The 55,886-nt window shown below is 72.8% G+C and carries 54 protein-coding genes and 1 pseudogene (2 of these 55 running past the window's edge); 34 read left to right on the forward strand and 21 right to left on the reverse strand.

Annotation, left to right across the window (positions count from 1 at the left end):
- Both ileS and IEY78_RS35000 read right to left on the reverse strand, forming a co-directional pair.
- Window positions 1-685: the start of an isoleucine--tRNA ligase gene (ileS, locus tag IEY78_RS14845; RefSeq protein WP_189098363.1), read on the reverse strand. It extends 2,489 nt beyond the left edge of the window; 685 of the gene's 3,174 nt are visible here — the first part of the coding sequence; it begins with the start codon at window positions 683-685; its stop codon lies off the left edge, out of view.
- A 565-nt stretch (window positions 686-1,250) separates the two neighbouring features.
- Window positions 1,251-1,580 (reverse strand): hypothetical protein, encoded by a 330-nt coding sequence (locus IEY78_RS35000; RefSeq protein ID WP_308426897.1) that lies wholly within the window; start codon window positions 1,578-1,580, stop codon window positions 1,251-1,253.
- 7 nt (window positions 1,581-1,587) lie between these two features.
- On the opposite strand from IEY78_RS35000, the gene IEY78_RS35005 reads away from it, so the two are divergent.
- The 4 genes from IEY78_RS35005 to IEY78_RS14865 all read left to right on the forward strand — a co-directional run bounded on the left by IEY78_RS35005 (window position 1,588) and on the right by IEY78_RS14865 (window position 5,543).
- Window positions 1,588-2,064, forward strand: a complete 477-nt coding sequence (locus IEY78_RS35005; RefSeq protein ID WP_308426898.1) for a TraR/DksA family transcriptional regulator — start codon at window positions 1,588-1,590, stop codon at window positions 2,062-2,064.
- Window positions 2,065-2,185: 121 nt separating this feature from the next.
- The gene (lspA, locus tag IEY78_RS14855; protein WP_189098367.1) at window positions 2,186-2,788 is read left to right on the forward strand and encodes a signal peptidase II; all 603 of its coding nucleotides are present in this window, start codon (window positions 2,186-2,188) and stop codon (window positions 2,786-2,788) included.
- A 91-nt stretch (window positions 2,789-2,879) separates the two neighbouring features.
- Window positions 2,880-3,821 (forward strand): RluA family pseudouridine synthase, encoded by a 942-nt coding sequence (locus tag IEY78_RS14860; RefSeq protein ID WP_189098369.1) that lies wholly within the window; start codon window positions 2,880-2,882, stop codon window positions 3,819-3,821.
- A 126-nt stretch (window positions 3,822-3,947) separates the two neighbouring features.
- Entirely contained in the window at window positions 3,948-5,543 is a 1,596-nt protein-coding gene (locus tag IEY78_RS14865; RefSeq protein WP_189098371.1) for a Na+/H+ antiporter, read from the forward strand.
- A gap of 10 nt (window positions 5,544-5,553) precedes the next feature.
- Here the strand turns inward: IEY78_RS14865 and IEY78_RS14870 are convergent, their stop codons facing one another.
- Window positions 5,554-6,645 carry a mechanosensitive ion channel family protein gene (locus tag IEY78_RS14870; RefSeq protein ID WP_189098512.1) on the reverse strand — a complete coding sequence of 364 codons (1,092 nt, stop codon included), beginning with the start codon at window positions 6,643-6,645 and terminating at the stop codon, window positions 5,554-5,556.
- Window positions 6,646-6,756: 111 nt separating this feature from the next.
- Between IEY78_RS14870 and IEY78_RS14875 the strand changes: the two genes are divergently transcribed.
- Window positions 6,757-7,368, forward strand: coding sequence for a dienelactone hydrolase family protein (locus IEY78_RS14875; RefSeq protein WP_189098373.1), 612 nt, complete (start codon window positions 6,757-6,759; stop codon window positions 7,366-7,368).
- A 40-nt stretch (window positions 7,369-7,408) separates the two neighbouring features.
- Here IEY78_RS14875 and IEY78_RS14880 read toward each other — a convergent pair whose 3' ends face one another.
- The 6 genes from IEY78_RS14880 to IEY78_RS14905 all read right to left on the reverse strand — a co-directional run bounded on the left by IEY78_RS14880 (window position 7,409) and on the right by IEY78_RS14905 (window position 14,058).
- The gene (locus IEY78_RS14880; RefSeq protein ID WP_189098375.1) at window positions 7,409-9,052 is read right to left on the reverse strand and encodes an alkaline phosphatase D family protein; all 1,644 of its coding nucleotides are present in this window, start codon (window positions 9,050-9,052) and stop codon (window positions 7,409-7,411) included.
- A gap of 89 nt (window positions 9,053-9,141) precedes the next feature.
- A complete protein-coding gene (locus tag IEY78_RS14885; protein WP_189098377.1) occupies window positions 9,142-10,083 on the reverse strand; it encodes a thioredoxin domain-containing protein in 942 nt (313 codons plus the stop codon).
- A gap of 41 nt (window positions 10,084-10,124) precedes the next feature.
- Window positions 10,125-10,826, reverse strand: a complete 702-nt coding sequence (locus IEY78_RS14890) for a hypothetical protein (protein ID WP_189098379.1) — start codon at window positions 10,824-10,826, stop codon at window positions 10,125-10,127.
- A gap of 141 nt (window positions 10,827-10,967) precedes the next feature.
- Entirely contained in the window at window positions 10,968-11,816 is an 849-nt protein-coding gene (locus tag IEY78_RS14895; RefSeq protein ID WP_189098380.1) for a thioredoxin domain-containing protein, read from the reverse strand.
- A gap of 98 nt (window positions 11,817-11,914) precedes the next feature.
- Window positions 11,915-12,562, reverse strand: coding sequence for a hypothetical protein (locus IEY78_RS14900; RefSeq protein ID WP_189098382.1), 648 nt, complete (start codon window positions 12,560-12,562; stop codon window positions 11,915-11,917).
- Window positions 12,563-12,696: 134 nt separating this feature from the next.
- Window positions 12,697-14,058: a DUF2252 domain-containing protein gene (locus IEY78_RS14905; RefSeq protein ID WP_189098384.1), complete on the reverse strand. Its 1,362-nt coding sequence runs from the start codon at window positions 14,056-14,058 to the stop codon at window positions 12,697-12,699.
- A 200-nt stretch (window positions 14,059-14,258) separates the two neighbouring features.
- Between IEY78_RS14905 and dnaE the strand changes: the two genes are divergently transcribed.
- The gene (dnaE, locus tag IEY78_RS14910) at window positions 14,259-17,810 is read left to right on the forward strand and encodes a DNA polymerase III subunit alpha (RefSeq protein WP_189098385.1); all 3,552 of its coding nucleotides are present in this window, start codon (window positions 14,259-14,261) and stop codon (window positions 17,808-17,810) included.
- Window positions 17,811-17,915: 105 nt separating this feature from the next.
- On the opposite strand, the gene IEY78_RS14915 is transcribed toward dnaE, so the two are convergent.
- Window positions 17,916-18,095, reverse strand: coding sequence for a hypothetical protein (locus IEY78_RS14915; protein ID WP_189098386.1), 180 nt, complete (start codon window positions 18,093-18,095; stop codon window positions 17,916-17,918).
- A 216-nt stretch (window positions 18,096-18,311) separates the two neighbouring features.
- Here IEY78_RS14915 and IEY78_RS35265 point away from each other — a divergent pair.
- From IEY78_RS35265 to IEY78_RS14935, 4 genes and pseudogenes are all read left to right on the forward strand, one after another.
- Window positions 18,312-19,142: pseudogene (locus IEY78_RS35265) on the forward strand (NYN domain-containing protein); the annotation flags it as partial.
- A gap of 788 nt (window positions 19,143-19,930) precedes the next feature.
- A complete protein-coding gene (gene mycP, locus IEY78_RS14925) occupies window positions 19,931-21,100 on the forward strand; it encodes a type VII secretion-associated serine protease mycosin (protein ID WP_189098387.1) in 1,170 nt (389 codons plus the stop codon).
- A 67-nt stretch (window positions 21,101-21,167) separates the two neighbouring features.
- Window positions 21,168-21,899: an SseB family protein gene (locus tag IEY78_RS14930; protein ID WP_189098388.1), complete on the forward strand. Its 732-nt coding sequence runs from the start codon at window positions 21,168-21,170 to the stop codon at window positions 21,897-21,899.
- Window positions 21,900-22,016: 117 nt separating this feature from the next.
- Window positions 22,017-22,787 (forward strand): MIP family channel protein, encoded by a 771-nt coding sequence (locus tag IEY78_RS14935; RefSeq protein ID WP_189098389.1) that lies wholly within the window; start codon window positions 22,017-22,019, stop codon window positions 22,785-22,787.
- 83 nt (window positions 22,788-22,870) lie between these two features.
- Here IEY78_RS14935 and IEY78_RS14940 read toward each other — a convergent pair whose 3' ends face one another.
- Window positions 22,871-23,254 (reverse strand): DUF1844 domain-containing protein, encoded by a 384-nt coding sequence (locus tag IEY78_RS14940; RefSeq protein WP_189098391.1) that lies wholly within the window; start codon window positions 23,252-23,254, stop codon window positions 22,871-22,873.
- A gap of 334 nt (window positions 23,255-23,588) precedes the next feature.
- On the opposite strand from IEY78_RS14940, the gene infC reads away from it, so the two are divergent.
- The 8 genes from infC (at window position 23,589) to IEY78_RS14980 (ending at window position 32,753) form a co-directional block, all read left to right on the forward strand.
- Window positions 23,589-24,299 carry a translation initiation factor IF-3 gene (infC, locus tag IEY78_RS14945; protein WP_189098393.1) on the forward strand — a complete coding sequence of 237 codons (711 nt, stop codon included), beginning with the start codon at window positions 23,589-23,591 and terminating at the stop codon, window positions 24,297-24,299.
- A gap of 123 nt (window positions 24,300-24,422) precedes the next feature.
- Window positions 24,423-24,617, forward strand: coding sequence for a 50S ribosomal protein L35 (gene rpmI, locus IEY78_RS14950; protein ID WP_006607578.1), 195 nt, complete (start codon window positions 24,423-24,425; stop codon window positions 24,615-24,617).
- 104 nt (window positions 24,618-24,721) lie between these two features.
- On the forward strand, window positions 24,722-25,105 hold the full coding sequence (rplT, locus tag IEY78_RS14955; RefSeq protein WP_006607577.1) for a 50S ribosomal protein L20: 384 nt from the start codon (window positions 24,722-24,724) through the stop codon (window positions 25,103-25,105).
- Between the two features lie 130 nt (window positions 25,106-25,235).
- Complete coding sequence (locus IEY78_RS14960) at window positions 25,236-26,090, forward strand: TrmH family RNA methyltransferase (RefSeq protein ID WP_189098395.1); 855 nt, start codon at window positions 25,236-25,238, stop codon at window positions 26,088-26,090.
- Between the two features lie 83 nt (window positions 26,091-26,173).
- Window positions 26,174-27,334, forward strand: a complete 1,161-nt coding sequence (locus IEY78_RS14965; RefSeq protein WP_189098397.1) for an ATP-binding protein — start codon at window positions 26,174-26,176, stop codon at window positions 27,332-27,334.
- Between the two features lie 188 nt (window positions 27,335-27,522).
- The gene (gene pheS, locus IEY78_RS14970; RefSeq protein WP_189098399.1) at window positions 27,523-28,647 is read left to right on the forward strand and encodes a phenylalanine--tRNA ligase subunit alpha; all 1,125 of its coding nucleotides are present in this window, start codon (window positions 27,523-27,525) and stop codon (window positions 28,645-28,647) included.
- Window positions 28,647-31,172, forward strand: coding sequence for a phenylalanine--tRNA ligase subunit beta (pheT, locus tag IEY78_RS14975; RefSeq protein ID WP_189098401.1), 2,526 nt, complete (start codon window positions 28,647-28,649; stop codon window positions 31,170-31,172). The genes pheS and pheT overlap by 1 nt, the downstream gene beginning before the upstream one ends.
- A gap of 363 nt (window positions 31,173-31,535) precedes the next feature.
- Window positions 31,536-32,753, forward strand: coding sequence for a PP2C family protein-serine/threonine phosphatase (locus IEY78_RS14980; protein ID WP_189098403.1), 1,218 nt, complete (start codon window positions 31,536-31,538; stop codon window positions 32,751-32,753).
- Here the strand turns inward: IEY78_RS14980 and IEY78_RS14985 are convergent.
- Window positions 32,728-33,666 (reverse strand): oxidoreductase, encoded by a 939-nt coding sequence (locus tag IEY78_RS14985; RefSeq protein WP_189098405.1) that lies wholly within the window; start codon window positions 33,664-33,666, stop codon window positions 32,728-32,730. The two genes, IEY78_RS14980 and IEY78_RS14985, sit on opposite strands and share 26 nt — an antisense overlap.
- A gap of 81 nt (window positions 33,667-33,747) precedes the next feature.
- Here IEY78_RS14985 and IEY78_RS14990 point away from each other — a divergent pair, with 81 nt between their 5' ends.
- The 3 genes from IEY78_RS14990 to IEY78_RS15000 all read left to right on the forward strand — a co-directional run bounded on the left by IEY78_RS14990 (window position 33,748) and on the right by IEY78_RS15000 (window position 36,393).
- Window positions 33,748-34,341, forward strand: a complete 594-nt coding sequence (locus tag IEY78_RS14990; protein ID WP_189098407.1) for a TetR/AcrR family transcriptional regulator — start codon at window positions 33,748-33,750, stop codon at window positions 34,339-34,341.
- Window positions 34,342-34,465: 124 nt separating this feature from the next.
- Window positions 34,466-35,803 (forward strand): NsdA family TPR-like regulatory protein, encoded by a 1,338-nt coding sequence (locus tag IEY78_RS14995; RefSeq protein WP_189098409.1) that lies wholly within the window; start codon window positions 34,466-34,468, stop codon window positions 35,801-35,803.
- A gap of 59 nt (window positions 35,804-35,862) precedes the next feature.
- A complete protein-coding gene (locus tag IEY78_RS15000) occupies window positions 35,863-36,393 on the forward strand; it encodes an NUDIX hydrolase (protein WP_189098411.1) in 531 nt (176 codons plus the stop codon).
- Between the two features lie 30 nt (window positions 36,394-36,423).
- On the opposite strand, the gene IEY78_RS15005 is transcribed toward IEY78_RS15000, so the two are convergent.
- The 3 genes from IEY78_RS15005 to IEY78_RS15015 form a co-directional block, all read right to left on the reverse strand.
- On the reverse strand, window positions 36,424-36,681 hold the full coding sequence (locus IEY78_RS15005; RefSeq protein WP_189098413.1) for a hypothetical protein: 258 nt from the start codon (window positions 36,679-36,681) through the stop codon (window positions 36,424-36,426).
- A gap of 376 nt (window positions 36,682-37,057) precedes the next feature.
- Window positions 37,058-37,543 (reverse strand): RICIN domain-containing protein, encoded by a 486-nt coding sequence (locus IEY78_RS15010; protein WP_189098415.1) that lies wholly within the window; start codon window positions 37,541-37,543, stop codon window positions 37,058-37,060.
- Window positions 37,544-38,096: 553 nt separating this feature from the next.
- Window positions 38,097-38,966 carry a 3-hydroxybutyryl-CoA dehydrogenase gene (locus IEY78_RS15015; RefSeq protein ID WP_189098416.1) on the reverse strand — a complete coding sequence of 290 codons (870 nt, stop codon included), beginning with the start codon at window positions 38,964-38,966 and terminating at the stop codon, window positions 38,097-38,099.
- Window positions 38,967-39,126: 160 nt separating this feature from the next.
- Here IEY78_RS15015 and IEY78_RS15020 point away from each other — a divergent pair, with 160 nt between their 5' ends.
- A complete protein-coding gene (locus IEY78_RS15020) occupies window positions 39,127-40,356 on the forward strand; it encodes a glycoside hydrolase family 10-like protein (RefSeq protein ID WP_189098419.1) in 1,230 nt (409 codons plus the stop codon).
- Between the two features lie 66 nt (window positions 40,357-40,422).
- Here the strand turns inward: IEY78_RS15020 and IEY78_RS15025 are convergent, their stop codons facing one another.
- Window positions 40,423-40,632, reverse strand: coding sequence for a DUF1918 domain-containing protein (locus IEY78_RS15025; protein ID WP_189098421.1), 210 nt, complete (start codon window positions 40,630-40,632; stop codon window positions 40,423-40,425).
- 204 nt (window positions 40,633-40,836) lie between these two features.
- Complete coding sequence (locus IEY78_RS15030) at window positions 40,837-41,793, reverse strand: DMT family transporter (RefSeq protein ID WP_189098423.1); 957 nt, start codon at window positions 41,791-41,793, stop codon at window positions 40,837-40,839.
- Here IEY78_RS15030 and IEY78_RS15035 point away from each other — a divergent pair.
- From IEY78_RS15035 to IEY78_RS15055, 5 genes are all read left to right on the forward strand, one after another.
- Entirely contained in the window at window positions 41,792-43,282 is a 1,491-nt protein-coding gene (locus tag IEY78_RS15035; protein WP_189098425.1) for an aminotransferase-like domain-containing protein, read from the forward strand. The genes IEY78_RS15030 and IEY78_RS15035 overlap by 2 nt on opposite strands.
- Before the next feature lie 65 nt (window positions 43,283-43,347).
- Complete coding sequence (locus tag IEY78_RS15040) at window positions 43,348-43,800, forward strand: GNAT family N-acetyltransferase (RefSeq protein WP_189098427.1); 453 nt, start codon at window positions 43,348-43,350, stop codon at window positions 43,798-43,800.
- Window positions 43,801-43,843: 43 nt separating this feature from the next.
- Window positions 43,844-44,413 (forward strand): histidine phosphatase family protein, encoded by a 570-nt coding sequence (locus IEY78_RS15045; protein ID WP_189098429.1) that lies wholly within the window; start codon window positions 43,844-43,846, stop codon window positions 44,411-44,413.
- Between the two features lie 196 nt (window positions 44,414-44,609).
- Entirely contained in the window at window positions 44,610-45,344 is a 735-nt protein-coding gene (locus IEY78_RS15050; RefSeq protein WP_189098431.1) for a hypothetical protein, read from the forward strand.
- Window positions 45,345-45,349: 5 nt separating this feature from the next.
- The gene (locus IEY78_RS15055) at window positions 45,350-45,712 is read left to right on the forward strand and encodes a DUF4333 domain-containing protein (protein ID WP_189098433.1); all 363 of its coding nucleotides are present in this window, start codon (window positions 45,350-45,352) and stop codon (window positions 45,710-45,712) included.
- Between the two features lie 29 nt (window positions 45,713-45,741).
- On the opposite strand, the gene IEY78_RS15060 is transcribed toward IEY78_RS15055, so the two are convergent.
- The 3 genes from IEY78_RS15060 to IEY78_RS15070 all read right to left on the reverse strand — a co-directional run bounded on the left by IEY78_RS15060 (window position 45,742) and on the right by IEY78_RS15070 (window position 48,298).
- Window positions 45,742-46,236: a YybH family protein gene (locus IEY78_RS15060; RefSeq protein WP_189098434.1), complete on the reverse strand. Its 495-nt coding sequence runs from the start codon at window positions 46,234-46,236 to the stop codon at window positions 45,742-45,744.
- A gap of 102 nt (window positions 46,237-46,338) precedes the next feature.
- Complete coding sequence (locus IEY78_RS15065; protein WP_189098436.1) at window positions 46,339-47,085, reverse strand: helix-turn-helix transcriptional regulator; 747 nt, start codon at window positions 47,083-47,085, stop codon at window positions 46,339-46,341.
- A 124-nt stretch (window positions 47,086-47,209) separates the two neighbouring features.
- On the reverse strand, window positions 47,210-48,298 hold the full coding sequence (locus tag IEY78_RS15070) for a class I SAM-dependent methyltransferase (protein ID WP_189098438.1): 1,089 nt from the start codon (window positions 48,296-48,298) through the stop codon (window positions 47,210-47,212).
- A 169-nt stretch (window positions 48,299-48,467) separates the two neighbouring features.
- On the opposite strand from IEY78_RS15070, the gene IEY78_RS15075 reads away from it, so the two are divergent.
- Window positions 48,468-48,659 (forward strand): DUF1059 domain-containing protein, encoded by a 192-nt coding sequence (locus tag IEY78_RS15075; RefSeq protein WP_189098440.1) that lies wholly within the window; start codon window positions 48,468-48,470, stop codon window positions 48,657-48,659.
- Window positions 48,660-48,713: 54 nt separating this feature from the next.
- Here IEY78_RS15075 and IEY78_RS15080 read toward each other — a convergent pair whose 3' ends face one another.
- Complete coding sequence (locus tag IEY78_RS15080) at window positions 48,714-49,487, reverse strand: LysR substrate-binding domain-containing protein (RefSeq protein WP_189098442.1); 774 nt, start codon at window positions 49,485-49,487, stop codon at window positions 48,714-48,716.
- A 58-nt stretch (window positions 49,488-49,545) separates the two neighbouring features.
- Here IEY78_RS15080 and IEY78_RS15085 point away from each other — a divergent pair, with 58 nt between their 5' ends.
- The 6 genes from IEY78_RS15085 to argB all read left to right on the forward strand — a co-directional run.
- Window positions 49,546-49,953, forward strand: coding sequence for a DUF5997 family protein (locus tag IEY78_RS15085; RefSeq protein WP_189098444.1), 408 nt, complete (start codon window positions 49,546-49,548; stop codon window positions 49,951-49,953).
- Between the two features lie 183 nt (window positions 49,954-50,136).
- On the forward strand, window positions 50,137-51,516 hold the full coding sequence (locus IEY78_RS15090) for a flavin monoamine oxidase family protein (protein ID WP_189098446.1): 1,380 nt from the start codon (window positions 50,137-50,139) through the stop codon (window positions 51,514-51,516).
- 51 nt (window positions 51,517-51,567) lie between these two features.
- The gene (locus IEY78_RS15095; protein WP_189098448.1) at window positions 51,568-52,395 is read left to right on the forward strand and encodes an SDR family oxidoreductase; all 828 of its coding nucleotides are present in this window, start codon (window positions 51,568-51,570) and stop codon (window positions 52,393-52,395) included.
- A gap of 192 nt (window positions 52,396-52,587) precedes the next feature.
- Window positions 52,588-53,616: an N-acetyl-gamma-glutamyl-phosphate reductase gene (argC, locus tag IEY78_RS15100; RefSeq protein ID WP_189098450.1), complete on the forward strand. Its 1,029-nt coding sequence runs from the start codon at window positions 52,588-52,590 to the stop codon at window positions 53,614-53,616.
- 76 nt (window positions 53,617-53,692) lie between these two features.
- Entirely contained in the window at window positions 53,693-54,871 is a 1,179-nt protein-coding gene (argJ, locus tag IEY78_RS15105; protein ID WP_189098452.1) for a bifunctional glutamate N-acetyltransferase/amino-acid acetyltransferase ArgJ, read from the forward strand.
- A gap of 94 nt (window positions 54,872-54,965) precedes the next feature.
- A protein-coding gene (gene argB, locus IEY78_RS15110) for an acetylglutamate kinase (RefSeq protein ID WP_189098454.1) crosses the window boundary here: on the forward strand, window positions 54,966-55,886 show its 5' portion. The gene runs 18 nt beyond the window's last position; only the first 921 of its 939 coding nucleotides appear in the window; the start codon lies at window positions 54,966-54,968; its stop codon lies beyond the right edge, outside the window.

The raw sequence follows: 55,886 nt of genomic DNA on the forward strand, positions 1-55,886 counted from the left end.
GGAGCTTGGCGCGGCCGGCCAGCGGGCCGGAGGTCAGCGGGAGGCGAACGAAGACCGAGGGGTCGACGACCGTCTCGTAGCCCTGCGCCAGCTCGTGGTCCGACAGGCCGGTGCCGCAGCGCGGGCACCAGGGGGCGACCCGGTGGTCCTGGACCAGCAGGCCCTTGGTGAAGATCTCCTTCAGCGACCACCACACCGACTCGATGTAGTCGGGGTCCATGGTGCGGTAGGGGGAGTCCAGGTCGGTCCAGTAGCCCATCCGGGTCGTCAGCTCGGCGAAGGCGTCGGTGTGGCGGGTCACCGACTCGCGGCACTTGGCGTTGAACTCGGCGATGCCGTACGCCTCGATGTCCTTCTTGCCGTTGAAGCCCAGCTCCTTCTCCACGGCCAGCTCGACCGGGAGGCCGTGGCAGTCCCAGCCGGCCTTGCGGTCGACGTGGTAGCCCTGCATCGTGCGGAACCGGGGGAAGACGTCCTTGAAGACGCGCGCCTCGATGTGGTGGGCGCCGGGCATGCCGTTGGCGGTCGGGGGGCCCTCGTAGAAGACCCACTCGGGCCGTCCCTCGGACTGCTGGAGGGTACGGGCGAAGACCTTCTGCTCCTGCCAGAACTCGAGCACCGCGTGCTCGAGGGCGGGGAGGTCTACCTGGGCGGGTACCTGGCGGTACTGGGGCTGCGGACTCATCGGGGCTTCCTCCGGGCGGACACCTGCTGCGTTCTCCGTCCGGAGGGACGAGAGCCTGCGCTCCCGCGGTACCACCCTCCTTGGCGGTGCCGTCGCACCGCCCCCTCATTGGGGTCGCGCTGCCGGTTCTACTCGCGCCGCGGGTGCTGTGCGGGCTTTCTTCCGGCGGCTCCGGGGTGATCTTCACGCCGCGCACGCCCCCGGGCTTCCACCGTCCCCGGGTCGCTGCTGGCTGCGTACGGCGCTACTCGTCCCGTCAATGCCTCTCGCTGGGCCCAGTGTACGGGGCCGCGCCGACCGGGGCCGACCGGATTTCCGGCGGGGTCCGGGCGGGCCGGGCGCGGGCGCACCACGGAGCGTGGACCGGCCCCGCGGTGCGCCCGCGCGTGACCCGAATGGCGAGCGGACGGGTGCCGGCCCGCGGGGTCGGGTTACCGGGCGGGCGGCGGGGCACAACCGAGACAGAGCGGACGTCCGGGCCGGTGGCGGGGGTGCGCGGGCGGTGCGTCCCGTTGCCGCGTGGCGTGTGGCGATTTATCGTTCCCGTCACGATTCGCGAACAAAGTCACATAGGTGAAGGGGTCGCGGCCATGGTGGCGAAAAAGACCGCCGCGGAGAAGAGCACGACGCCTGCCGACGAGGCCGTCGCGAAGCGGCCTGCACCGAAGAAGACCGCGGCGAAGAAGGCGGCGGCGAAGAAGACCACGGCGAAGAAGGCGGCACCGGCGAAGAAGGCGGCCGAGAAGGCGGCGCCGGTGAAGGCCGCCGAGAAGGCCGCCGCGAAGCGGACAGCGGCCGGGACGACCGCGAAGAAGAGCGCGAAGAAGACTGCGAAGACCGCGAAGAAGGCTCCGGCCAGGACGGCCGCGGTGCCCGCTAAGAAGACGGGAGCCAAAACGGTGGTGGCGAAGAAGACTGCGGCCGCAACGGCCGGGGCGCACGGCAAGGGCTCCGCCGGACCGGCGGTCAAGACCGCCGCGGCGCCCGGCGAGCTGGCCGTGCGGCCCGGTGAGGACCCCTGGACGCCCGCGGAGGTGGCCGAGGCCCGCACCGAGCTGATGGAGGAGACGGCGCGGCTGCGGCTGGAGATCGTCTCGGCCGAGAACGCCATCGCCGGGCTGATGCGCGACTCCGGTGACGGCGCGGGCGACGACGAGGCCGACACCGGCACCAAGAACATCACCCGTGAACACGAGATGGCGCTCGCCTCCAACGCCCGCGAGATGCTCCACCAGACCGAGCGGGCCCTGGGCCGGCTGGACGCGGGCACCTACGGGCTGTGCGAGAACTGCGGCAACCCCATCGGCAAGGCGCGGATGCAGGCCTTCCCGCGGGCGACGCTGTGCGTGGAGTGCAAGCAGAAGCAGGAGCGCCGCTGAGCCGGCCGGGGGCGTCGTGGGACGGCACCCGGACCCCCCGCGCGGGGGGAGGCGTGCCGTACTCTCGTGGTTCAGCCGGGCGGGGCCCGGCCGTGGAGACGACGGGCTGAGGGACTCACACGTGGCAGAGGCGGAACGCATCACCGGCACGCCGGAACCCGAACCGGGTACCGGGGCGGACCCCACGACGGGCACCGGGGAGGACGGCACGGCGCAGGCCGGGCCGGGCGCCGGCCGCGGCAGGCGGCGGATCCTCGCCCTGCTGCTGGTCGCGCTGCTGGTCTACGTGCTCGACCTGGGCAGCAAGCTCCTCGTCGTCGCGAAGCTGGAGCACCACGCGCCCATCGAGGTCATCGGGACGCTGCTGCAGTTCACGGTGATCCGCAACCGCGGTGCCGCCTTCGGCATGGGCGAGGCGCTGACGATCTTCCTCACCTTCATCGCGGCGGCCGTGATCGTGGTGATCGCCCGGATCGCCCGCAAGCTCTACAGCCTGCCCTGGGCGATCGCGCTGGGGCTGCTGCTCGGGGGTGCCTTCGGCAACCTCACCGACCGGATCTTCCGCACGCCGGGGGTCTTCGAGGGCGCGGTCGTCGACTTCATCGCCCCCGCGCACTTCGCGGTCTTCAACCTCGCCGACTCCGCGATCGTCTGCGGCGGCATCCTGATCGTGATCCTGTCCTTCCGCGGCCTGGACCCGGACGGGACCGTCCACCACGACTGACCGGAGCGGCGGGGCAGGGGTGCCGGGCCGCCGATCGGGCGGCCCGCGACCGCCGGGCAGGACACCGTGGTGCAACTGCCATACTCGTGGGGTGAGCACCGTTCCCGAGATCCGCACCCTGCCCGTACCGGACGGCCTGGAGGGCGAGCGCGTCGACGCCGCGCTGGCCCGCATGTTCGGCTTTTCCCGTACGAAGGCGGCCGAGCTGGCCGCCGCCGGAAAGGTCCGGGTCGACGGATCCGAGGTGATGAAGTCGGAGCGGGTGCACGGCGGCGCCTGGCTGGAGGTCGAGATGCCGCAGGCCGCGCCGCCCGTCGAGATCGTCGCCGAGCCCGTCGAGGGCATGGAGATCGTCCATGACGACGACGACATCGTGGTGATCGTCAAGCCGGTCGGGGTGGCCGCGCACCCGAGCCCCGGCTGGAGCGGCACCACCGTCATCGGCGGCCTGGCCGCGGCCGGCTTCCGCATCTCCACCTCCGGTGCCGCCGAGCGCCAGGGCATCGTGCACCGCCTCGACGTCGGCACCTCGGGCCTGATGGTGGTCGCCAAGTCCGAGCGCGCCTACACCCTGCTCAAGCAGCAGTTCCGCGAGCGCACGGTCGACAAGCGCTACCACGCCCTGGTCCAGGGCCACCCGGACCCGATGAGCGGCACCATCGACGCCCCCATCGGCCGGCACCCGCAGCACGACTACAAGTGGGCGGTCACCGCCGAGGGCAAGCCGTCGGTCACGCACTACGACCTGATCGAGGCGTTCCGCGCGGCCAGCCTGCTCGACATCAAGCTGGAGACCGGCCGCACCCACCAGATCCGGGTGCACATGGCCGCCCACCGCCACCCCTGCGCCGGCGACCTGACCTACGGCGCGGACCCCACCCTCGCCAAGCGCCTGGGCCTCACCCGGCAGTGGCTGCACGCCATGCGGCTGGGCTTCGAGCACCCCTCCGACGGCCGCTGGGTGGAGTTCGAGAGCGCCTACCCGGACGATCTGCAGCGGGCGCTGGACACCGTGCGGGACGAGAGCAGCTGACGCCGCGGGGCCCGCACGGTAGCGAACTGACACACAACGGACACCGCCACGGCCGGTCCTGGTCAGCGCCATGGCAGTCTTGGGGCGGAAAGTGATCGAATCCGACCACCCCGGAGCGTAGCCACCGTGGACCAGCTGGCTCTGATGTTCGTCCTTCTGCTCGGAGCCGTGGTCATGGTTCCGGTCGGCGACCGGCTGGGACTCCCGTCACCGGTACTCATGACGCTGGCCGGTGCCGTGCTGGCGCTGCTGCCGTTCGTGCCCAACGTCGAGGTGCCGCCCGAGTTCATCCTGCCGGTGGTGCTGCCGCCGCTGCTCTACGCGGCCGTGCAGCGCACCTCCTGGCGGCAGTTCACCGCCAACATCCGGCCGATCCTCCTGCTCGCCGTGGCGCTGGTCTTCGCCACCACCGCGGCGGTCGCCGCCGTCGCCCAGGCGGTGGTGCCCGGTATGCCGGTGGCCGCCGCGGTGGTGCTCGGCGCGCTGGTCGCACCGCCCGACCCGGTCGCCGCGACCGCGGTCGCCGGCAAGCTCGGACTGCCCCGCCGGATGGTGTCCATCCTGGAGGGCGAGGGGCTGTTCAACGACGTCACCGCGATCGTGCTCTACCACGTGGCGCTCGCCGCGGCGGTCAGCGGCACCTTCTCGGTGCCCGGCGCGCTCGGCTCGCTGGTGCTGTCCGCGGTGGTCGCCATAGCGGTCGGCCTGGCGCTCGGCTGGGTCACCAACAAGCTGATGGGGCTGCTCGGCGATCCGACGCTCCAGATCGGGCTGACCCTGCTGGTCCCGTTCGTCTCCTACGTCCTGGCCGAGGAGTTCAAGGGCTCGGGTGTGCTGGCGGTGCTGACCTGCGCGCTCTTCCTGGCCGAGCACGCGGTCGACGCGGACGACGTGATGGGCCGGCTGGCCGGCTACACCTTCTGGGAGGTCGTCGACACCCTCGTCACCGGCGTCGCCTTCGGGCTGATCGGGCTGGAGCTGCACAACATCTTCGCGGCCGCCTCGCACCGCTGGGGCCAGCTGCTGGGCGCCGGCGCCGCCGTCGTCGGGGTGGTCGTCGGGGTCCGCCTGCTGTGGCTGCTGCCCGCCGCCTGGCTGGCCAAGCGGATGCACAAGCGCCGCGACTACGACGAGGACATCCCGATGAGCTGGCGGGAGACGCTCATCATGTGGTGGTCGGGGATGCGCGGGGTGGCCTCGGTGGCGCTGGCGCTGGCCATTCCGTACACCATCGACGGCGGCGACGACTTCCCGGTCCGCGACGACATCCTCTTCATCGCCTTCGCGGTGGTGCTCTCCACCCTGATCATCCAGGGCCTGACCCTGCCCTGGCTGGTGCGCCGGCTGCGGGTGCGGGCCGACACCGACGCGGTCGACGCGCTGGAGCGGGAGCTGGCGCTGCGGGTGATCAAGGCGTCCAAGCACCGGCTGAAGGAGATCCTGGAGGTCGAGGAGCTGCCCGACGAGATCAGCGACCAGCTGGCCCGCCGGGCGCACGACATGGGCGCCCGGATCGCGCCGGACATCGTCGACGACGAGCGGCGCGAGCTCTTCGAGAAGCGCATCGCCCGGATGAAGAAGGTGCAGCGCATCCAGGGCGAGATGCTCTCCGCCGCCCGGCACGAGGTGCTGGCGGCCCGCAGCGAACCGGGTGCCGACCCGGAGATCGTCGACCGGGTGCTGCGGCATCTGGACGTGCGCAGCCTGCGCGGCACGCCCTGACGGCCGGCGCTCAGCCGTGCGCCGGGTCCGCGTCCTTCGACAGGCCCCGGCGGGCCGGCGGCAGGTCGATCTGCGCCGGCGCGGTGGTCAGCCGCGGCAGCGCGTAGGCGTGCTCCTCCCGCAGCCACTCCAGCAGCCGCTCGCGGACCACACAGCGCACCGTCCACAGGGTGTCCGCGTCCCGGGCGGTGGCCAGCGCCCGGACCACGATCGTGGACGGTGTGGTGTCGGTCACCACCAGGCTCCAGGTCCGGCCGTCCCACTCCGGGCACTCCTGGAGGATCTCCAGCAGCCGCTGCCGCATCTTCTCCACCGGCGCGCTGTGGTCGAGGTGGAGCAGCACCGTGCCGGTCATCTGCGCACCGCCGCGCGACCAGTTCTCGAACGGCTTGCCGGTGAAGTACGACACCGGCATGGTGATCCGGCGCTCGTCCCAGGTCCGGACGGTCAGGAAGGTCAGGGTGATCTCCTCGACGGTGCCCCACTCGCCGTCCACGACGACGGTGTCCCCTATCCGCACCATGTCGCCGAACGCGATCTGCAGTCCGGCGAAGAGGTTGCCGAGGGTGGACTGGGCGGCGATACCGGCGACGATGCCCACCAGCCCGGCGGACGCCAGCATGGAGGTGCCCACCGCCCGCATCGCCGGGAACGTCAGCAGCATCGAGGCGGCCGCGACGACGATCACCACGGCCGTGACCACCCGCTGGATCAGCGTCACCTGGGTCCGCACCCGGCGCACCCGCGCCGCGTCCCGGGCGCCGGCCGCGTAGCGCGAGTACGACGACTCGACGATCGCCGCGGCGGCCCGGACGACCAGCCAGGCGGTGGCCGCTATCAGCACCAGGGTCAGCGTCCGGCCGATGCCCACCGCGTGGTCGTCGATGAGCTTGACCGAGGTCGCGTCGTAGGAGCCGCGCAACAGCGCCGTGCACAGCGCCACTTGCAGCGGTATCCGGCAGCGCCGCAGCAGTCCCCACAGCGGGGTCTCGGGGTGTGCGGCGTCGATCCGGCACAGGGCCCGGTCGGCGAGCCAGACCAGGACGAGCGTGAGCAGGACCGAGCCGCCGATGACGACGACCGGACGCAGTACGTCCTCCAGTGACACGGGACTCCTCCTCCGTGGGGTGCGGGGCACTGTGGTGTGCTGGTACCCGGTCCCCCCGACCGTAACTGGCACGATGGGGGGAGATCGGTCCAACCCAGGGAAGTGATGTCAGTGCCGGCCTCCGCCGAGTCCCCGACCAGCGGGCTTTCGACGATTGTGTTGTTCCACTCGGTGTGCGGGCTGCGCCCCGCGGTGCACGCCGCGGCCGACCGGCTGCGGGCCGCGGGACACGAGGTGATCGTTCCCGACCTGTTCGACGGCCGGACCGCGGAGACGGTCCCCGACGGCATCCTCATCAAGGACGAGATCGGCAAGGACGAGCTGCTCAAGCGGGCCATCACGGCCGTGGCGCCGTACTCCGACCGCGGGCTGGTCTACGCCGGCTTCTCCTTCGGCGGCTCGGTGGCCCAGAACCTCGCGCTGGGCGACGAGCGGACCCGCGGGCTGCTGCTGCTCCACGGCACCTCCGACATCGCGGAGGACACCGCCGCCGACGATCTGCCGGTCCAGCTGCACGTCGCCGACCCCGACCCCTACGAGCCGCACGACTGGCTGAACGCCTGGTACCTCCAGATGCGCCGGGCCGGCGCGGACGTAGAGGTCTACCGCTACGCCGGCGCCGGCCATCTCTTCACCGACCCCGACCTGCCCGACCACGACGCGGAGGCGGCGGAGCGCATGTGGAAGGTGGCGGAGGGCTTCCTCGCCGGGCTGTGAGCCGGGCGGGCGGGGCCGGTGACAAGGGGAGCGGTGCCGCTCAACCCACCGGCTGGTCCGCCCGCTCCATCCGCTGGGTGCCGGAGCGGGTGCGGTACGAGCGCAGCAGGGTGCTGGTGGCCTCCGGGTCGGTCTTGTCGGAGATCCCGAAGTAGTCCATCTGCGTCCGCTCGGCGGTGACGTCCAGCACCCCGTAGCCGTGCGAGTCCATGTCCAGCCACTTCACATGGCGGTTGGCCGCGCGGAGGGCCGCGACGCCGGCCAGGGAGAGCGTGTGCGGCGCGACGTGCAGGATGTCGTCCACGTTGTCGGAGGTGACCGAGGTGACCACGAACTCCGTCGCCACCGGCGCGGTCGCGGGGTAGGTCGCCGCCTGGAGCGGGACGTCGTTGGCCCAGGCCATGTGGATGTCGCCGGTCAGGAACACGGTGTTGTCGATGCCGCGGTCGCTGAGGTGGCTGAGCAGCTCGTGCCGGTCGTCGGTGTAGCCGTCCCACTGGTCGGTGTTGATCGCCAGGCCCTCCTTGGGGATCCCGAGGATCTCGGCGAGCGGCCCGAGCAGCTTCGCGGGTATCGCCCCGAACGCGACCTGCGAGATCATCACCGAGGTGCCGACCAGCCGCCAGGCGGTGTCCGAGCGCGCCAGCCCCTGCTTGAGCCAGTCCAGTTGGGCCCGCCCGGTGATCGTGCGGCTGGGGTCGTCGACCGCGCCGCTGCCCGGCTTGGCCTGCTGGTCGCGGAACGAGCGCAGATCCAGCAGATGCAGATCGGCGAGGGTGCCGAAGCGCAGCCTGCGGTAGGTGGTGCCGGCGATCGAGGGGCGCACCGGCATCCACTCGAAGTACGCCTGCTTCGCCGCGGCCATCCGCGTGGACCAGTCGCCCTCGGCGCCCGGGGTGTGGTTGACCGCGCCGCCCTTCCAGGCGTTGTCGGCGAACTCGTGGTCGTCCCAGATGGCGATGACCGGGTGCGTGGCGTGCATGGCCAGCGCGTCCGGGTCGGTCTTGTGGACGCCGTGCCGGATGCGGTAGTCGGCGAGGGTGAGCAGTTCGTGCGAGGGGGAGTGCGGGCGGACGACGTACTTGAATTCCGGGTACTCGCCGGACTTGTACTCGTAGATGTAGTCGCCGAGGTGCAGCACCGCGTCCAGGTCGCTGCGGGCGGCCAGGTGGCGGTAGGGGGAGAAGTAGCCGGACTCCCAGTTGGCGCAGGAGACCACGCCGAAGCGGACGTTGCCCGCCGAGGTGCCCTCGGCGGGCGCGGTGAGGGTGCGGCCGACGGGGGAGTGCTGCCCGCCGGCGGTGAAGCGGTAGTAGTAGTGGGTGGACGGGCGCAGGCCGCGGACGTCCGCCTTGACGGTGTGGTCGGCGGCGGCCGTGGCGGTGAGGTTCCCCCGGGCGACGACGGACGCGAAGTCCTTGTCGCTCGCCACCTCCCAGCTCACCTTGGTGGCCGGCCCCCGGCCGGAGCCCGGGGTGGCCGCCGCGGTGGGCGTCAGGCGGGTCCACAGCAGGATGCCGTCGGGCAGCGGGTCCCCCGAGGCGACGCCGTGCTGGAAGAACTGCCCCTGTTCCCGGCCCCCTTGGGCGTGGGCCGTGGCGGCGCCGGCGAACGGCAGGAGGGCTGCGGTGGCGGCTACGGCCGTAACGGCGGTGCGGCGCGAGATCTGGTCGTGATCAGTCACGGGCGCTCACCTTACTGGCCGGTAATCCTGACCGGGAGGGCAATCCCCGGGATTCCCGGGAATTCGCCCGCCCGTTGTCCGAAAGGCACTCAGCGGCCGCCCGTGGGGTCCTTTTCGCCCTCGCGGATACCCTTCGATCCGCCTTCTCCCGTGCTGTCGCCCTTGCCCGCACCGCCGCCCGCGGTGCCCTTCGCCGGGCCGAACTCCTTGTCGATCATCTTGTTGAAGTTGGCCTGGGCGAGCTGGTTGTACTGCGCCTGCGTCATCTGGCGCTGCGGGATCTGGTCCATCGACAGCTTCTTGTCACCGTGCATGAAGGTCGGGGTGCCCTTGACGCCCTTGCGGCCGAACAGCGCGCCCATCTCCGTCGCCCAGCGGTCGTAGGTGCCCTTGGTGACCGCCGTCTCGAACGCCTTGTTGTGCTTCAGTTCGGGGACGTCGGAGGCGACCTTGAGCAGCTCGGAGTCCTTGGCGTAGAGGTCCTCGCGCTCGTCGGGGTGGTATTTGACGGAGTACAGCGCCGACTTGTACTTCAAGAAGGCCTCCGGGCTGACGTTCAGCGCCGCGCCGAGCGCGCTCAGGGCGTTCTTCGAGCCCTGGCCGCCGCCCTCGGCGTCGTCGATGAAGGTGTACATCGTGAAGCGGGCCCGGAAGCGGCCGTCCTCGATGTCCTTGAGCAGGGCCTTGCCGCTGCTCTGCTCGAAGGCCGCGCACGCCGGGCAGCGGACGTCCTCGAAGACCTCCAGGGTCTGCTTGGCGTTCTTGTCACCTATCAGGATCTCGGTGCCGTCCTTGCCCTGGGTGTGGGCGGGCGTGACGAGCTCGGCCTCCTTCGCGGCCTCCCAGCCCGTCGGCTCGTTGGCCTTCAGCACGGCGTAGCCGATGCCGCCGGCCACCGCCAGCACGCCGACCACCGCGGCCACCGCGGTGAGTTGGCGGCGCAGCCGCTCCTTCTTCTTCTGGCGCTCGCGCTCGGCCCGGATGCGGTCACGGGCCGCGGCCTTGCCGGCCTGGCTGTTGCGGTTGCTCATGTGGGGGTCCCCTCAAGGGTGTGCGGGCTGGTACGGACTCGTCAGGAGGCGGCCGGGGCGGGTGGGCCGCGGCGCCGTACGCAGTGCACGAGGTGGGGGAGCGGGTGGGCCGGCGGCAGCGGATGCGGCGGGCGGATCCGCCGCGGGGGCGGGGTGCGGGCCGAGGCGGCCACCGCGGCCGCGGTGAGCAGCGGGCGGACGGCGCCCGCGGCGGTGGCGCGCAGCAGGGCGTCCAGGGCGGCGTCGCCGCGGTGCAGCCAGGCCGCGGCGAGCAGGCCGACCGTGACATGGGCGGCGAGCGGCAGCCAGGGGGCGGCCGCCGGCAGGGCCGCCTGCCCGGGGGCGGCGGCCCGCGCCAGCGGAGTGCCCCACCCGCCGCCGCGGCACAGCAGATCGACGCCCACCGAGTGCAGCGGGCCGGCGACCGGGCCGCCGGCCCGGCCGTAGCAGGTGTGCTGCCCGGCGGTGAAGACGGTGTCGGCGGCCAGCTCCAGCGGCACCAGCAGCGCGGCGAGGGCGCCGCAGCCGCGCTCGCGGCCGGCCGCCGGATAGGCCGCGGCGAACACGGCGGCGGTCACGGCGAGGACCGGCGCGGGCGGTAACGGGGTGCGGGAGAGCAGCACATGGGAGGCCGCGGACAGGGTCACGCACAGCGCCGTGAACAACGCCGCCCGCACCGCCCTGAGCTGATTCCCCGGCACGGCCGCCGGCCGGGGCCCGGGGCGCACTCCCGTCGCCTGCATGGCGGGAGTCTGCCATGTGCACGGCCAAAACCCGGGTCAAGATTTGGCATCGGCCGGCGTGCGGAGCGCACGCCGGCCGGGGGCGTCCGGCGGCCCGGGAGCGGGCCGCCGGACGCGTCAGCGCTTCAGTGGTTCAGTGCCTCAGTGCTTCAGCGCCTTGTCCACCATGGACGTGAAGGCGGCCGCGCTGGACGGGGCCACCTTGCCCTGCGGGCTGTCCGTGCCCAGCACCGTGTCGTTGAGCTTGATGGTCGGGGTGCTGGTGACGTCCTTGAACGAGTTGAAGGCGTTGGACATCTCCAGCGCCCAGCGGTTGTACGTGCCGGACGTGACGTTCTTGCGGAAGGCCGCGTTGCCCTTGAGCGCCGGGATGGTGTCGGCGACCTTGAGCAGGTAGCTGTCGTCGGCGAACTTGTCCGGGCCGGTCTCGTCGGGGTGGTACTGCTTCGAGTACAGCGCGAACTTGTACTTCAAGAAGGCGTCCGGGCTGACGTCGAGGGCCGCGCCCAGCGCGCTCAGCGCGTTCTTGGAACCGGTGCCCTTGAGGTTGGCGTCGAGGAACGTGCCCAGGTGGTAGGAGGCCTTGTACTTGCCGTCCTTGATGTCCTTCTCGACGGTTTCCCCGGCGTTCTGCTCGAAGTTGGCGCAGCCGGGGCAGCGCGGGTCCTCGAAGAGGTTCAGGGTGTTCTTGGCGTCCTTCTTGCCGATGACGACCGTGGTGCCGTTGGCGCCACCGGTGTTGGCCGGCTTGACCAGCTTGGCCTTCTGCGCCTTCGCCCACTCGTCGCCGCCCGCGGCGCCGCCGCCGGAGTCGCCGTTCATGTTGGCGAAGGCCACGCCGACGCCGCCGGCTATCGCCAGCACGCCGACGATCGCGCCGCCGACGATCAGCTGCCGGCGGACCTTGTCCTTCTTCGCCTGCCGCTCACGCTCGGCGCGCAGCCGCTCGCGCGCCGCCTGCTTGTTGGCCTGGTTGTTGCGGTTGCTCATGGCTGTTCCTGCTCCGTGGGAATCCGTGGGACGGGGTGTGCGTGCGGTCGGCGGCGCACCCGCGGATCACGGGGACGCCGGCTGCGCGGGCGCGGGGCTCACGCAGCGAGCGCGCAGGGTGGCCCACGGCGCACCACGCAGTGCACGAGCAGGGGGGCGGTACGGGCCGGGCGTCCGGCAGGGGCCGGGGCGGGTGCCGGGCGGCGCGGGGCGGCGGTGGCGCCGACGACCGCGACGGCGATCAGCAGCGGGCGGAAGGCGAAGCCGGCGACCGCGCCCAGCAGCTGGTGCAGCGCGGCCTCGCCGCGGCGCAGCCAGCCCGCCGCGAGCAGTCCGATGAGCAGATGCGCCGCGAGCAGGACGCCCCAGGTCGCCGCGGGCGAGGGGCCCTGCCCGGGCGGCGCCGCCAGCGGGGTGCCGACCGGGGCGCCGCCGCACAGCAGCTCCACGCCCAGCGAGTGCAGCGGGCCGCCGGCCTCCCCGTAACAGGCGTGCTGACCGAGGCTGAAGACCAGGTCGGCGGCGAGTTCCAGGGGGACCAGCAGGGCCGCGATCCGCCAGTAGCCGCGCTCCGGGCCGGCCAGCGCGTAGGCGATCACGAACACGGCGGCGCACAGCGCGCCGACGGTGGCCGGCGGCAGCGGCATACGGGACAGCAGCACATGGGACGCCGCGGACAGCGTCACGCACAGCGCCGTGAAGAGCGCCGCGCGCAGTGCCCGCAGAGGTGCCGCCGAGGTGTCCATTGCAGCCGAGTGTGCCATGGGGCGGGATAAGCGGTGGCTAAGGGGGCCCGGAGCCGTACGCACCCGGAAAAGCGGTGCGTACGGCACATATCGGGCCTGCCGTCCGCGTCCCGTCCGCGTCCCGTCCGTGTCCCTCAGAGGCCCGGGATCCGGCCGTTGCGGAAGAGGTCCACGAAGATCTGGTGGTCGGCGCGGGCGCGAGCGCCGTAGGAGTGCGCGAAGTCCACCAGCAGCGCCGCGAAGCCCTCCTCGTCGGCCGCGATGGCCGCGTCGATGGCCCGCTCCGTGGAGAACGGCACCAGCGAGTGGCCGCTCTCGTCGTCCGCGGCGCCGTGCATGGTCGCGGTGGCCCGCCCCAGGTCGGCCACCACCGCCGCGATCTCCTCCGGGTCGTCGATGTCCGACCAGTCCAGGTCGACCGCGTACGGCGAGATCTCGGCGACCAGCTGGCCGGCCCCGTCCAGCTCGGTCCACCCCAGCCACGGGTCGGCGTGGTCCTGCAGGGCGCGCTGGGAGATCACCGTGCGGTGGCCCTCGTGCTGGAAGTAGCCGCGGACCGCGGGGTCGGTGAGGTGCCGGGAGACGGCCGGGGTCTGCGCCTGCTTCATGTAGATCACGACATCGTTCTCCAGGGCATCGCTGTTGCCCTCCAGAAGGATGTTGTACGACGGCAGCCCGGCCGAGCCGATGCCGATGCCGCGGCGGCCCACCACGTCCTTGACGCGGTAGGAGTCCGGGCGGTCCAGGCTCGACTCGGGCAGCGTCTCCAGATAGCCGTCGAAGGCGGCGAGCACCTTGTAGCGGGTGGCCGCGTCCAGCTCGACGCTGCCGCCGCCCGGCGCGAAGCGGCGCTCGAAGTCGCGGATCTCCGTCATCGAGTCCAGCAGCGCGAAGCGGGTGCGCGCGCGGGCGTCGCGCAGCGCGTCCAGCAGCGGGCCCTCGGCGGTGTCCAGCGTGAACGGCGGCAGCTCCTCGCGGTCGGCGCTCGGACCGCCGGAGGCCAGGGCGTGGATGCGCTCCCGGTAGGCCGCGGCGTAGGTGCGCACCAGGTCGGTGATCTGCTTGTCGCTGAGCGCCTTGGCGTAGCCGATCAGCGCGACCGAGGCGGCGAAGCGCTTGAGGTCCCAGGTGAACGGGCCGACGTAGGCCTCGTCGAAGTCGTTGACGTTGAAGATCAGCCGGCCGGTGGAGTCCATGTAGGTGCCGAAGTTCTCGGCGTGCAGATCGCCGTGGATCCACACCCGGCCGGTCCGCTCGTCCAGATACGGGCCGCTGTCCTTGCCGTCGCCCTCCGCGGCCCCGGCCTCCAGGTCCCGGTAGAACAGGCAGGCCGTCCCCCGGTAGAAGGCGAAGGCGGAGGCGGCCATCTTCCGGAATTTCACGCGGAAGGCCGCGGGGTCGGCGGCGAGCAGCTCTCCGAAGGCGGTGTCGAAGACGGCGAGGATCTCCTCGCCGCGCTGCTCGGCGTCCTGCGCCGGGGCGTGCTGGGACGGCATCGCTGGGTGCCTCCTGGAGTGCGGAAAACGGTTCGGGGCGCCGCGACCGATCGGGTCGCGGTCTGTCACTGACAACGGGTGAGGCTACTCGCGCGTGCCCGCCGGTTGTCAGTCAGGAGTCGTAGACTTCGACACCGTTCCCCCGGCCCCCGGCTCGCACCGGGAGCGCCCCGCCGACCGCTCTGTGGAGGTCCCCCGCTGTGGCTGCCGCGTCCAAGGCCCCGTTCACCCATCTGCACGTCCACACCCAGTACTCCCTGCTGGACGGAGCGGCGCGGCTGTCGGACATGTTCAAGGCGGCCAACGAGATGGGCATGACGCACATCGCGATGTCCGACCACGGCAACCTGCACGGCGCCTACGACTTCTTCCACTCCGCGCAGAAGGCCGGCGTGACGCCGATCATCGGCATCGAGGCGTACGTCGCCCCCGAGTCGCGGCGTAACAAGCGCAAGATCCAGTGGGGCCAGCCGCACCAGAAGCGCGATGACGTCTCCGGTTCCGGTGGCTACACCCACAAGACCATCTGGGCGGCGAACAAGACCGGTCTGCACAATCTCTTCCGGCTCTCCTCGGACGCCTACGCCGAGGGCTGGCTGACGAAGTGGCCGCGGATGGACAGGGAGACCATCTCCCAGTGGTCCGAGGGCCTGATCGCCTCCACCGGCTGCCCCTCCGGTGAGCTGCAGACCCGGCTGCGCCTGGGCCAGTACGACGAGGCGCGCAAGGCCGCGGGCGAGTATCAGGAGATCTTCGGCAAGGACCGGTATTTCCTGGAGCTGATGGACCACGGCATCGAGATCGAGCGCCGGGTCCGCGACGACCTGCTGAAGATCGGCAAGGAACTCGGCATCCCCCCGCTGGTCACCAACGACTCGCACTACACCTACGCGCACGAGTCCACCGCGCACGACGCGCTGCTGTGCATCCAGACCGGCAAGAACCTCTCCGACCCGGACCGCTTCCGCTTCGACGGCACGGGCTACTACCTCAAGTCCACGGAGGAGATGTACGCCATCGACTCCTCGGACGCCTGGCAGGAGGGCTGCGCCAACACCCGCCTGGTCGCCGACCAGATCGACCCCGCCGGGATGTTCGAGAAGCGCGACCTGATGCCGAAGTTCGACATCCCGGAGGGCTTCACCGAGGTCACCTGGTTCCAGGAGGAGGTCCGGGTCGGCATGAAGCGCCGCTTCCCGGGCGGGGTCCCCGAGGACCGCCAGAAGCAGGCCGAGTACGAGATGGACATCATCATCCAGATGGGGTTCCCCGGCTACTTCCTCGTGGTCGCCGACTTCATCATGTGGGCCAAGAACAACGGCATCGCGGTCGGCCCCGGCCGCGGCTCCGCGGCCGGCTCGATCGTGGCGTACGCCATGGGCATCACCGACCTCGACCCGATCACGCACGGACTGATCTTCGAGCGGTTCCTCAACCCCGAGCGCGTCTCCATGCCCGATGTCGACATCGACTTCGACGAGCGCAGGCGCGTCGAGGTCATCCGGTACGTCACGGAGAAGTACGGCGCCGACAAGGTCGCCATGATCGGCACCTACGGCAAGATCAAGGCCAAGAACGCCATCAAGGACTCCGCGCGCGTCCTGGGCTACCCGTACGCGATGGGCGACCGCCTCACCAAGGCCATGCCCGCCGACGTCCTCGGCAAGGGCATCGACCTCAGCGGCATCACCGACCCCAAGCACCCGCGCTACAGCGAGGCGGGCGAGATCCGGGGGATGTACGAGAGCGAGCCGGACGTCAAGAAGGTCATCGACACCGCCAAGGGCGTCGAGGGCCTGGTCCGTCAGATGGGTGTGCACGCGGCCGGCGTGATCATGTCCAGCGAGCCCATCGTCGACCACGCCCCGGTCTGGGTGCGGCACACCGACAACGTCACCATCACGCAGTGGGACTACCCGCAGTGCGAGTCGCTCGGCCTGCTGAAGATGGACTTCCTGGGCCTGCGCAACCTCACCATCATGGACGACGCCGTCAAGATGGTGAAGAAGAACAAGGGCGTCGACCTGGAGATGCTCTCGGTCCCGCTGGACGACCCCAAGACCTACGAGATGCTCTGCCGCGGCGACACCCTCGGCGTCTTCCAGTTCGACGGCGGCCCGATGCGCTCGCTGCTGCGGCTGATGAAGCCCGACAACTTCGAGGACATTTCCGCCGTCTCGGCGCTCTACCGCCCCGGCCCGATGGGCATGGACTCGCACACCAACTACGCGCTGCGCAAGAACGGCCTCCAGGAGATCACCCCGATCCACCCGGAGCTGGAGGAGCCGCTCAAGGAGGTCCTGGGCCTGACCCACGGCCTGATCGTCTATCAGGAGCAGGTCCAGAAGGCCGCCCAGATCATCGCCGGGTACTCCCTCGGCGAGGCCGACATCCTCCGCCGCGTCATGGGCAAGAAGAAGCCCGAGGAACTGGCGAAGAACTTCGTGCTCTTCCAGGAGGGCGCGAAGAAGAAGGGCTTCTCCGACCAGGCCATCCAGGCCCTGTGGGACGTCCTGGTCCCGTTCGCCGGCTACGCCTTCAACAAGGCGCACTCCTCCGCGTACGGCCTGGTCACCTACTGGACCGCCTACCTCAAGGCCAACTACCCGGCCGAGTACATGTCCGCGCTGCTGACGTCCGTGCGCGACGACAAGGACAAGTCGGCGGTCTACCTCAACGAGTGCCGGCGCATGGGCATCAAGGTGCTGCCGCCGAACGTCAACGAGTCGGAGGCGAACTTCGCCGCCCAGGGTGACGACGTGATCCTCTTCGGCCTCACCGCGGTCCGCAACGTCGGCCAGAACGTCGTCGACTCGATCATCCGCTGCCGCAAGGCGAAGGGGAAGTACTCCTCCTTCCCCGACTACCTCGACAAGGTCGACGCGGTCGTCTGCAACAAGCGCACCACCGAGTCCCTGATCAAGGCCGGCGCCTTCGACGAGATGGGCCACACCCGCAAGGGCCTGACGGCGCACTACGAGCCGATGATCGACAACGTCGTCCAGGTCAAGCGCAAGGAGGCCGAGGGGCAGTTCGACCTCTTCGGCGGCATGGCCGGAGACAGCGCGGAGGAGGGCCCCGGCTTCGGCCTGGACATCGAGTTCTCGGACATCGAGTGGGACAAGACCTACCTCCTCGCCCAGGAGCGCGAGATGCTCGGTCTCTACGTCTCCGACCACCCGCTCTTCGGCCTGGAGCACGTCCTGTCCGACAAGGCGGACGCCGCCATCTCCCAGCTCACCGGCGGCGACTACTCCGACGGCTCGATCGTCACCATCGGCGGCATCATCTCCGGCCTCCAGCGCAAGATGACCAAGCAGGGCAACGCCTGGGCCATCGCCACCGTCGAGGACCTGGCCGGCTCCATCGACTGCATGTTCTTCCCGGCCACCTACCAGCTGGTGTCGACCCAACTCGTCGAGGACACCGTGGTCTTCGTCAAGGGCCGGCTCGACAAGCGGGAGGACATCCCCCGGCTGGTCGCCATGGAGATGATGGTCCCCGACCTCTCCGAGGCGGGCACCAACGCCCCCGTGACGATCACCATTCCGACGGTCAAGGTCACCCCGCCGATGGTCGAGAAGCTCGGTGAGGTGCTCAGCAGCCACCGCGGCGCCACCGAGGTGCGGATCAAGCTGCTCGGGGCGCGCAAGACGACGCTGCTGCGGCTGGACCGGCACCGCGTCACGCCCGACCCCTCGCTGTTCGGCGATCTGAAGGTGCTGCTCGGCCCGTCCTGCCTGGCGGGCTGACCGCCGCCGGACGGCGACCCAGGGGGCGTCGTCCGGACCACACCCACCAGTGCCCGAGGGGCGCGCCCGACGCGGGCGCGCCCCTCAACTGCCGTGCGGTGGATGTCAGTTGTGACCGAAGCGCCGCTGGTGCTTGCGTGCAACATCTGCCGGGCTGCCCTGGGCCTGGGAGCGGGCCTGGGACTGCGCCTCCAGGCTGGAGCGCTGGGCTTCCTGCTGGCCGCGCTCGGCCGCGGATGCCGTCTTCTGCTGCCGGCTGCGGTCCTGCTTCTTGTCCTTGGCCATGATCTTGCCTCCTGGTGGGGAATCGGGATCCGGGCCGGAACCAGACTTACACGACGGACAGACGCCTGCATTTCGGGCAATTACCGTGCGTAAAGCGACCGATCACACGCTGTACCCGGGATCCCCGCCGAATCCGCCACGCCGATGATCGAGTTCGGGCTGATAACGCCCGTACGGTCGGGCAGACTCCAAGGAAAGCCGAAGAAAACTCGTGCCATGGGCCGAGCCGGGGGGCGACCGGACTTTTCAGCACCTCATTCAGGAAGAGGGTGGAACGTGGATCGCTGCGTCGTCCTGGTGGACGCCGGGTATTTGCTCGGTGCCGCCGCGAGTCTGCTCGCCGGAGAGCCCGCCCGGTCCCGGATCACCGTTGACCACGCCGCCCTCATCCAGGGCCTGCGCCAGCGCGCCGGGGCGGACACCGAACGCCCGCTGCTGCGTATCTACTGGTTCGACGGCGCCCCCGACCGCGTCCCGCAGCCCGAGCACCGCCGGCTGCGGGTGATGCCCCGGGTCACCGTCCGGCTGGGCGCCCTGACCCGCAGCGACGGCCGCTGGGCGCAGAAGGGCGTGGACGCCGCCATGCACGCCGAGCTGACCGAACTCGCCCGCAACCGCGCCTGCTCCGACATCGTGCTGGTCACCGGCGACGGTGATCTGCTGCCCGGGCTGATGTCGGCGAAGGAGCACGGCGTCGCCGTCCACCTGTGGGCCGTCCAGGCCGCGGACGGCGACTACAACCAGTCCGAGGACCTGGTCGCCGAGGCCGACGAGCGGCGGGTGCTGGACCGCACCTGGATCACCCGCGCGGTGCGCGCCAAGGAGATCGGCGGCCCCTGCGCCCCGCCGCCCGCCCCGCGCCCGGAGATCGCCGCGATCCTCTCCGCCCCGCTGCCCGAGTCCGGGGCCGCGGCGGCGGCCGCCGCCGCGGCGAGCGCGGAGCCCGCCGAGCACACCCACGAGCACAGCGGCGCCAACGGGATCGTCCGCCCGCCGGCCGGCACCGAGCGGCCCGCGGCGGCCGGCGCCGCCACCGCGCCGGGCGGGCCCGCGCACCGCCCCGCGGCGGGCCGCCCCGGCGCCCGGACCCTGGCCGCCGCGGCCTGCCTCGTCCTCGGCGTCGGCCTCATCGGCGGCGCGGCGGCGGGCAGTTGGCTCACCGACGAGGCCGCCGGCGCCACCCCCGACGCCGCGGCCACCTTCGCCAGGGGCCGCGATGTCTGGCACAGCACCCCCGTCGACACCCTCTTCCCGCGCACCGTGGACGGCTTCGGCGCCGGCCCCGGCGGCGCCGACCGGACCTGGAGCCGGATCGCGGTGGCCCCCGACGGCGGCTGCGCCGGCGCCTACGACCCCAAGCTGGCCGAGGCGCTCGCCCGCGCCGGCTGCGTCCGCCTGCTGCGCGCCACCTACGTCGACGCCACCCGCAGCAGCGTCATCACCGTCGGGGCGCAGATCACCAAGGCCGACCAGCCCGGGATGACGGCCCTCAACACCCGCTTCAGCACCGGGAATCTGGGCGCCCGCACCGATCTGATGCCGCTGCCGTACGCCGCTCGCGACACCCCGGCCCGGGACTTCGGACGCGCCCAGCGGGTCAGCTGGACCGTCCGGGTGCTCACCGACATCCCGGTCGTGGTCTACGCCGTCTCCGGCTTCGCCGACGGCCGCCCCTTCGACCGGCCGCAGCCCGCCGAGGCCGCCACCCGCCCCGGCGCCACCACCGCCCCCGCCGAATCCGGCCTGGGCCACGACGCCAAGGGCCTGGCCGACCGCATCGGGACCGACTTCCGCAAGGCGGCCGGCGGCACCCCGCGGACCACGAAGGCCTCGTCATGACCAGGACCGCGCCGCGCGCCGCCGCCGTCGCACTGGCCTGCGCCGCGCTCGCGGTGCTGCCCGCCGTCCCCGCACGGGCCGATGCCCTGCGTGCGCAGGAGTGGGCGCTGCAGGCCGTCCACGCCCAGCAGGCCTGGCGCACCACCAAGGGCAAGGGCGTCACCGTCGCCGTCCTGGACACCGGGGTGGACGCCAACCACCCCGACCTCGACGGCCAAGTACTGCCCGAACAGGACCTGGTCGGCTTCGGCGCCCGCCCCGGGGACCGCGCCTGGGCCCAGCACGGCACCGGAATGGCCAGCATCATCGCGGGGCACGGCCACGGCGCCGGCCGCCAGGACGGCGTGCTCGGGCTCGCCCCGGAGGCCAGGATCCTGCCGGTCCGGGTGATCCTGGAGGACGACGACCCGCAGCGCGAACGGGCCCGCACCCAGAAGGCGGGGGCGCTCGCCGACGGCATCCGCTGGGCCGCCGACCACGGCGCCGACGTGATCAACATGTCCCTGGGCGACGACAGCGAGTCCGCGCACCCCGAGCCCCGCGAGGACGCCGCGATCCAGTACGCCCTCGGCAAGGGCATCCCCGTCGTTGCCTCGGCGGGCAACGGCGGCCAGAAGGGCAACCACGTCTCCTACCCCGCCGCCTACCCGGGCGTCATCGCGGCCACCGCCGTCACCCATGTGGGCGCACGCGCCCGCTTCTCCACCCGCCACTGGTACGCCACGGTCAGCGCCCCCGGCTTCGACATCGTCATGGCCGACACCGGCAGCGGCTACCTGTCGGGCTGGGGCACCAGCCCCGCCGCCGCCTTCGTCTCCGGCGCCGTCGCCCTGATCCGCTCGGCCCACCCCGACCTGAGCCCGGCCCAGATCCGCCAACTGCTCACCTCCACCGCCCAGGACACCCCCGAGGGCGGCCGGGACGACGACTACGGCGCCGGCCTGATCGACCCCGCCGCCGCGATCGAGGCGGCGGACGGCGTCAAGCCCACCCCGCAGAAGCCGTCGCCCGCCGCCTACGGCGACCGCTACTTCGGCCCCGGGCCCACCGCCGGCCAGGCCGCGGACGGCCCGGTCAACCGGCTTCCCTGGGCCGCCGGCGCCGCCGGGCTGGTCCTCGTCGCGACCGCCGTCGTCCTCTGGCGCGGCCGCCGCACCCGGACCTGACCGGACCCGCCCCGCACCCCACCGGACCGCCCGCGGATCCGGCACCCCCGGCCGATACGCTCACGGGGTGCAGAAGAACATCCCCGACCCCGGATTCGCCGACGACGACGGCAGCGCCGACCCGGCACTGACCGCGGCCCTGGCGGCCTACGCACGGGACCGCGGCGCCGAGCCGGAACTCCTGGCGGCGCTCGCCGGGGCGCGCGTCCTGGTCCCCGTGGTGGCCGTGCTCGGGGAGGTGGAGACCGGCCCCGACGGCATGCGCCGCGAGAAGACCAGCGACATGGCCGTCCCCACCCTCCAGGCCCCGGACGGCCGCCGGGCCCTGCCCGCCTTCACCTCCATGGAAACCCTCCAGCGGTGGCGCGCCGACGCCCGCCCGGTCGCCGTCCCGCTCCCGCAGGCCCTGCTGGCCGCCCACCACGAGCAGGCCGACACCGTCGTCGTCGACCTGGCCGGCCCGGTCACCTATCAGCTCACCGGCCCCGCCCTGCGCGCGCTCGCCGAGGGCCGCACCAGCGCCGATCCGCTCGCCGACCCGGCCGTCACGGACGCCCTGCGCGCCCTGCTCGACGCCGAGCCGGCGGTGCTGCTGGCCCGCCTCGTGCCGTCCGCGGAGACCGACGCCACCCTCGCGCTCGGGCTCGCCCCCGACGCGGACCCGGCCGGGGCCGCCCAGCGGCTGGCCCGGGCGGTGGCCGCCGACGAGGTGCTGCGCGCCCGGCTCGTGCGCGGACTGGATCTGGCCCTGCTGCCGCCCGGCGCCTCCGACGACGAGCAGCCGCTCTTCCGGCGCTGACACCCCACGACCGGGGCCCGCCGCCCGCCGCCGGGCCCCGGTCCGCCGACGGGCGGGTTCGTCTCCAGGGCCGCACAATGCGGAGGAGAGCTCAAGATCCACGCGAGGAGAGCCCCCATGGAGAAAACGGAGATCTCGACGGTCTTGACCCGCCCGGTCGTATCCGAGTTCCTCGGCACGCTGCTCCTGGTGTTCTTCGCCGTCGGCTCGGCGGTGCTGGCGGGTGAGTACATCGGCACCTTCGGCATCGCCCTGGCCTTCGGCTTCACCATGCTGGCGCTGGCCTACGCGCTCGGCCCGATCTCGGGCAGCCACCTCAACCCGGCGGTGACCCTGGGCATGCTGCTGGCCCGCCGGATCACGCTGCGCACGGCCGCCGAGTACTGGATCGCCCAGGTCATCGGCGGCATCGTCGGCGCGGCCCTGCTCTTCCTGGTCGCCAAGCAGGTCCCCGGCCTGCAGACCCACGCCTCCTTCGGCACCAACGGCTGGGGCGACCGCTCGGCGGTCCACCTCAACCTCGGCGGCGCCTTCGTCGCCGAGATGGTGATGACCTTCCTGCTCGTCTACGTGTGGCTGGCGGTCACCCACAAGGTGGCGGTGATCGGCTTCGGCGGCCTGGCGATCGGCCTGACGCTGGCCACCGTCCACCTCATCGGCATCCCGCTCGACGGCACGTCCGTGAACCCGGCGCGCTCCATCGGCCCGGCGCTCTTCGCGGGCGGCGCGGCCATCACCCAGCTGTGGCTGTTCATCGTCGCGCCGTTGATCGGCGGCGCCATCGCGGCGGCCGTCCACCAGGTCACCCACCCGGCGCACGAGCCCTTCCTCATCGCCGACGAGGCGATGCCGCACGGCGCCCCCACGGAGCCCGGCGAGCCCGTCTGAGGACCCGCCGCCCGCTCTCCCCGCACGACGGGCCCCGGCCGCATCCCGGCCGGGGCCCGTCGTGTGCGCTCTCGCCGCCGCTGTTAGCCGTACACGGGGCCGGTGTACTTCTCCCCGGGGCCCTGGCCCGGCTCGTCGGGCACGACCGAGGCCTCGCGGAACGCCAGCTGCAGCGACTTCAGCCCGTCCCGCAGGGGCGCCGCGTGGTACGAGCCGATCTCGGTGGCGCTGGCGGTGACCAGCCCGGCCAGGGCCTGGATGAGCTTGCGCGCCTCGTCCAGGTCCTTGTGCGCCGCACCCTCCTCGGCGAGCCCGAGGTTGACCGCCGCCGAACTCATCAGATGCACCGCGACCGTGGTGATCACCTCGACCGCCGGCACCTCCGCGATGTCTCGGGTCATGGCGTCGAAGTCGGGGCTCTCCGCATTCGGGGCTTCGTCGGGCTGCTGCGGGGTCTGGTCACTCATGTCTCGGGTCTTCTTCCTGCTGAGGGGACGCCTCCAGCCTATGGCCGACGCCTGCGGGCCCGGCGTGCGGGAGTGCCCTCGCGCGCGCGAGGGGCCCGCGGCCACCGCACAGGAGTGGGTGCCACCCCTTGACTCGTGTATTCTGGTGTTCCGACCGGCCGGACACGTATGTGACCGGCCCACAAGTGGAGGCTCCGATCTCCCACCCGACCGGCCCTTTCGGCTGGCGGGTCAACGGTCCGGCTGCGCCCCGCGGAGACTTCGCGGCGGTGCTCCAGATCTATGTGGAGCCCCGCCTGTGTCCCGTCCGGGGCATTTTTCATGTACCGCGCGGTTGGTCACACCGAAAAGACGTTACGCGGCAGTCCGCCAGGCCGTCGCGTGGTGCTACCGAGGAGGATCCATCAGCGCCGAGCCCCGCATCAACGACCGGATTCGCGTTCCCGAAGTGCGACTTGTCGGTCCCAGCGGCGAGCAGGTCGGGATTGTTCCGCTTGCCAAGGCCCTTGAGCTTGCTCAGGAGTACGACCTCGACCTGGTCGAGGTGGCGGCGAACGCTCGCCCGCCCGTCTGCAAGCTCATGGACTACGGGAAGTTCAAGTACGAGTCGGCCATGAAGGCCCGTGAGGCGCGCAAGAACCAGGCGCACACGGTCATCAAGGAGATGAAGCTCCGGCCGAAGATCGACCCGCACGACTACGACACCAAAAAGGGTCACGTCGTCCGGTTCCTCAAGCAGGGTGACAAGGTCAAGATCACGATCATGTTCCGTGGTCGCGAGCAGTCCCGCCCCGAGCTGGGCTTCCGGCTGCTGCAGCGGCTCGCGTCCGACGTGGAGGACCTCGGCTTCATCGAGTCGAATCCGAAGCAGGACGGCCGAAACATGATCATGGTTCTCGGTCCGCACAAGAAGAAGACCGAGGCGATGGCCGAGGCCCGCGAGGCGCAGGCCGCCCGCAAGGCGGAGCGCCAGGGCGGAGTCGCCGCGGACCAGTCCGTGGAGGAGCCCGCCGAGGAGCCCACCGAGGAGCACGCCCAGGCGTGATCCCCGAGGCGTGAGCCCCGGCCGCCGCCGAGGCGCCTCGCCCCGGACACCAATCGATACATGACGCTCCCGCCTGCCCGGTCCGTGCCGGTGGGGGCGCCACTGACGAGGAGAGAACGGCGCATGCCGAAGAACAAGACGCACAGCGGTGCCAGCAAGCGTTTCAAGATCACCGGCTCCGGCAAGGTGCTGCGTGAGCGCGCCGGCAAGCGCCACCTGCTCGAGCACAAGTCGTCCCGTGTGACGCGTCGCCTCACCGGCAACGCCGAGATGGCCCCGGGCGACGCCGCGAAGATCAAGAAGCTTCTCGGCAAGTGAGCCGCCGCGCCCCACGCACAGGAGGGGGCGCGCGACTCGGACCGGGACCCAATCGATTCGGGCCGTGTGACGACAACCACGGCCCCGCTACAAGGAGTTAACAAGTGGCACGCGTCAAGCGGGCAGTCAACGCCCACAAGAAGCGCCGGGCGATCCTCGAGCAGGCCAGCGGCTACCGCGGCCAGCGCTCCCGCCTGTACCGCAAGGCGAAGGAGCAGGTCACCCACTCCCTCGTCTACAACTACAACGACCGCAAGAAGCGCAAGGGCGACTTCCGTCAGCTGTGGATCCAGCGCATCAACGCCGCTGCCCGCGCCAACGGCATGACCTACAACCGCTTCATCCAGGGTCTGAAGGCCGCCAACATCGAGGTGGACCGCAAGATCCTGGCCGACCTCGCGGTGACGGACGCCAACGCGTTCGCCGCGCTCGTCGAGGTCGCCCAGAAGGCGCTTCCGAGCGACGTCAACGCCCCGAAGGCTGCCTGAACTCCAGCCTGACGACGTTGAGCGGACCCGCAGGCCCCGGCCTGCGGGTCCGCCGCTTTTCCGGAAGCGGCGCGCACCTCCCGCGCCGCGGTCCCCACCCGCACCGAACAACAGAAGCGAGCCGCCGCCCATGGGCACCCCCGAGCTGATCTCCCCGCGTTCCCCGCGTGTCACCGCCGCCCGGCGGCTGGCCCGCCGCGCCTTCCGCGGCAAGGAATGCCGGTTCATCGCCGAGGGGCCGCAGGCCGTACGGGAGGCCATCGCGCACCGCAGGGACGGGGTGCCCACCCTGATCGAGCTGTTCGCGACCGTCGAGGCCGCCGAGCGGCACACCGAGATCGTCGAGGCGGCCCGCGCGGCCGGGGTGCGGGTGCACTTCGCCGACGACCGGACCGTCGCCGACATCTCGCAGACCGTCACCCCGCAGGGCCTGCTCGGCGTCTGCCGCTTCCTCGACTCGCCGTTCGAGGAGATCCTCGCCGCCCGCCCGCAGCTGGTCGCGGTGCTCGCCAACGTCCGCGACCCCGGCAACGCCGGCACCGTGCTGCGCTGCGCGGACGCCGCCGGCGCGGACGCGGTGGTGCTCACCGACGCCTCGGTGGACCTCTACAACCCCAAGTCGGTGCGGGCGTCGGTCGGTTCGCTCTTCCATCTGCCGGTCGCGGTGGGCGTGCCCGTCGAGCGGGTGACGGCCGGGCTGCGGGGCGCCGGGGTGCGGATCCTCGCCGCCGACGGGGCGGGCGACCGCGATCTGGACGCCGAACTGGACACCGGCTCCATGGGCGGGCCCTCCGCCTGGGTCTTCGGCAACGAGGCCTGGGGGCTGCCGGAGGAGACCCGGGCGCTGGCCGACGCCGTCGTGCGGGTCCCGATCCACGGGCGGGCCGAGAGCCTCAACCTCGCGACGGCCGCCGCGGTCTGCCTCTACGCCTCCGCCCGCGCGCAGCGCGGCGCCGGCGGGTGCCGGGCGGTGTCACCCGGCTGAGGGGCGTACCGCGGATCCTCGTGGCAGGTGGGGTGCGAGCTAGTAGGCTTGCGTGCCCGGGGGCCCGGAAGGGGGTAACGGGGATGAGTGTGCGGACTTCCGGCACCACAGCCACCGCTGACGGGAGCCCGTCCGGCGGACCGGCAAGCGCGCCGCCGCCCGCCGCGGCCGGCGGGGCGGACGCCCTGGGGGCCGGTCTCGGACTGGACCCCGACGACCTTCCCGACGGCCTGGTGGTCGCCGACGAGGCGGGCCGGGTGGTCTGCTTCAACGCCGCGGCGGCCAGGATCACCGGCATCGCCCCGGGCGCGGCGCTCGGCCGCAGCCTCGAACACGCCCTGCCGCTCCAGGACATCGAGGGCCGCCGCTGGTGGCGGCTCACCGACCCCTACGGCGGGCTGGCCATCCGCCGCGGCCAGCCGGAGCGCAATCTGCTGCTCGGCGGCCGCGAGGTGCTGGTCTCCGCCCGTTATGTCCGCAAGGTGCCGACCGGTCCCGTCGAGCGGCTGGTGATCGCGCTGCGCGGCACCGAGGCGCGGCGGCGCACGGAGCTGAGCCACGCCGAGCTGATCGCCACCGTCGCCCATGAGCTGCGCTCGCCGCTGACCTCCGTCAAGGGGTTCACCGCCACCCTCCTCCAGAAGTGGGAGCGCTTCACCGACGACCAGAAGCGGCTGATGCTGGAGACGGTGGACGCCGACGCCAACCGCGTCACCCGGCTGATCGCCGAGCTGCTGGACATCTCCCGGATCGACTCCGGGCGGCTGGAGGTGCGCCGCCAGCGGGTCGACATGACCGCCGCGGTGCGCCGGCACGTCCAGGCACAGACCACCGCGGGCCAGCGCCCCGACCGCTTTCTGATCCGGATGCTGGAGCCGCTGCCCGATCTGTGGGCGGACCCGGACAAGGTCGACCAGGTGCTGGGCAACCTGCTGGAAAATGCGGTGCGCCACGGCGAGGGAACCGTCACCATCGAGGTCGGACCGGTATCGGATGCGACCAGCGCGGAGGGGACGAGCGTCACCGTGAGCGATGAGGGCCCCGGCATTCCCGAGGAGTCGATGAGCCGCGTCTTCACCCGCTTCTGGCGGGGCAGCAAGCGCGGCGGCACGGGCCTGGGCCTCTATATCGTCAAGGGCATCGTCGAGGCGCACGGCGGGACGATCACGGTCGGCCGGGCCCCGGCCGGCGGCGCGCAGTTCCGATTTAGCCTGCCCGTCGCGGCCCCGGCCTTCATGGCTTGAGAGGAAGCGGCGGGCGCCCCGCGGGGGCGCGGACCTGCCGCGAGGTCCGTCCCCCTTAGACTTGACCTTTGGCACCTTTGGCGCACAGGCATCGCGGGCACACGCGGGCTCGGCAGTCGACCTTTGTGATCGAGGCGCCGAGGCGACGCGAGCCAAGCCAAGCCAGTCCACCGGAAGCACGGGAAGAGATGTCCGCACCCAATAAGTCGTACGACCCTGTCGAGGTCGAAGCCCTGAAACCGGAAGAGATCGCCGCCCGGCTGGACGAGGCGCTCGCCGCCGTCGCCGCCGCGGGCGACCTGGAGGCGCTGCGTGAGGTGAAGGTCGCGCACACCGGCGACCGCTCGCCGCTCGCGCTCGCCAACCGCGAGATCGGCGCCCTGCCCCCGCACGCCAAGGCGGACGCCGGCAAGCGCGTCGGCCAGGCCCGCGGCCGGGTGAACCAGGCGCTCAAGGCCCGCCAGGAGGAGCTGGAGGCGGAGCGCGACGCGCGCGTCCTGGTCGAGGAGGCCGTGGACGTCACGCTGCCCTACGACCGCGTCCCGGCCGGCGCCCGGCACCCGCTGACCACGTTCATGGAGCGGGTCGCGGACGTCTTCGTGGCGATGGGCTACGAGGTCGCCGAGGGCCCCGAGGTCGAGGCGGAGTGGTTCAACTTCGACGCCCTGAACTTCGTGCCCGACCACCCGGCGCGCCAGATGCAGGACACCTTCTTCGTCCAGGGTGCGGGCACCGAGGGCGACGAGTCCGGTGTCGTGCTGCGCACCCACACCTCGCCGGTGCAGGCCCGCACGCTCGTCGACCGTGAGCCGCCGGTGTACGTCGTCTGCCCGGGGCGGGTCTACCGCACCGACGAGCTGGACGCCACGCACTCCCCGGTCTTCCACCAGATCGAGCTGCTCGCCGTCGACGAGGGCCTGACCATGGCGGACCTCAAGGGCACCCTCGACCACATGGTCCGGGCGCTGTTCGGTCCGGACATGAAGACCCGGCTGCGGCCGAACTACTTCCCGTTCACCGAGCCGTCCGCCGAGATGGACATGGTCTGCTACGTCTGCCGTGGCGAGTCCGTGGGCAACCCCGACCGCCCCTGCCGCACCTGCTCCAGCGAGGGCTGGATCGAGCTGGGCGGCTGCGGCATGGTCAACCCCAAGGTGCTCATCGCCTGCGGCGTCGACCCCGAGAAGTACAGCGGCTTCGCCTTCGGGTTCGGCATCGACCGGATGCTGATGTTCCGGCACAACGTGGAAGACATGCGTGACATGTTCGAAGGCGACGTCCGGTTCACCCGGCCGTTCGGGATGGAGATCTGATGCGGGTCCCGCTTTCTTGGCTGCGGGAGTACGTCGACCTGCCGGCGACGGAGACCGGCCGTGACGTACAGGCCAAGCTCATCGCCGTCGGCCTGGAGGTCGAGACCGTCGAGCGCCTCGGCGAGGGCCTCGAGGGCCCGCTCGTCGTCGGCCAGGTACTGACCATCGAGGAGCTGGAGGGCTTCAAGAAGCCGATCCGCTTCTGCACGGTCGACGTCGGCCGGGCCAACGGCACCGGCGAGCCCCAGGAAATCGTCTGCGGCGCGCGGAACTTCGCGGTCGGCGACAAGGTCGTGGTCGTCCTCCCCGGCGCCGTGCTGCCCGGCGACTTCAAGATCGCCGCGCGCAAGACCTACGGCAAGACCTCGCACGGCATGATCTGCTCCGGCGACGAGCTGGGCATGGGTGATGACGGTACGCACGGCATCATCGTGCTGCCGCCGGAGTACGAGGTCGGCAGCGACGCCATCGAGCTGCTGGAGCTCGTCGACGAGGTGCTGGACATCGCCGTCACCCCGGACCGCGGCTACTGCCTGTCGATGCGCGGTGTCGCCCGCGAGACCGCCACCGCCTACGGTCTGCCGCTGCGCGACCCGGCGCTGCTCGACGTCCCGCCGCCGAACGCCGGCGGCTACCCCGTCCAGGTCTCCGACCCGCTGGGCTGCGACCGCTTCACCGCCCGGACGGTCGCCGGCCTGGAGCCCGAGGCGCGCACCCCGCTGTGGATGCAGCGCCGGCTGCAGAAGGCCGGGATGCGTCCGGTCTCGCTGGCCGTCGACATCACCAACTACGTGATGCTGGAGCTCGGCCAGCCGCTGCACGCCTACGACCGGACCACGGTGGCCGGCCCGATCGGCGTCCGCCGGGCGACCCCGGGCGAGCGGCTGACCACCCTCGACGGCACCAAGCGGGTGCTGGACGCGGCGGACCTGGTCATCACCGACAACCGCGGGCCCATCGGGCTCGCCGGCGTCATGGGCGGTGCGAACACCGAGATCGCCGCGGCGATCGCCGACCCCGGCACCGGCCGGATGAGCGGCACCACCGATGTCGTGATCGAGGCCGCGCACTTCGACGCGCTCTCCATCGCCCGGACGGCCCGCCGGCACAAGCTGTCCTCGGAGGCCGCCAAGCGCTTCGAGCGCGGCGTCGACCCGGAGGCCGCGTCCGCCGCGGCCCAGCGCGCCGTCGACCTGCTGGTGCTGCTCGCGGGCGGCACCGCGGAGGAGGGCGTCACGGAGATCGTCACGCCCCGCGGGCCGCGCACGATCACCGTCTCCGCCGACCACCCGGACAGGGTCGCCGGTGTCGCCTACGGCCGGGAGACCGTCGTCCGCCGCCTCCAGCAGGTCGGCTGCGACGTCTACGGCCAGGACGAGCTGGTCGTCACCGTGCCGTCCTGGCGGCCGGACCTGAGCGAGCCCAACGACCTGGCCGAAGAGGTCATCCGGCTGGAGGGCTACGAGAACCTGCCCTCCACGCTCCCGAAGCCGCCGGCCGGCCGCGGGCTGACCGAGCGTCAGCGGCTGCACCGCCGGGTCGGCCGGGCGCTGGCCGGTGCGGGCTATGTCGAGGCGCTGAACTACCCGTTCACCGGCTCGCACGTGCTCGACCAGCTCGGCATCGAGCAGGACGACCCGCGGCGCGCGGCGGTCACCCTCGTCAACCCGCTCTCCGACGAGGAGCCCGACCTCCGCACCACGCTCATCCCGGGCCTGCTGAACGCGCTGCGCCGCAACCACGGCCGCGGCTCGCACGACCTGGCGCTCTTCGAGACCGGCCCGGTCTTCCGGGCGACCGGTGACGAGAAGCCGGCCACCCGGCTGGTCGTCGACCGCCGGCCGACCGATGACGAGATCGCCTCGCTGGACGTGTCGCTGCCGCAGCAGCCGCGGCGCGCCGCCGTGGTGCTCGCCGGGGGCCGCGAGCAGGCCGGCTGGTGGGGCGGCGCACGCCCCGCGATCTGGGCGGACGCCATCGAGGCGGGCCGCACCGTCGCGCGGGAGGCCGGTGTCGAGCTGATCGTCCGTCAGGACCAGCACGCCCCGTTCCACCCGGGCCGCTGTGCGGCGCTGCTGGCGCTCGTCGACGGCGAGGAGATCCTCGTCGGCAACGCCGGTGAGCTGCACCCGCGGGTGATCAAGACGCTGGCCCTGCCGGAGCGCACCTGCGCGATGGAGATCGACCTGGACCGCCTGGAGCGGGCCGGTGGCGGAGCGCTGCGCGCCCCGAAGATCTCGGCCTTCCCGGTCGCGACCCAGGACGTCGCGCTGGTGGTCGAGGACACCGTCCCCGCGGCGGAGGTCGAGAGCGCGCTGCGCGACGGTGCGGGTGAGCTGCTGGAGTCGCTGCGGCTGTTCGACGTCTTCACCGGCGAGCAGCTCGGCGCGGGCAAGAAGTCGCTGGCCTACGCGCTGCGCTTCCGCGCCGCGGACCGGACGCTGACCGCGGAGGAGGCCTCCACGGCCCGTGACGCCGCGGTCGCGACGGCCGTGGAGCGGACCGGGGCGGTGCTGCGCGGCTGAGCGTGGGCACTGCCCGCGCCCGCCGCAACGGCGTGCTGAAGGCCGGGGGCGCAGACGGTATGACCGTCTGCGCCCCCGGCCTTTGTGCTGTGTGACGGGTGGGGCTCCGCGACACCTGTGGGACGGGTCGGAGGCGCGGGAGGCGCCTGTGGAGCGGTGGCGGCGGGGCTCGCCGCCCCCGGGGAGACCATCGGATCCGTACACCATCACCCCATCGGGTGAACATGCACACATTGTCCCCAAAGGAACACGGAACGTCGCCAGAATCGGTCGGGTCCGGGCGGCCCGCGTGACCGCGGCGACGGGTCGCACCGACCCGCTCAGCGCCTGCCAGGGGGACCACCGGCGAGGGGGGCCATCGGCATGATCCGAACCTGGGCGCGGAGCGGCGTACGCGCCGGGGCGGCACACGCCCGGCGGGCCGTCGTCTTCGTCCTGCCCGGCCTCTGGGTGCTCGGCGTGGTGGCCTGGGAGCTGTGCCGCCCGACCGGCGGCCAGCTGCTGCCGCTCCTCGCCGCGGCGCCGGCCATCGCCTGCGCGGGCACCGGCCGCCGCAAGTGCGTCCTGATGGGCGGGGTGTGCGCGCTGCTCGCGCTGGTGCCGTTCGGCCCGGTGGCGCCCGGGGCCGGGCCCGCCACCCGCGTGACGACCTGCGGGGCGGTCCTCGCGGTGATCGCTGCCAGTTATCTGACAGCCGGCCGGCGGCTGCGGCTGTTACGGGACCTGGCGCGCGCCCGGGAGGTCGCCGTCGCCGCTCAGCGGGTGGTGCTGCGGCCGCTGCCGCGCCGGATCGACGGGCTGCTGCTGGCGGCCCACCACCTCTCGGCGAGCGAGGGGGCGGAGGTCGGCGGGGATCTGTACGAGGTGGTGGGGACCCGGCACGGCGTGCGCGCGGTGATCGGGGATGTGCGCGGCCACGGGCTGGAGGCGATCGGCACCGTCGCCGCGATGCTCGGCAGCTTCCGCGAAGGGGCGCACGACGAGCCCGAACTCGGCGGCGTGCTGCGGCGGTTGGAGCGGTCGCACCAGCGGCATCTGCGGGAGCGGGCGGGGGACGGGCGGCAGGCGGACGGCGGGGAGCCGGCGGGGCAGCTCGCCGAGGAGTTCGTGACCCTGCTGCTGGTCGAGGTGGCCCGGGACGGCTCGGTCACGGCGCTGAACTGCGGGCATCCGTGGCCCTACCGCGTCGCCTGCCGGGCGGTCACCCCGCTCGCGCGGACCGAGCCGATGCCGCCGCTGGGGCTGTTTCCGCTGCCCGAGGAGGTGCGTGCGGTGCGCTGCGGGCGGCTGCGGCCCGGCGAGGGGCTGTTCCTGCACACGGACGGGGCAGCTGACGCGCGGGACGCGGCGGGGGAGTTCTTCCCGCTGGCGCAGGCGCTGCGTCGCGGTGCCGAGGCGGCCGCGGCGCCGTGCGGACCCTCGCCGGCGGGGGTCGTCGGGGAGGTGCGGGCGGCGCTGCTGCGGCATGCGGGCGGGCGCCTCACCGACGACGTGGCACTGGTGATGCTGAGCAACGACCGGGTGCGGGTGCCGGCGGAGGCCGCCGGCACCATCCCTACGGGCGGGCGGCTTCCGCGGTGACCTCCTGCCCGTCCAGTGACGGGAAGGCGACGCCGGTCAGCTCCTCGGAGGCCTGCCACAGCCGGCCGGCGGTCCCGGCGTCGCTGGCCGCGGCCGTCCTGCCGACCATCGTCGGTGCGCCGCGCATCTCGCCGAGCCCGTCGGGGCCGAGGTAGGAGGTGCCGGGCAGGTCCTGGGTGGCGGCGTAGAGCGTGGGCAGCGCGCCGGCCCGGTTGTCCTGCGCGACCACGCGGTTGCCCACCCGCATCACCACCCGTCGCAGCGCGCTGGCGTCGGCGCCCTGGAGGTTGGTGGCGGCCCAGCCCGGGTGGGCGGCGAGGGCGCGCACGGGTGATCCCGCGGCGGCGAGGCGCCGTTGCAGCTCCAGGGTGAACAGCAGATTGGCCAGCTTGGACTGGCTGTAGGCGGTGATGGGGCGGTAGGAGCCGGTGAGGTTCAGGTTGTCGAAGTGGATGTGGTTGCCGGGCAGCCGGTGGGCGCCGGACGACACGGTCACCACGCGGTCGGTGACGTGCGGCAGCAGCAGGTTGGTCAGGGCGAAGTGGCCGAGGTGGTTGGTGCCGAACTGCCTCTCGAAGCCGTCCTTGGTGCGGGACTCCGGGATGTTCATGACGCCGGCGTTGTTGATCAGCAGATCGAGCGGGCCCTGCCAGCCGGCGGCGAAGGCGCGTACGGAGGCCAGGTCGGCCAGGTCGAGGCGGCGGACCTCGACGCTGCCGCGGGCGCCCCGCACGGTGTCGGCCGCGGCCTCGCCGCGCCGGGGGTCCCGTACGGCGAGCACCACATGGGCGCCGGCCCGGGCCAGCGCGTCGACGGTGGCGAGGCCGAGGCCGCTGTTGGCGCCGGTCACCACGGCGGTGCGGCCGGTCTGGTCGGGTATGTCGGTTGCGTTCCATCGCGGGGTGTGAGCCATGGCTTCAATGTAGGCAACGCCAACAATGATGTCAATGCCAACAATGTAGCCAGTGAATACATGGGGGATAGGATGGCGGCCATGCACACTCGTCGTTACCACCACGGAGACCTGCGCGCCGCGCTGCTCACCCGCGCCGAGCAGACGCTCCGCGAGAAGGGGCCCGGTGCGCTGTCCCTGCGGGAACTCGCCCGCGACCTCGGCGTCAGCCATGCCGCGCCGAGCCGCCACTTCAAGGACAAGCAGGCCCTGCTCGACGCGCTGGCGCTGGCCGGCTTCGAGCGGCTGGCGGCGGCCCTGACCGGATCCCGGGAGGCGGCGGGCGAGGAGTTCGCCGACCGGCTCGCCGCACTGGTGCGCGCGTACGTGGGCTTCGCCACCGGAAACGCCGAGCTGCTCGACCTCATGTACACCGTCAAGCACGACCCGGCGGCATCCGACGCGCTGATCACGGCCGCGCACCAACTGGGCGCCATGGCCGAGGAGATGGTCGCGGAGGGCCAGCGCAGCGGCGAGGTGCGCCAGGGGCCCGTCGACGCCATCGCGATGCCGGTGTTCACCACCCTCCACGGCTACGCCAGCTTCGCGGTGAGCGGCGTGCTCCCCGCCGCCGAGGTCGAGTCCGGCCTCGACGCGGTCATCGCGTACATGTTGCGGGGCTGCGCCCCGAGTTGAGGGGCGGAACCCCTTCACACCCCGTGTGAGCGGCGCTTCACTACGCTCAACTGACGGAGTGGTGAAGTCGACAAGGCCATGAGCTGATGGTCCGCGGTCGGGCCCGGCTCACCGGGAGGCCGGTATGGAGCCCAACACCCTGCTCGGCGCGGTTCTCGACGAGGCCGGCATCTCGCACGCGGGACTGGCCGCACGCATCAACCAGCTCGGCCGCCGCCGCGGACTGGCGCTGCGCTACGAACACACCGCGGTGGCCCGGTGGCTGAAGGGCCAGCGGCCGCGCGGGCAGGTGCCGGACCTGATCTGCGAGATCCTCGGCGAACGGCTGCACCGGCCGGTCGGGCTGGACGACATCGGGCTGAGCGGCCCGGGCGCCCGGCGCAGCGCCGACACCCCGCTCTCCGGCTTCGTCGAGCGGGCCACCGCGCTGTGGCGCTCCGACGAGCAGCAGCGGCCGCACATCCTCGACGCGCCCGCGCTGACCGGCACCTCGGCGGTCATCCCCGTATGGGAGTGGGAGAACCCGCCCGAGGACTCCGATGTGTCCCGCGACGGGCTGACGCGCGTCGGCATGGCCGACATCGAGATGCTGCGCGCCGCCCGGACGCACTACGAGACGATGTACCGGAAGGCGGGTGGTATCGCTACCAGAGCACGCATCGTGGGATTCCTCAACTCCGAGGCGGCGCCGCTGCTGCGGGGCAGCTACAGCGATGCGACGGGGCGTCAGCTCCACCGGGCGACCGGCGGACTGGTCGCGGTCGCCGGCATCTGCGCGTACGACTCGGACGCTCTCGGGCTGGCCCAGCGCTACTTCCATCAGGCGCTGCGGCTGGCCAAGGCCAGCGGGGACCGCGGCCTCGGCGCGTATGTGATCGCGCTGCTGGTCAACCAGTCCCTCTTCGTACGGGAATACCGCCAGGCGGTCGCCTTCGCGGAGGCGGCGCTGCGGGCCGCGGGCCCGCAGATCACCCCGGCGCTCGCCGCGGACCTCTACGCGATGCAGGCCAAGTCCTACGCCCGGCTCGGCGACGGCGCCAGCGCGCTGTCGTGCATCCGGCGTGCGGAGGCGGCCGCGGAGCGCATCCGGCCCGGGCAGGAGCCGGCCGAGACGGGCTATGTCCAGCCCGGCCTGGTGAACGTACAAGTGGCGGAGGCGCTGCTGAGCCTCGGCGACCTGCGGGCCGCCCGGGAACAGGCGGACGCCGCCGTCGACACCCCCGCACACGACCGCGGCCGGGTCCACCGGCTGGCCATGCTCACCCATATCGAGCTGCGCCAAGGCGACGCGGACCGGGCTGTGGCCGATGCCGCGCAGATGACGGAGCAGGCTCGGGGCATGGAGTCGCACCGGCTGCGGGACCGGCTGCGGGCGGTGCGCGAGCATCTGGCCAGGACCGGGAGCTCCGCGACGGACGAGGCTGCCGATCTGATCGACGAGGTGCTGCGCGTTCCGCTGTAGGGAGTGTCCGCCCGGGCTCGTGTCACCTTGCCGGCACTACAGCGGAAGGTGGCAGTTACGTGCGTTGGAACAATCTCAGCGAAAAGCCCGTCTATGCGAACCCCTGGTTCCGGGTCAATCTGGCCGATGTGGAGCTGCCGGACGGCCGTCACCTGGATCACTATCTGATCCGGATGCGGCCCGTCGCCGTCGCCACCGTGGTCAACGAGGCCAATGAGGTGCTGCTGCTGTGGCGGCACCGGTTCATCACCGACACCTGGGGCTGGGAGCTGGCCGCCGGTGTCGTCGAGGACGGCGAGGACATCGCGGTGGCGGCCGCCCGGGAGATGCAGGAGGAGACCGGGTGGCGCCCGGGACCCCTCCACCACCTCCTCACGGTCGAGCCGTCCAACGGCCTCACCGACGCCCGGCATCACATCTACTGGTCCGACCACGCCGAGTACACCGGTCCGCCGCAGGACGGCTTCGAGTCCGAGCGGCGCGAGTGGGTGTCGTTGAAGCTGGTGCCCGACATGGTGGCGCGAGGGGAGGTGCCGGCCGCCAACATGGCCGCCGCGTTGCTGATGCTGCATCACATCCGGCTCGGCTGACCCGCGTCGGCCGGTGACCGCGGCCTGCGGTCACCGGCCCATGGCCTGCCACACCGTCACCGCCAGTGCCGCGAGTCCCGTGAGCGCGGCGAGGGAGGACAGCGGCCAGCGGGTGCTCTCCAGCTGCGTGATGCGCAGCTGGAGTTCCTCCGCGTCCCGCGCCTGCTGCGCCGAGCGCTGCGCCAGCAGCGCGAGTTGACCGTCGACCCGCGCGTTGCCGACGTCGTGCAGACGTCTCAGCTCGGCTAAGTCGGCGATCACCGGATCGGTTCGGGGGTGGGCGGTCACGGTCCGCTCCTCATTCCTTCGTCTCGCGAGTTCGTCGTTCATATACAGAACAGTCAACTGCGCTGCGGCGACGGGCGGGAGCGTGTGCGGACCGGAGATGCTGGTCCGTGTTTCACACCCCGTGTGAAGTGACCCCGGGTGACGGGCTGCGCGCAGCATTCGTACGGGGTGTGAATCGCGCACCCCTGCCGGGGCCGTTCACACTCTCCCTTCCGCGCCCGCGGGGGAGTTGACTGCGAGGTGCCACGGGGGCCGAACGCCGGCGGACGGGCGCCCGCCGGCCCGGGGCCCGCCCGCCGGTTCCCCCCCCCGAACGGCGGGCGGGCACCCCATGGGCTCGGCACACGCAGTCCACCCGCCCGGGCCGCCGCTCCCGCTAGTGCCACCTCTCGTAGGCGGCGGCGGAGTTGCAGGTGGTCGTCTGCGGCTGGGTGCCGTTGGCCACGCTGCTGGTCGTCATGCACAGCCCGTTGCCCACGTTCTGCCACACCTTGAACAGGCCCCGGGGCTCCTCGTAGAAGACCCGCCACTTCTGGGTGTCGGGGAGGAGGTTGCACTCGTCCATCCACAGGCCCGGGTGCGCGGCGGTCGGCCCGGTGATGCACCGCCCCGTGTTCTGATTGACGAACCGGTACATGCTGCCCGGGAGGAACTCCGCGAGCCACTTCTGCTCGGGCCCGCCGGTGCAGTTCCACATCTGCAGCTTCGAGGCGTTCTCGGTGGCATTGTCGAGGCAGTGGCTCGAATTCCAGATACTCATCGTGTTGAACCCCGCGGCCTGCGCCGGCGCGCCGGCCAGAGCGATGACCAGCATCGTCAGCGCGGCGGTGACGAGCGCGAGCAGAGAGCGTCGTGTGGACATGGGTCAACTCCAGCTTCCACTTGAGGATTGACGAGGCCTTGCGCGCGCTGCGGGTGGGGCACGGCGCCCGCGAGGTGACTGCCCACGGTCGGGATCTGCGACGCCGCCGTGACATTGACGACGTGGGGTGTGGTGGCCGTGCCGCCGCGTGCCGTTCCGGCGCTCGCCAGAGCTACCGCAGCCGCGAACACCCCTCGATCGCGCACGATGTCCCCCCAGCCCCGAAGCACCCCGGGCCACACCCCGCCACCCGACGCGGCAGAGCAGGCAGCAGAGTAGACCTCCCACCAGCAAATTGGCACGGACGCGTACAAAAGAGGCCGGAAGTTAGCGTTTCGAGGGAAGGGGGCGTGGTTCGTGGCTCGGCGGATGAGTCTGCGGTGCGTGTGACGAGAGCGGCGGCGAGGTAGCGGTTGACGTTGACCGCCGTTGGCGCCGCGCCGCCTCGATCACTTGCCGTCGCGGTGGTCTCCCCGACCGCAAGCATGCCACTGGCGCTACCCCAGGTGAACTGCCCCTGGAGTAGCGCCAGTTGGTGGCATCGTCAGAAGCTCTAGTACGCGTAGAACCCCGACCCGGACTTGCGGCCAAGTCGGCCCGCGTCGACCATGCGGGCGAGCAGTGGGGGAGCGGCGTACAGGGGCTCCTTGTATTCCTCGTACATCGAGGCGGCGACCGAGGCGACGGTGTCCAGGCCGATGAGGTCGCTCAGTTTGAGCGGGCCCATGGGGTGGGCGCAGCCCATTTCCATGCCGTTGTCGATGTCCTCGCGGCTGGCGATGCCCGACTCGAACATCCGGATCGCGGAGAGCAGGTACGGGATGAGCAGGGCGTTGACGACGAAGCCCGAGCGGTCCTGGGCGCGGATCGCGTGCTTGCCCAGGACGTCCTGGACCAGTGCCTCGGAGCGCTTGATGGTCTCCTCGCCGGTGGTGAGGGCGGGGATCAGCTCGACGAGCTTCTGGACCGGGGCCGGGTTGAAGAAGTGGATCCCGATGACCTGGTCGGGGCGGGAGGTGGCGACCGCCAGCTTCACCAGGGGGATGGACGAGGTGTTGGAGGCCAGGATGGCGTCCGGGCGGGTGATCACCTGGTCGAGGATCTGGAAGATCTCGGTCTTGACCTGCTCGTTCTCCACCACGGCCTCGATGACGAGGTCACGGTCGGCGAATTCGCCGAGGTCGGTGGTGAAGCTGAGCCGGCCGAGCGTGGTGTCGCGCTCCTCGTCGGTGATCTTGCCGCGTTCGGCGGCCTTGCCGAGGGAGTTGGTCAAGCGGGTGCGCCCCAGCTCCAGCGCTTCGCCGGTGGTCTCGGCGACCATGACGTCCAGCCCGGCGCGGGCGCACACCTCGGCGATGCCTGCGCCCATCTGGCCGCAGCCGACCACTCCGACGCGTGCAATGTCGGCAAATGTGTCCGTCACCTCGTGCCTTTCGCTGATCTTCAGGAACCGGCGGTGCGCCGTAAGGTGCGACGCCCGCTTTCGGTCCCGACGTTACTCCGCGAGGTGCTGTGCTACGGGCCCCGGGGCGGGCATTCTGAGCCCTCAAGACGGGACGAACCAGACAACTTGGGGACTTTTGATGCGACGGATCACACGAAGAGGGTTCGCGGTGACCGCACTGGGCGCGGCCTCCGCACTGCTCACCGCGGGGTCGGCGGCGCCCGCGGCCGGCGCGCCGCGGCGCGAGATGCGCGGTATGTGGCTGGCGACCGTGGCCAACCTCGACTGGCCCTCCAGCGCCCGGCTCACCCCCGCCGACCAGCAGCGCGAACTGCGCGCCCTCCTCGACACCGCCGTCGCCCGCAAGCTCAACACGGTCTTCTTCCAGGTGCGGTCCACCGCCGACGCCCTGTGGCCCTCCCCGTACGAGCCGTGGGCGCAGTATTTGACCGGGCAGCAGGGCCGTGACCCGGGCTGGGACCCGCTGGACTTCGCGGTCCGCGAGGCGCACCGGCGCGATCTGGAGCTGCACGCGTGGTTCAACCCGTACCGGGTCGCCAACCACACCGAACCCGGCCGGCTCGCCGCGGGCCACCCCGCCCGCCGGCACCCACGGTGGGTCCTGCCGTACGGCGGCAAGCTGTACTACAACCCGGGGCTGCCGGAGGTCCGGGCCTTCGTTCAGGACGCGATGTTCGACGCGGTGCGGCGCTACCCGGTCGACGGGGCCCACTTCGACGACTACTTCTATCCGTATCCGGTCGCCGGCGGGCACTTCGACGACGACGCCGCGTTCCAGGAGTACGGCGACAGCTTCGAGAGCCGGGACGCCTGGCGGCGCGACAACATCGACCGGCTGATCCAGGAGATGGCCGGCCGGCTCCGCGAGGAGAACGCGCGGGCCGGGCGCCGACTGCGGTTCGGGGTCAGCCCGTTCGCGGTCTGGCGCAACCAGGGCACCGACCCGCAGGGCTCCCGTACGCAGGCCGGGGTGGAGACCTACGACGACCTGTACGCCGACACCCGCCGCTGGGTGCGCGAGGGCTGGCTGGACTACATCGTGCCGCAGGTCTACTGGCCGCTGGGCACCAAGGCCGCCGACTACGCGGAACTCGTCCCCTGGTGGGCGCGCACCGTCGACGGCACCGGGGTGGACCTCTACATCGGCGAGGCGCTCTACAAGGAGGGCGAGACGCAGCCCGTCGCCTGGAAGGACCCGGCCGAGATCTCCCGCCACCTCACCTTCGCCCGCCGGTACCCGCAGGTCGGCGGCCATGTGTACTTCTCGGCCAAGGTCGTCGCCAAGGACCCGTCGGGTGCCATGGCGCGGGTGGTGCGCGACCACTACGGCAGTGCGGCGCGGGCGTAGCGGCGCCGTACGGACCGGCCGCGCGGTGTGCGCGGCGCCGGTCCGCGGTCCGTGGGCGGTGCCGGGTCAGCGGCCGGACGGCTCGCCGGTGGCCTTGCCGTGCCGGACGACGGAGTCGGGGCCGGGGGACATGATCGCCTCGTGCCCGTCCTCGCCGCGGACGCGGTAGGGCGGATCGCCGTTCGTGCCGATGACCTCGATGATCTCGACGACCCGGTCGTGATGCCCGACGGTCCTGCCGTGCACCACCAGCCGGTCGCCCCTGTTCGCGTGCATCAGGGCTCCTCCCCGCTTCGGGGCGGCCGTGCGACCGGTGTGGCCGGCCCTGCGCCGGCCAGCGGTTGAACGGCCAACGGATTCAACGGGGGGCGGGCCTTCCCCGCCCCGGACGGCGGAATCCGCCATCGCCGCAAGTTTACGTCCGCGGCCGCCCGCCGCACCTGGTGTAGGCCGGTTTGTTCCCCGTCCCGCGGGCCGCCATCATCCGCGGGACCGCTGGGTGACGGCGATGCACACCAGGACCGCCAGCGCCGCGACGGGCGCGGCCGGCGGCAGCCGCTCGCCCAGCAGCAGCACCGACCACACCAGGGTGAGCAGCGGCTGCGCGAGCTGCAGCTGGCTCGCCCGGGAGATGCCGATTTCGGCCATCCCGCGGTACCAGGCGACTATCCCCAGGAACTGCGAGCCGACCGCCAGCCACAGCACCCCGGCGACCGAGTGCACGGTCAGCGCCACCGGCTCAGTGGACAGCGCGAGCGCCGCGCCCGCCACCGTCACGGGCAGCGCCAGCACCAGCGCCCAGCCGATCACCTGCCAGCCCGGCATGTGGCGGGCCAGCCGGCCGCCCTCGGTGTAGCCCGCCGCGCACACCAGCAGCGCGGCGAACAGCAGCAGATCGCTGCGGTTGGGCACCCCGCCGCTCTGCTGCACCGCGAAGCCGATCACGATGACCGCGCCGACCAGCGAGGCGATCCAGAACGTACGGGAGGGCCGGGCGCCGGTCCGTACGGCCGAGCAGGCGGCGGTGGTCAGCGGCAGAAGGCCGACCACGACGGCGGCGTGCGAGGTGGTGGAGGTCTCCAGGGCCAGGGTCGTCAGCAGCGGGAAGCCGAGCACGACACCGCCCGCGACCACCGCGATGCCCGCCCAGTGGCGCCGCTCCGGCGGGCGGACCCGCATCACGAGGAGCGCGGCGCCGGCCGGCACGGTGGCCAGCACGCTGCGCAGCATCACGACGGTCCACGGGCCCATGCCCTCCAGTCCCCAGGCGGTCGCCGGGAAGGTGAGCGAGAAGGCGGCGACGCCGAGGGCGGCGAGCAGCAGGCCGCGGCCGACGTGGGAGCCGCGGGCGGCGGCCTCCGGGAGGCCCGGGACGGTGAGGTCCGGGGTGCTGACCGCTATTCCGGGGGTGGCGATAGCGCTATCGTTGTGCTTCATGCAAGAGCGTAGCAGTGGTGCCGAACTGGCCGCGAGCCTGAGAAGGGAGCTGGAGCGCTACTCTCCGGGAGAGAAGCTGCCGTCCAGCCGTGCCCTCGTCGAACAGCATCGGGTCAGCCCGGTGACCGTCTCCCGGGCGCTCGCCCAGCTCGCCGCGGAGGGCCTGGTCGTCACCCGGCCCGGCGCCGGGGCCTTCCGGGCCGCACCGCGCGCCGAGGCGCCCCGCCCCGTCGACACCTCCTGGCAGGAGATCGCGCTGAGCGCCGAGCCGGCCGGCGACCAGGTGCCGCGCAGCGTCGACGCCACCGGTGTGCTGGCCACCCTCGCGCCCGCCGCGCCGGGCGTCATCGAATTCGACGGCGGCTATCTGCACACCGATCTGCAGCCCGAACGCGCCCTGGCCGCGGCCCTGGCCCGGGCCGGCCGGCGCCCCGGCGCCTGGAGCCGCCCGCCGGTCGGCGGCGTACCGGAGCTGCGGGCCTGGTTCGCCCGGGAGATCGCCGGCGCCGGCGGCCCGCTCGGCGCCAACGACGTGCTGATCACCGGCGGCGGCCAGAGCGCGCTGACCGCGGCGCTGCGCGCGCTCGCCGCGCCCGGCGCCCCGGTGCTCGTGGAGTCCCCGACCTACCCCGGGGTGCTGGCCGTCGCCCGCGCCTCGGGGCTGCGGCCGGTGCCGGTACCCATCGACGCGGACGGTGTGCGCACGGACCTGCTCGCCGAGGCCTTCCGCGCCAGCGGCGCCCGGCTCTTCGTCTGCCAGCCGCTGTTCCAGAACCCGACCGGCGCGGTGCTCGCCGCCGAGCGGCGGCGCGAGGTGCTGCGGGTGGTCCGCGCGGCCGGCGCCTTCGTGATCGAGGACGACTTCGCGCGGCTGCTGGGCCACGCCGACGGCCCCGCGCTCCCGCCGACCCTGATGGCGGAGGACCGGGACGGCAGCGTCGTCCACGTCCGCTCGCTCACCAAGGCCAGTTCGCCCAATCTGCGGGTGGGCGCGCTGGCCGCCCGCGGGCCCGTCCTCGACCGGCTGCGCGCCATCCAGGTCGTCGACAGCTTCTTCGTGTCCCGGCCGCTCCAGGAGGCCGCCCTGGAACTCGTCGGCTCGCCCGCCTGGCCGCGCCATCTGCGCCTGATCGCCGGAGAGTTGGCCGCCCGCCGCGACGCCCTGACCGCCGCACTGCACCGGCAGCTGCCCGCCTTCACCGCACACCGGCCGCCGGGCCACGACCCCGTGCCCGGCGGCCCGTACGTCCCGCCGGGCGGCTTCCACCTCTGGCTGCGGCTGCCCGAGGGCGTCGACGAGGCCGCGCTGACCGGTGCGGCGCTGCGCGCGGGGGTCGCGGTCGCGGCCGGACGCCCGTATTTCGCCGCCGAGCCGCCCGGCGCCTGCCTGCGGCTGAGCTTCGCGGGGGCGTCGGGCACCGGCGAGATCGCCGAGGGCGTGCGCAGGCTCCGCACGGCGTGCACGGAGCTGGGGGTGGCGGTGGACTGAGGGCCCGGCCGCCCGCGCCCGTCGGCCGGTTCGACTCCGTTCCGCCGCTCTGCCACTCTCCCGGCATGAGCGCGCACCCCCTCGACGGCTACGAGATCTCCACCGACCCGGCCCGCCTGGACGCCGGACTGGTCCACCACTGGCTGTCCACCGACGCCTACTGGGCCGTCGGCCGCCCCCGGGAGCTGCACGACCGCGCCGTGGCGGGCTCGCTCAACTTCGGCCTGTACGCGGCCGGTTCGGGCCGGCAGGCCGGCTACGCCCGGCTGGTCACCGACCATGCCACCTTCGCCTGGCTCTGCGACGTCTACATCCGCCGCGACGAGCGCGGCAAGGGACTGGGCACGGCCCTGGTCGAGGCCGTCGCCGACCACATGGCGCCCAGCGGCCTCAACCGGCTGACCCTCGCCACCCAGGACGCCCACGGGGTGTACGAGAAGATCGGCTTCCGGCCCCTGGTGGCGCCGGAGCAATGGATGACCCTGGGGCTGATCGACCCGGGGCCTGTCGCATTGTGATCAACCGGTGCCGCCGGGGCGGCGCGGCTCGTACCATCGCCGAATGAGCGTTCGACTCAAGCTGCTCGCCGCCGGCCGCAGCTCCTCGCTGCTCGAAACGCGGTTCGACGACGACCGACCGCTCGACGCCGCCGGCTGGTACGAGGCCGAGCGGGCCGCCCCCGTGCTGTGCCGGCTCGCCGCCGCCGAACTGCGCTACTGCTCGCCGTCCGCCCGCTGCCGGGAGACCGGCGAGGCGCTCGGCCTGCGCCCGCTGGCCCAACCGGCGCTGCGCGACTGCGACATGGGGCGCTGGCGCGGCCGCACGCTGGGCGAGGTGACCGCCGTCGAACCGCGCGCGGTGGAGGCCTGGCTGGCCGACCCGCGCTCCGCACCGCACGGCGGGGAGTCGCTGCCGGCGTTCATCTCCCGGATCGGCGGCTGGCTCGACACCCGGCCGGCCGACGACGCCGCCGGGCTGCTCGCGGTCGCCGAGCCCGGCGTCATCCGCGCCGCCCTGGTCTATGTGCTCCAGGCGCCCCCGCACGCGTTCTGGCGGATCGACGTGCAGCCGCTGTCGGTGACCACCCTCACCAGCCGGTCCGGCGGCTGGGACCTCCAACTGGAGGCCTGAACCGCCCCCGTGGAGTGCGTCGCGCGCCGGCGCGCACCACCCGGAAAGCCCAGCCAGCGCGTTCCGCCGTCCGGGGCGTGCGCACCCGTGTGACCTGCGCAAACGCTGGGCGCCCTGACGGCTTTCCGGGGAGTTCGCCCCCGGCGCGGCGCCCGATCGAGGTGCGCGGCGCGGGACCGGGCGCTTGTCTCGGGTTATGCACATACGCCACATATCGCTGTACGCCCTGGGCGCCGCCGCCCTGCTGGTGGCCGTCCTGCTCACCGGCGACGGCGACGGCGGGGATGCCGCCACCGAGACCGTCGGCGGGGCGGTGAGCGACGCCGTCAACCAGGCCGCGCCCACCGCCGGGGACACCCCCGGGGCGGTGGTCGTGGCGCCCGACCCGGTGGCACCGGGCACCGCCTTCTCCGTCCACGACGGCGGCAGCTGCCGGGGCGAATCGGCCACCGCGTCCTTCGGCGACGCGGACATCCCGCCGATGCAGCTCTCCGCCCTCAGCGGCCGGACCGAGGGCACCGCGATCCTCCCGGAGGGCACCGCGCCCGGCGCGTACACGGTCACCCTCACCTGCGACGGCACCGCCGGCGCCCGGCCGAGCGCCCTGCGATCCGGCCGGGACGGCGCCGAGGACACCACGGACCGCGTCACGGACCGCGACGCCGATCAGGGCGACGGGGAGGGCGACGCCGGGGACGCCGCACGCGGGCACGGCAGGGAATCCGGTGACGGCCACAGGTCCCTCACCGGCACCATGACCGTCTCCGGGGGCGCCGACGGCACCGTCCCCCTCGGCGGCGCCGACACCGGCCTCGGCGGCGCGGCCGGCACCGGCCGGACGACCACGACGGCCGGCGGCCTGCTGCTGATGGCCGCGGCCTGCTGGGGTGCCCTCGCCCGCCGCCGGGGCACCCGCGGCACCCGGAGCTGACGGCGGTGCGCACCGGCCCGCCCCGGCCCCGCGTGCTCATCGGACTGCTCACGGCCCTGGTCACGGCGGGCGCGCTGGCCTTCGCCGCGATCCGGCTCTGCGACCGCGAGGCCACCAGCGAGGTCGACGACGGCACCCACACCGTGCTCCGCTCCGAGATCGCCCGGGCCCTCAGCGGCCAGCTCACCCTGCCGTTCCGCGGCGGATCCGACACGGTGCACTGTTACGGCGACCTGCGGCCGGTGCCGTACGACGCGGTGCGCTGCACGGCGCACTTCCCGATCGGGCCGGACCGCCAGCTGACCGTCGAGGTCACCCGCGTCCGCCGCAACATGGTCACCTACCGGCGCCATCTGCTGCACCGCTGACCGGCGCCGAGGGCGCCGCGCCCGCCCCGCTACGGTGTCAGGTCGAGCGCCGCCCGCCCCGAGCCGTCCATCAGGAACGGCACCGAGTCATGGGAGTGCGTGATCCTCCAGACGCCGTCGATCCGGCGGAGGCCGACGGTGGCCCTGCTCCACAGCTCCACCTCGTGGCCGTCGGACTTGGTCCCGCGCATCCGGTTGATGCTGTGGCAGAAGGCGACATCCCCGCCGACCGTGATCTCCAGCTGGGTCTGCGTCACCTCGACCGGCCCCTGCCAGGTCGCGTACCAGGCCTCGATGGCCCGCGGGTCCCGCGCCTGCGGGCCCCGGTACTGCAGCGGCGGCGCCAGGCTGAATTCCACGAGGTCCGGGGTGGTGTGGGACAGGAACCGTCGGGCGTCTCGCGCCGCGGTCGCCGCCGCCCGGTCCGCCAGCACCGCCCGGATCCGCTCCTCGTCCGTCGTCCGCTCCGCGAGCGTCGTCCGTGCGCCCGCCCGTTCGCTCGTCCGGTCACTGTCGGTCGTCATGAGGGTCCTTCCGTCGGACGGCGCCGGAGCGCCCCGGTTCGCTGTACGACGGGTAGACGCCGGCGGGCCGCGGAATTCATCGGTGCGGCCGCCCGGCGCCCCTCACCGGTGGGCGGCCGCCGGGCCGCGGGTCAGCCAGGCGTTCGCCGCCTCGACGCGGCCGCCCACCCGGAGCTTGGCGTAGGCGTGTTCCAGGTGCTTGTCGACGGTGCGCGGGCTGATCGCCAGCCGGTGGGCGATCTGCTGGTTCGTCAGGCCCCGGGCCAGCAGGGCGAGGACGGCGGACTCGCGGCGGGTGACCGGGCACGGCGCGGGCACCGGCGGGGCGAGCCGCCCGAGCAGGTGGCCGAGCCGGGTGCGCAGCACGGCGGCGGCCGCCACATCGTCGTCGGTGAAGTCGCTGCCGCCGCCGCGGCTGAAGGCCACACACACCTTCCGCGGCACCCCGTCGGCCAGGCCCGCGGGGAACGACATCGCCAGCTGGTGCTCGCTGCCGCACGGCCGGTAGACGTCGGCGTAGGCGGCGAGGGCGTGGAACTCGTCGCGGGTCTGGAGGGTGGAGCGGCGCATCGGGGTGCCGGTGCCCCGCGCGGTGTGGGCGACGAGGACATCGGCGGCCGCCTCGCGGGCGAACGCCTCCCGGACGTCGTCGGTCAGCAGCCCGGCGGGCAGGGTGAGCGGGCGGTCGGCGCTGCCGGCACGGGGGGACCAGACGACGCTGTCGCCCGGTACGGCGGCGAGCAGCAGCGGCAGCAGGGCCGGAACGAGGGACTCCTCGTCGACGGCATCCGTCAGAAGGTCCACGACGGCGAGAATGCGCCGCAGGCCGGCCTCCGCGGCCGCGCTCATGACTCCAGCGTGCCGAGGTGCCGGAGGGCAGTCAAACGAGGGCCGCCCGGCGGGCGGTGCCCGCGGGGCGGCGGCGGGGCCACCCGACCGGCCGGGGGAAGACCGGCCGGGTGCGTCAGACGCCTCAGCGCCTGACGGCATAGACGCGGTTGACGGGGGTCTGTGCGGCGAGTCGCCAGTGGTGCAGGCCGGCGTCGTCGGCGATCTCCCGCATCGCCTCCTCACCCGCGTGGTTTCCCAGTGCCCGCGGCCCGTGCTGGGCCAGCGCGGACGGCAGGCAGACGGTGACCGAGGCGGCGGTCATCGCCCGGCCGATGGGGTGGACGTTCTCCTCGACGTGTGCCGAGACGTTCGGCTCGACGAGCATGCAGGTCCCGTCGTCGGCCAGCGCCTCCTCGGCGTGGTGCAGCGCGCCGCCCGGATCGCCGGTGTCGTGCAGGCAGTCGAAGAACGTGATCAGGTCGAAGTCCTCGCCGGGGAAGTCCTGGGCGGTGGCGACCTCGAAGCTGACCCGGTCGTCCAGCCCCCGCTCGGCCGCGATGCCGCGGGCCGCCTCGACGGAGGGGCGGTGGAAGTCGAAGCCCCGGAACCGCGACCGGGGGAAGGCCTGCGCCATCAGCGCCGTGGAGTAGCCGTAGCCGCACCCGATGTCCGCCACGCGCGCGCCGCGCTCCAGCTTCTCCACCACGCCGTCCAGCGCGGTCAGCCACTCCGGGACCAGCGCGGCCGCGTAGCCGGGGCGGAAGAACGTCGCGGTGCCGGCGAACAGCTGCGTCCCGTGGTCTCCCCAGCCGATGCCCTCGCCGGTGCGAAAGGCCGCCGCGAGGGTGTCCTCCGTGGCGTAGAGGGCCTGGAGCAGGGTGAAGAAACCGGCCGCGTAGGTGGGAGCCTCCCGGTCCGCCAGCACGGCGGCGTGCTCATCGGGCAGCAGGTAGGTGTCGGTGCCGGGGGTGTAGCGGACGTATTCGCCGGCCACCTGGGCGGCCAGCCATTCGCGCACATAGCGTTCGGCCAGCCCGGTGCGCTCGGCGAGCTGTGCGGAGCCGATCGGTCCGGCACCGGCCATCGCCGCGTACAGCCCGAGCCGGTCGCCGAGCGAGGTGCACAGGCCGGCGACCGCGGCGGCGCTGTCCGAGATCACCCTCTCCAGGAACTGCTGCACTTGTTCCTCGTCGAGCCCACCGCCCGGTGTGACATCGGCAGAGGTCGCCATGCGTGCTCACCTCCTGGTGCGGTCTTGCCGTCGCCTCCCACCGCACCGCGCACACGCCCCCGCGCGCCATACGGGATTCGCCGTATGCGGCGGGGCGGCGGCACCGGCCGATACTGGGACAAGGCCCCACCCGAGACCGGAATGCCCCTGGACGCGGAGGAGGCGCACCATGCGCAAGAAGATCGACTGCCGGGATCAGCCCAGCGAGATGAATTGCACCCTCGTCATCTCCGGCGAGGAGGACGAGGTGCTCCGCGCCGCCACCGAGCACGCGGTATCCGTCCACGGCCACGCGGACAGTGCCGAGCTGCGGGAACAGATCAAGGCCGCGATGAAGAACGAGGTTCCGCAGCACGCCTGAATTTGTGGGCACGTCGGGCGTCGTCCCGGCCCCGGGGCCGGGATCACCGCCGGGTCACGACCGGCGGCGGGGCTTTCCGCGCTTGCCGCCGCCCTTGGGGCCGCCGGCACCGCCCCGGGGGTTCTTGCCGCCCGTTCCGGCGGCCGGTTTGCCGGTCCCGGGCTTGCGCCGCGCCGCAGCGGCCGGCGCCCGCTTCGGCTCCGCCGCCGGGGTGCTGGCGCGGCCGCGGGTGCTGTTGACGGTCCGCCCGCGCACGATCCCGATGAAGTCCTCCACCAGGTCGGTGGTCGCGTCCTCCGGCCAGGACAGCGCGACCTGCGACTGCGGGGCGTCCGTGACCGGCCGGTAGGTGAGGTCGCGGCGGTGGTGCAGCCGCGCGAGGGACTGCGGGACGACGAGCACGCCCACCCCGGCCGCCACCAGCTCGATGGCGTCCGCGGTCGTGGCGGGACGCTCGATCGCCGGCCGTCCCGGGAGGGTCTCCCACGGGAGGGTGTCGTCGAGCGGATGCAGCACGATGTCGTCGGCCAGGTCCTCGGCGGACACCTCGTCGACCGCCGCCACGAGGTGGTCCTTCGGGACCACGACCACGGTCGTCTCGGTGTAGAGCGGGATCGCGCTGAAGACCGTCCGGTCGACCGGCAGCCGCACGAATCCCGCGTCGGCGGCGCCGTCCCGCAGCGCGCCGGAGGCCTCGTCGGCGGTCACCGCGACCAGGGTCAGCGGGATGCCGGGCTGCCGCTCCTGCCAGATACGCACCCACTTCGCCGGTGTCACGCCCGGTACGTACGCGAGCCGGAACGAAGCGGGGGTATCGGAGCCTGTCACGCCGCCAGGTTACCGGTCGTGGTCGGAGGTATCGCACACGCTCGCTACCCTTGACACCATGACGTCGCACCAGACCGCCCAGACCATGAAGCCCGCGACCGCGGCGAAGAAGCTGGGTGTGTACCTCGAGGCCACACCCGCCGAGTTCCAGGAGGGCGTCGTCTCGCGCAGCGAGCTGAACGCGCTGCAGGCCGATCCGCCGGAGTGGCTGGTCGAGCTGCGGCGCAACGGCCCGCACCCCCGCCCGGTGGTCGCGGCGAAGCTCGGCGTCTCCATCTCGGGCCTGGCCCGTGGCGGCGTGACCGAGGCCCTCACCACCGAGCAGATCGAGGCGCTGAAGCAGGAACTGCCCGAGTGGCTGGAGAAGGAACGCGCCACCCAGGCCGAGGTGCGCAAGGAGACCGTGCGCATCAAGGAGAAGAACAAGGAGAAGGAGAAGGGCAAGGACGCCAAGGGGGACGCCTGACCCCGCGGACACCGTCCTGACCTTCTGCACCCCGCGCACACCGTCCTGACCTCCTGACGCGCCTCGCGGCCCCACCGGAAGCCACGTCTCTCCCTCGCCCATCGCCTCCCCCTCCCGCCCCTATGGCTCACCCGCCGGGCGGCGGCGGGCCCGGCGGGTGACGCTGAGCCGTGGAGGTGGGCCATGGATCAGGTGCGGGCGGACGTGTGCGTGGTGGGTGCCGGTTTCGCCGGGCTCGCCGCCGCGAGACGACTGGACCGGGCCGGCCGCGAGGTGGTGGTGGTCGAGGCCAGGGACCGGGTGGGCGGCCGGGTCTGGAACCGCGAGCTGCCCGACGGGACCGTGGTGTCCGCCGGCGGCACCTGGCTGGGCAAGGGCCAGGAGCGGATGTTCCAGCTCTGCCGGGAACTGGGTCTGCGGGTGTACCCGCAGTACGAGCGGGGCGATCACCTGCTGTCCCTGGACGGCGTCCACCGCCGCTACCGCGGGGGCATCCCCGCCGCCGGACCCCGCACCCTCATGGCCCTCGGCCTGGCGCTGGCGCGCCTGAACCTGATGGCGCGGCGCCTCCCGGCGGATGCCCCGTGGCGCGCCCGGAGCGCCCGCTCGTGGGACGCCCGCACGCTCGGGCAGTGGATCGCCGACCCGCGGAACGTGCCCACGGCCGAGGCCCGCACGCTGCTCGGCTCGACCATGCATCTGCTGTTCTGCGCCGACCCGGCGGAGGTCTCCCTGCTGGGTGCCCTCACCCTGGCCCGGGGCGGCGGCGGCTTCGGCTACTACACCGACTCCCGCAGGACCGAGACCCATCTCGTGGACGGCGGCGCCCCCGAACTTGCCCGGCGCATGGCCGGGCAACTGGGGGACCGGGTCCGCCTGTCCAGCCCCGTCGAGCGGATCAGCGACGACGGCACCGGCGTGACGGTCGTCTCCGACCGGCTCACCGTGCGGGCCCGGCGGGTCATCGTGGCGGCGCCGCCGGTGCTGGCCGGGCGGATCGTCTTCGACCCGCCGCTTCCCGCCGCGTGCGGTCATCTGCTCCGGCGCGTGGTGCCGGGGGCGATCATCCGGGTGCACACGGTGTACCCCGAGCCGTTCTGGCGCGAGCAGGACCTCTCGGGGCAGACCCTCGCGCCCCGCTCGCCCGTCCCGCTCACCATCGACCAGACGCCGCCGTCGGGCCGGCCGGGCGTGCTCAGCAGCTACGCCTTCAGCACCGGAGCCCTGCGCATGGGACGGCTGGACCCTGCCGAGCGGCGGGAGATCTGGCTGGACGCGCTCGCCGAACGCTTCGGCCCCCGGGCCCGCCACCCCGCCCACTACCTGGAGACCGACTGGTCCGCCGAGCAGTGGTCCCTGGGCGGCATGATCGGCCACTTCCCGCCCGGCACCCTGACCACCTACGGCCCCGCCCTGCGCGCCCCGGTCGGCCGCATCCACTGGGCCAGCACGGAGTCCGCCACCCACATGCACGGCCTCATGGAGGGCGCCGTACGCTCCGGCGAACGAGCCGCCCAGGAAACGCTGACGGCCTTGTCGACCGGCCGCCTTTCCGTCTCCTGATCGCGGCACGACATGTCCTGATCGCCGCAAGGAACTCTAATCTGACGGTTCATGAACATCCTGATCGTCGGCGACAGCGGCTTTCTGGGACGCGAGTTGGCCCGGCAGGCACGGGCACTCGGGCACGCCGTGACGGCGACCTACGCGACCCGTGCCGGTGACGTCCCCCGTATCCGCTGGCTGCCCATGGACCTGCGCCGCAGCGAGGAGATCGCACCGGCACTCAGGGAGGTCCGGCCGGACGTAGTCGTCAACGCGGCCGCTCGCCGGGCGGACTGGGCGACCACGGCCGACGGCGCGATCCGCCTGGCGATGGCCGCCGCGCAGCACGGGGCCCGGCTGGTGCAGGTCTCCAGTGACGCGGTGTTCTCCGGCGCCGACATCCGCTACGAGGAGTCCGCCACGCCGGATCCCCTCACCCCGTACGGAGCTGCGAAGGCCGCGGCGGAAACGGCGATCCGGCTTTTCTGCCCGGCCGCCGTCATCGCTCGTACCTCGCTGATCATCGGCGACGGCGGCTCCGCGCACGAGAAGCTCGTCCACGAGCTGGCCACCGGGGAGCGACAGGGCGCGCTGTTCACCGATGACATCCGGTGCCCTGTGCATGTCGCCGATCTCGCCGGGGCCCTTCTCGAGCTGGCCGACTCCGCGCACACGGGCGTGTGCCACCTCGCGGGACCGGATGAGGTCAGCCGTCATGAGCTGGGTGTCCTGATCGCCGCACGCGACGGCCTGGACGTCTCCGCGCTGACCGCCGGCCGTCGCGCCGACAGCCGCTTCCCGGGGGCACTGGACGTCCGCTTGGACAGCACGCGGACCCAGCGCTCGGTACGTACCACGCTGCGCGGCGCTCGCGATTTCCTGCGCCGTGTGCGCTGACGCGCCTACCAGGGCAGCGGTCCCTGCGCGTCGAAGTACCTCCACCCTCCGCCCCGCCGCCCCGGGCGGCCAGGCATACCGGCCGTGCCGCCGTCCCCGGACCGGCGGTACCGGGGAACCGCAGGCAGGAGCCCCCTTCATTGCATAATCCTGTCGCTATCCGTATAGTCATGCCATGAAGAAGGAGGGTGCATGACGGTGCGAGCGGCAGTGGCCGGGGCGAGCGGGTACGCGGGGGGTGAGGTGCTGCGTCTGCTTCTGGGGCATCCGGAGGTGGAGATCGGCGCGGTGACCGGGCACTCCAACGCGGGGCAGCGACTGGGGGCGCTGCAGCCGCAGCTGCTTCCGCTGGCCGACCGGGAGCTGGCGCCGACCACGGCCGAGGTGCTGGCTGGCCACGAGGTCGTGTTTCTCGCGCTGCCGCACGGCCAGTCCGCCGCGGTCGCCGAGGAGCTCGGGCCCGAGGTGCTGGTCGTCGACTGCGGGGCCGACTTCCGGCTCGGCGACGCCGCGGACTGGGAGGCGTTCTACGGCACGGCCCACGCGGGCACCTGGCCGTACGGGCTTCCCGAGCTGCCCGGGGGCCGCGCCGCGCTCCAGGGGACGCGGCGCATCGCGGTCCCGGGCTGCTACCCGACCGCCGTCTCGCTCGCGCTGTTCCCCGCCTACGCGGACCGGCTCGCCGAGCCCGAGGCCGTCATCGTGGCGGCCACCGGCACCTCCGGCGCCGGCAAGGCGCTCAAGCCGCATCTGCTGGGCTCCGAGGTCATGGGTTCGATGAGCCCGTACGGCGTCGGCGGCGGGCACCGGCACACCCCCGAGATGATCCAGAACCTCAGCGCGGTGGCCGGCGAGCGCGTCGGGGTCTCCTTCACGCCGACCCTCGCCCCCATGTCGCGCGGCATCCTCGCGACCTGCTCGGCGAAGGCGAAGCCCGGCGTGGACGCCGCCGCCGTGCGGGCCGCGTACGAGAAGGCGCTGGCCGACGAGCCGTTCGTGCGGCTGCTGCCCGAGGGCCAGTGGCCGTCGACCGCCTCCGTGTACGGCTCCAACACCGTGCAGATCCAGGTGGCCCTCGACGCGGCGGCCGGCCGGATCATCGCGATCAGCGCCCTCGACAACCTCACCAAGGGAACCGCGGGCGGCGCGGTGCAGAGCATGAACCTCGCCCTGGGGCTGCCCGAGGAGACGGGCCTGCCGAAGGTCGGGGTCGCCCCGTGACCTCCGTGGAGCGAAAGCGGCGGCAGGGACGGCAGAGCAGGACCGGCGGGGCCGGAACAACGACGGAGGACACGCAGTGAGCGTCACGGCAGCACAGGGATTCACGGCGGCGGGCATCGCGGCCGGGATCAAGGAGAGCGGCGGCCCGGACCTGGCCCTCGTGGTGAACCAGGGGCCGCGGAGCGCCGCCGCCGGTGTCTTCACGTCCAACCGCGTCAAGGCGGCGCCGGTGCTCTGGACGGAACAGGTGCTGAAGGGCGGAGAGCTGTCCGCCGTCGTCCTCAACTCCGGTGGCGCCAACGCCTGTACGGGCCCGCAGGGCTTCCAGGACACCCACGCCACCGCGGAGAAGGTCGCCGCGTCGCTGAACACCGCGGGGTACGACGAGACCGGCGGACACGACGCCGGCAGGATCGCCGTGTGCTCGACCGGCCTGATCGGCGTCACGCTGCCGATGGACAAGCTGCTGCCCGGCGTCGACACCGCGGTCGCCCAACTCACCCCGCACGGCGGCGAGAAGGCCGCCATCGCCATCAAGACCACCGACAGCGTGCACAAGACCGCGCAGGTCAGCCAGGACAACTGGACCGTGGGCGGGATGGCCAAGGGCGCCGGCATGCTCGCCCCGGGCTTGGCCACCATGCTCGTGGTGCTCACCACCGACGCCGATCTGCCGGCGGCCGAGCTGGACCGGGCGCTGCGTGCCGCCACCCGCACCACCTTCGACCGGGTCGACTCCGACGGCTGCATGTCGACCAACGACACCGTGCTGCTGCTCGCCTCCGGCGCCTCCGGCACCGTGCCGGACACCGGCGACTTCGCCGAGGCGGTGCGCACCGTCTGCGCCGACCTCGCCCGGCAGCTGATCGGGGACGCCGAGGGCGCCAGCAAGGACATCCGGATCGAGGTCGTCGGCGCGGCCAGCGAGGACGACGCGGTGGAGGTCGGCCGCTCGATCGCCCGCAACAACCTCCTCAAGTGCGCCCTGCACGGCGAGGACCCCAACTGGGGCCGGGTGCTCTCCGCCATCGGCACCACCTCCGCCGCCTTCGAACCCGACCAGCTGAACGTCGCCATCAACGACATCTGGGTCTGCAAGAACGGCTCGGTGGGCGAGGACCGCGACCTGGTCGACATGCGCTACCGGGAGGTGCGGATCACCGCCGACCTCGCCGCCGGCACCGAGTCCGCGGTCATCTGGGCCAACGACCTCACCGCCGACTACGTCCACGAGAACAGCGCGTACTCGTCATGAACGCGCACCCCAGGCTCCGGCGCGCGCTGTGTGCACAGCGCGCCCGGGGGTACCTCCCGCGCGAGGCGTGGAGGAGAAACGAGGCCGGACCGGCATGAGCACCCGCAAGCACACCGCACTTCCCAAGGCGCGCACCCTCATCGAGGCGCTGCCCTGGCTGACCAGGCACCACGGCAAGACCGTCGTCATCAAGTTCGGCGGCAACGCCATGATCGACGAGGAGCTCAAGCGCGCCTTCGCCCAGGACGTGGTCTTCCTGCGGCACGCCGGGCTGCGCCCCGTCGTCGTGCACGGCGGCGGCCCGCAGATCAGCGCCCAGCTCGACCTGCTCGGCCTGGAGTCGGAGTTCAAGGGCGGCCTGCGGGTCACCACGCCCGAGGCGATGAACGTCGTACGGATGGTGCTGGCCGGACAGGTGCAGCGGGAGCTGGTCGGGCTGCTCAACGAGCACGGCCCGCTCGCCGTCGGCATGACCGGCGAGGACGCCCATCTGATGGCGGCCACCAAGCACTACGCCGACATCGACGGGGAGCGGGTGGACATCGGCCGGGTCGGCGAGATCACCGCCATCGACCCCGGCGCGGTCCACGCGCTGCTGGACGACGGCCGGATCCCGGTCATCTCCTCCATCGCCCGCAGCAGCGACGAGGAGGACGCGGCGTCCACGAGCTCCGGCGCGTCCGGCGTCTTCAACGTCAACGCCGACACCGCCGCGGCCGCACTCGCCGCGGCCCTCGGCGCCGAGACCCTGATGGTCCTCACCGACGTCGAGGGCCTCTACGAGGACTGGCCGAACAGCGACGAGGTGATCTCCCGCCTCACCGCCACGGAACTGGAGAAGCTGCTGCCCGACCTGGCCAGCGGCATGGTCCCCAAGATGCGGGGCTGCCTGCACGCCGTCCGCAACGGCGTGCACACCGCCCGGGTCATCGACGGGCGGGTCCAGCACTCGATCCTGCTGGAGATCTTCACCGACGAAGGGATCGGCACGATGGTCGTGCCGGACGCGAACACG

This window comes from Streptomyces kronopolitis, assembly GCF_014646275.1.
Classification (GTDB): domain Bacteria; phylum Actinomycetota; class Actinomycetes; order Streptomycetales; family Streptomycetaceae; genus Streptomyces; species Streptomyces kronopolitis.

What these genes read in the sequence shown, in the direction of transcription:
- IEY78_RS14905 (WP_189098384.1), bottom strand. Translation starts at nt 14,058, where the DNA reads ATGCCGTCCCAGCACGCCCCGGCGCAGGACGCCGAGCAGCGCGGCGAG.
- rpmI (WP_006607578.1), top strand. Translation starts at nt 24,423, where the DNA reads ATGCCGAAGAACAAGACGCACAGCGGTGCCAGCAAGCGTTTCAAGATC.
- IEY78_RS15075 (WP_189098440.1), top strand. Translation starts at nt 48,468, where the DNA reads ATGCGCAAGAAGATCGACTGCCGGGATCAGCCCAGCGAGATGAATTGC.
- mycP (WP_189098387.1), top strand. Translation starts at nt 19,931, where the DNA reads ATGACCAGGACCGCGCCGCGCGCCGCCGCCGTCGCACTGGCCTGCGCC.
- IEY78_RS15010 (WP_189098415.1), bottom strand. Translation starts at nt 37,543, where the DNA reads ATGTCCACACGACGCTCTCTGCTCGCGCTCGTCACCGCCGCGCTGACG.
- IEY78_RS14985 (WP_189098405.1), bottom strand. Translation starts at nt 33,666, where the DNA reads ATGGCTCACACCCCGCGATGGAACGCAACCGACATACCCGACCAGACC.
- IEY78_RS15025 (WP_189098421.1), bottom strand. Translation starts at nt 40,632, where the DNA reads ATGCACGCGAACAGGGGCGACCGGCTGGTGGTGCACGGCAGGACCGTC.
- IEY78_RS14940 (WP_189098391.1), bottom strand. Translation starts at nt 23,254, where the DNA reads ATGAGTGACCAGACCCCGCAGCAGCCCGACGAAGCCCCGAATGCGGAG.
- IEY78_RS15070 (WP_189098438.1), bottom strand. Translation starts at nt 48,298, where the DNA reads ATGGCGACCTCTGCCGATGTCACACCGGGCGGTGGGCTCGACGAGGAA.
- argC (WP_189098450.1), top strand. Translation starts at nt 52,588, where the DNA reads ATGACGGTGCGAGCGGCAGTGGCCGGGGCGAGCGGGTACGCGGGGGGT.
- IEY78_RS14895 (WP_189098380.1), bottom strand. Translation starts at nt 11,816, where the DNA reads ATGAGCAACCGCAACAACCAGGCCAACAAGCAGGCGGCGCGCGAGCGG.
- IEY78_RS15085 (WP_189098444.1), top strand. Translation starts at nt 49,546, where the DNA reads ATGACGTCGCACCAGACCGCCCAGACCATGAAGCCCGCGACCGCGGCG.
- IEY78_RS15090 (WP_189098446.1), top strand. Translation starts at nt 50,137, where the DNA reads ATGGATCAGGTGCGGGCGGACGTGTGCGTGGTGGGTGCCGGTTTCGCC.
- IEY78_RS14990 (WP_189098407.1), top strand. Translation starts at nt 33,748, where the DNA reads ATGCACACTCGTCGTTACCACCACGGAGACCTGCGCGCCGCGCTGCTC.
- IEY78_RS14875 (WP_189098373.1), top strand. Translation starts at nt 6,757, where the DNA reads ATGTCAGTGCCGGCCTCCGCCGAGTCCCCGACCAGCGGGCTTTCGACG.
- IEY78_RS14885 (WP_189098377.1), bottom strand. Translation starts at nt 10,083, where the DNA reads ATGAGCAACCGCAACAGCCAGGCCGGCAAGGCCGCGGCCCGTGACCGC.
- IEY78_RS14935 (WP_189098389.1), top strand. Translation starts at nt 22,017, where the DNA reads ATGGAGAAAACGGAGATCTCGACGGTCTTGACCCGCCCGGTCGTATCC.
- IEY78_RS15045 (WP_189098429.1), top strand. Translation starts at nt 43,844, where the DNA reads ATGAGCGTTCGACTCAAGCTGCTCGCCGCCGGCCGCAGCTCCTCGCTG.
- IEY78_RS14965 (WP_189098397.1), top strand. Translation starts at nt 26,174, where the DNA reads ATGAGTGTGCGGACTTCCGGCACCACAGCCACCGCTGACGGGAGCCCG.
- IEY78_RS14900 (WP_189098382.1), bottom strand. Translation starts at nt 12,562, where the DNA reads ATGGACACCTCGGCGGCACCTCTGCGGGCACTGCGCGCGGCGCTCTTC.
- IEY78_RS15040 (WP_189098427.1), top strand. Translation starts at nt 43,348, where the DNA reads ATGAGCGCGCACCCCCTCGACGGCTACGAGATCTCCACCGACCCGGCC.
- IEY78_RS15060 (WP_189098434.1), bottom strand. Translation starts at nt 46,236, where the DNA reads ATGACGACCGACAGTGACCGGACGAGCGAACGGGCGGGCGCACGGACG.
- IEY78_RS14995 (WP_189098409.1), top strand. Translation starts at nt 34,466, where the DNA reads ATGGAGCCCAACACCCTGCTCGGCGCGGTTCTCGACGAGGCCGGCATC.
- pheT (WP_189098401.1), top strand. Translation starts at nt 28,647, where the DNA reads ATGCGGGTCCCGCTTTCTTGGCTGCGGGAGTACGTCGACCTGCCGGCG.
- IEY78_RS14960 (WP_189098395.1), top strand. Translation starts at nt 25,236, where the DNA reads ATGGGCACCCCCGAGCTGATCTCCCCGCGTTCCCCGCGTGTCACCGCC.
- IEY78_RS15030 (WP_189098423.1), bottom strand. Translation starts at nt 41,793, where the DNA reads ATGAAGCACAACGATAGCGCTATCGCCACCCCCGGAATAGCGGTCAGC.
- IEY78_RS15035 (WP_189098425.1), top strand. Translation starts at nt 41,792, where the DNA reads ATGCAAGAGCGTAGCAGTGGTGCCGAACTGGCCGCGAGCCTGAGAAGG.
- IEY78_RS14980 (WP_189098403.1), top strand. Translation starts at nt 31,536, where the DNA reads ATGATCCGAACCTGGGCGCGGAGCGGCGTACGCGCCGGGGCGGCACAC.
- IEY78_RS15020 (WP_189098419.1), top strand. Translation starts at nt 39,127, where the DNA reads ATGCGACGGATCACACGAAGAGGGTTCGCGGTGACCGCACTGGGCGCG.
- IEY78_RS15065 (WP_189098436.1), bottom strand. Translation starts at nt 47,085, where the DNA reads ATGAGCGCGGCCGCGGAGGCCGGCCTGCGGCGCATTCTCGCCGTCGTG.
- IEY78_RS14890 (WP_189098379.1), bottom strand. Translation starts at nt 10,826, where the DNA reads ATGCAGGCGACGGGAGTGCGCCCCGGGCCCCGGCCGGCGGCCGTGCCG.
- IEY78_RS14915 (WP_189098386.1), bottom strand. Translation starts at nt 18,095, where the DNA reads ATGGCCAAGGACAAGAAGCAGGACCGCAGCCGGCAGCAGAAGACGGCA.
- IEY78_RS15050 (WP_189098431.1), top strand. Translation starts at nt 44,610, where the DNA reads ATGCACATACGCCACATATCGCTGTACGCCCTGGGCGCCGCCGCCCTG.
- pheS (WP_189098399.1), top strand. Translation starts at nt 27,523, where the DNA reads ATGTCCGCACCCAATAAGTCGTACGACCCTGTCGAGGTCGAAGCCCTG.
- IEY78_RS15095 (WP_189098448.1), top strand. Translation starts at nt 51,568, where the DNA reads ATGAACATCCTGATCGTCGGCGACAGCGGCTTTCTGGGACGCGAGTTG.